We start from the raw sequence: 55,297 nt of genomic DNA, 5'->3' as shown, positions 1-55,297 counted from the left end.
GAGATGGGTCAGGGTCTGTCCGAAACGCGCCCGATTCTGATCATTGAGCAGGTCATTCAAGCGTATGGCCAGTTCATTGCCATGACTGACCAAAGATTCGCCATTGCGCGACAGGACCTCAAAAAAACTCGGGTGCATGGGGATTTCGGCGACCTGCCCCGGCTTGCGGGTAATGGGCGCAAAATCGGTGCCCTTATCCGTCAGCGACAAATAACTGAGACCGGTGACCCCCTGGGGAGCCAGTACTGCGAAAGTCGCCTTGGTGATGGGAGTGAATTTGTCCACCTTGATTCTCACCCGGATCAAACGCGGATTCTGGGGATCCAGACCGATGGCCGTCACCTCGCCTACCCGCACGCCTTTGAAACGCACCGGCGCCTGGAGACTGAGGCCGGTCACACTATAAGGCGATATCACATCAAAATTTATCCCGGGTTTTTCACCATGATGCATCCACAGGCCGACAATGACCACAGCTACGCCCAGTACCAGCAAAAACACGATAGCAACCAAGGCGTGTGCACGGCTTTCCAAGAAGGTGACTCCTGTATTTAATATCTGCCTATTGGAGCACAGGAAACGGGACAAGCCAATCCTCCGCATGCAGGACAAACAATTGACTTGCCCGAAAACCCATGACTAAATGAGGCAAACTCACTGGAGCCCCTGTAAGCCATGGATTTTGATACCCTGCGCCGTACCATGATCGACACGCAAATTCGCACCTGGGATGTGCTCGACCCGCGTGTTCTAGCCATTGTCACGGAAGTCAAAAGAGAATTGTTTGTCCCTACCGCCTATCGCCATCTGGCCTTTGCGGATTTCGCCATGCCCATTGCCCACGGTGAGTATATGTGGACGCCCAAAATGGAAGCGCGGGTATTGCAGGAACTGGATTTGCAAGAAAATCATCGGGTGCTGGAAATTGGCACCGGCACCGGCTACCTGACGGCACTGCTGGCGCGCCTGGCCGGCATGGTGCATAGCATTGAAGACCGATCTGATCTGGCCCAGCAGGCCGAGAGTCATCTGCGCGTGCAGGACATTCATAACGCCCAAATTCATGTGGGCGATGGGTCCGCAGGCTGGGACCGCCACGCACCTTATGATGCCATCTGCATTACCGGCTCCCTGCCAGTTTTGCCTGATATTTTCAAGGAACAATTGGCGGTGGGCGGGCGTTTGCTCGCCATCGTCGGAACGGGCCCGGCCATGCGGATGAGGCGCATTACCCGGACCCAACAGGACACCTATGAAAGCAGCGATCTTTTTGAAACCGAAGTCCCGCCCCTGCGTCATACACCGGCACCTCGCCCTTTTGTTTTTTGAAAGAACATGCGCATAGAGGCCCGGCAGAGCCTGCTTCTCAGTATCGACATGCAGGACCGCCTGCTCAACACTATTCCTGAGCTGACGCGCAATACGGTCATCCAGAACAGTACGCGTCTGCTGGCAGCGGCGGCGGCCCTGGAAATTCCCTGCCTGGCGACCGCTCAGTATCCCCAGGGTCTAGGTCCGATTCGTGATGACCTGCGCGAAAACTGTCCGCAAACTTTCGCCAAGACGGCTTTTTCCTGCTGGCGGGATACGGACATTCGCGACTGGCTGGAAAAACATCAGCCTCACCCGCAAGTCATGATTACCGGGGTGGAAACCCATATTTGCGTCCTGCAAACGGCCCTGGACTTGCAGCACGCCGGTTGGCAACCCGTTGTCGTCGCCGATGCCTGCGCGAGCCGTGACCCCGGCAAGGCCGAATCCGCCCTCTGGCGCCTGGATCAGGCCGGTATTCCGGTAGCAGTAGCAGAGTCAGTTTTTTATGAATGGCTTGGGGATGCATCTCATCCCCAATTTCGCAGCCTGGCTCCGGCCTGGCGCTAAAACGGAGTTATCCCTATGCATTCCCCCATCCACTACACCATCGAACTGGAACCCAACGCCCATCTGTTTCGGGTGGTGCTGGACATTGCTGAACCCGATCCCGAAGGGCAGGTGTTGGCACTGCCCGCCTGGGTTCCGGGCAGCTATACCATCCGCGATCTGGCCCGGCATATTACCGAGATTACCGCTGAATCTCTGGGAGAAGCCATTGGTTTGCACAAAATCGCCACAGATCGCTGGATCAGTGGCGCCATTCGTGGACCGCTGCGGGTCACTTACCGGGTATATGCTCTGGATCAATCGGTCCGCACCGCCTTTCTGGATCATCTCGGTGGATTTTTTAACGGCCCTGCCCTGTTTTTGCGGGTGCTGGGACAAGAAGAGCGCGGCCATACCCTGTCCATCAGCGGCCCGGAGCATTGGCAATTAGGCACAGCCATGCCCCGCGTTTCCGGAGAAACCTGGGGGTGGGGAGATTTTCAGGCCGAGAACTATCGGGCGTTCATCGATCATCCCATGCTGATGGGTACCCTCACCCTGCTGAATTTTGAAGCCGGAGGACTCCCTCACCACATGTTGATTCAGGGGAGCCATGACGCCGATTTGCAAGCGCTGGGGCGTGATCTCGCCCGCATCTGCACCTGGCAGCAGGATTTCTGGGGGGAGTCTCCCTTTGCGGAATACCATTTTCTCTGCAAAGCGCGCAGCAATGACTATGGGGGTCTGGAACACCGGGCCTCCAGTGCCCTCGTTTGTGCCCGGGATGATCTCAACGGTCGCGACCCGCAAAATTATCGCCGCTTTCTCGGGCTGGTCAGCCATGAATATTTTCACAGCTGGCTGGTTCAGGCGATCCGGCCTGCAGTGTTCAGCTCCAGCGCTCTGGATAAGGCGGAGCTCTCCCGGGATTTATGGGTATTTGAAGGCATCACCTCCTATTATGACGATTTGTGCCTGCGCCGGGCGGGACTCCTTTCTACCGAACAGTACTTACAGGGTTTGGGCAAGGAATGGACCCGTCTGCAGCGCCGCCCCGGTCAATTGCTGCAAAGTATTGCCGAATCCAGCGAAGATGCCTGGCTCAAGCTCTATCATCCCCACGTCAATAGCGCCAATTTTGAAATCAGTTACTACAACAAGGGCGCACTGCTGGCCCTGTGTCTGGACTTGAGCTTGCGCTTGGATAGCGCTGGCAAGCTGTCCCTGGACACCCTGCTCGCCCGCCTCTGGAAGGATTACGGACAGACCAAGCAGCCTTTGCCGGAAGGTGCCGCCTTGTCACTGATCGCCGATCTCGCCGGAGCTGACATGGCGTTTCAGATACAAAGCTGGCTGGAAGCACGCGCCGAACTGCCTCTGGCTGCCTTGCTGGCGCGTATGGGCATCGCCCTGCAGCAGCGCCCCGCCAGCAGCCTCAGTGATGCAGGCGGTGAAGATGCCAGCGTATTACCTGCAGCCTGGATCGGTGCGCACTGGAAATCCCATGTCCTGGGCGTGCAATTGCGTCAGATACTTTCCGGCAGCCCGGCCGAACAGGCGGGCCTGTCTCCTGAGGATATCATCATCGCCCTGGAGGGACAGCGGGCCACAGCGGAAAAATTCGCCGAAAAAATCGCTAGTAGCATTCCGGGCTGCCCGATGCAACTGCAGTATTTTCGTGATGACGTACTCTACAGTACGCAGATCATACCGGTCACCCCCGTGCAGGACACCTATTGGCTGGAATGTCTGGAGGACGTCGATGCCGTCGTGCGCGCCCGCCGTGAGGCCTGGCTTTCTCCGGCATGAGCCTGCATGTCTGGATATTTTATGCTCTCACCGTCATGGTAATTTCCGCCATTCCAGGCCCCAACATGATGCTGGTGATGAGCCATGGTGCCCTGTATGGCTGGAAGCGCTCCATGGCCACTATGGCAGGGTGCATGAGCGCCCTGTTGCTGATGATCACCCTGTCAGCAGGCGGCCTGGGACTTTTTTTTCAAACCTGGCCCCGTATTTTTGATCTGGTGCGCCTGATTGGGGCTGCTTACCTGATTTATCTGGGGATACGAGCCTGGAAAGCCGCCGGCCATGGCCCGGAAACGCTTTCCGGTCTGGCTACTGCGCAATTAAAAGCACAAAGTCCCGCGACCTTGTATCGCACCGGGATGCTGGTGACCATCACCAACCCTAAAGCCATTCTCTTTACCGTAGCCCTTCTTCCTCAGTTTATGCGCCCACATGCAAACCCGTGGGTACAATTTGCGGAGTTGATTTTTACCTTCTGGCTCATCGAAATGAGCTGGTATATGGTTTATGCACAACTGGGAACAAAAATCAGTGGCCTGTTACGTACTCCTCGCGCAAACCAGATTTTGCAACGCGCTACGGGGAGTATTTTCATGACCCTGGGTATCACTCTTTTTGTAATGGCAACCCTGAACGAGAACTAGGCGATTCATCCAGAAAACCTTTCCGTTCAGAGCGGTATCCGGTAACAGGCCTGGTCGGTACACACCATGCCGAGGGGGACGTCCCAAGGCTCGCGGGGAATATGCGCCACCTGCTGAAAGGCGTGACCCACACCCAACAGACGGGGATGTTGCCAATGTTGCCGATGGGACAAGCTGGCAAGACTGCGGTCATAAAATCCTCCGCCCATGCCCAGACGGTAACCTTCCGCATCAAAAGCCACCAGCGGCAAGATCAGCAGGTCCAGATCCTGCGGTACGAGCAATGTTACTGCGGCCACCTGGGGTTCGGGAATCCGAAAAGCATTCAGGCGCATCCGACTGTTGGCGTGGAAAGGCGCAAAGCGCAGTTTTTGGGCGAAGCTACCGGAGAGTACGGGCAAGTAAAAATGTTTGTGCCTGCTGCGCCGATGATACAGCAGTGGCAGCGGATTGATTTCACCCTGCATGGGCCAGTATAGGGCAATATGCCGAGCTTTCTGGTAGTGCCGAAGCTGGAGAATTTGCCGGCAAAGACTCAGGGAAGCCTGCTGCAATGCCTGCGGAGAAAGGGAACGGCGCTGCTGCCGCATTTCTTTTCGTAACGCGTTTTTGGTCACGTCTGAAAACAAAAAAACCTCCCGCGATGGTCGTGCGGCCCGCTACCCCCAGAACCTGATGAACAGGTGGGAATCCACACATCGCTTTAGGCTACGCCGCAAGGGCACTGCACACCACGATGATGACTGGGGACTCCCTGGATAGACAGTATTGGTTCAGGAATCGTCTCGGCCACTCGTGCCTCGCAGGAGGCAAGTTCAAGCTACTCTGCCCCTCTGGTTCTGTCAACCAGTTGCTGCAGGCGTTGCTCCACCAGCCGCAGCTCTTGCTCTCTTTCTTCCAAGGCTTGCCGGGCCCGCTGCAAGTCCGCCGCCAGGTTCACGGCCACCATCAAGGCGGCTCTTTCCCGATTCAGCAACTTGCCACGGCTGCGGGTTACTTCCAGCTGTTGATTGAGCAGCCCCACCGCCTCCAGCAAAAGATCCTGTTCTTCTTCCGCACAGGGCACCTGATAATGCTGATCAAACAGGGTGACCGTAATCTGCCTGATGGAATTTGAGGATTTTGCTTCAGACACCGTCTTCTCCCTGATGATTTTATAGGTCGTTTTCCCAGCAGTTGACCTGTGCCAGCAACGCATTCAGGCGCACACAAATTTCTTCCTGACGCTCCTGGAGCCTGCGATTTTCCGCCTTCAGCTTTTGAATCTGGGACTGCAAAGTTTGCACAGAATGGGGATTGCGGCCATCACCTTCCCGTTGACGACGCAATCCGCGATAATCCGTGATAGCATTCTCCAACTCTGCAAACAGGGACTCGAATCGGGATTCTAACACTGCGCCACCCACTTTTTAGCTGGACATTCCAATACCGAGTGTACGAAGCGCCTCTGTCATTTGCAAATTGAAGCAGGTTTCTTGCGCCCATGCCCTTATCTGAATCTTCAAAACGTACCCGCAGTTTTCGCTTTCGCCTGGGCGTGGCCGCTATTCTCATGCTTCTGGCCATACTGGCCCTGGTCTTGCGGATTGTGGATCTGCAGGTGCTGCACTATTCCCGCTTTCGCGAACTGGCCTACGACAATCATGTGGCACTGGTTCCGTTGTCACCGCCACGCGGTTTGATTCTCGCCGATCATGGTGAGGTCTTGGCCGAAAATCTCCCCACCTACGCCTTGGAAATCACTCCCGATCAGGTGCCGCATCTGCAGCAGTGCCTCGAATATTTACAGGAACTACTGGATTTGAGCCCGGAGGATCTCCAGCAATTTGCGGCACGTCGCGCTGGAAAACCGAGCTTTGATCCCATCGTTCTCAAGGCAGACCTTAATCCGACGCAAATTGCTGCGGTGTCTGTCCGTGCCTTGGAGTTACCGGGGGTTCGCATTGTTGCCATGTTGCATCGCCATTATCCTTACGATGCCTTGTTTTCCCATGTGGTGGGCTATGTGGGGCCGCTCACCGCAACCGATTTCAAGCATTTTCATGCCAGCCAATATGTAGGCCGCAATTATATTGGCAAAAACGGCCTGGAACGCTACTACGAGCGTCAGCTGCGTGGAAGCATGGGTTATGAAATCAAGGACATCAACGCCCGTGGCCTGCCGGTCGGCACCCTTCGCCAGATTGCTGCCCATCCCGGCAGCAACCTGATCACCCATCTGCGCCTGCGGGTGCAGGAAGCGGGAGCCAAGGCCCTGCATGCTAAAGACTATCGCGGTGCGGTCATCGCCATGAATCCCCAAAATGGCAGCATTCTCGCCATGGTGACCAGTCCCAGCTTCAATGCCAACTGGTTTGTGGATGGCATCAGCAACGCGCACTGGCAATCCCTGCTCCATAATCCAGGGCGCCCGCTGATGAACCGCGCCGACAATGGCTTGTATCCGCCGGGTTCCTGCGCGAAGCCTTTTTATACCATCCAGGCCATCCAGGAGGGGGTGATCAGTCCTGACTTTCACACCTATTGTCCCGGCAATTACCAGCTGGGTGGACACACTTACTGGGACTGGAACCGGGGTGGGTTCGGCGACACCGGCATCACCAAGGCGCTGGCCTGGTCCGTGGACGTTTTCTACTACAAGCTGGCCGTCAAAATGGGCATAACCATGCAGGACCAAACCCTGTGGCGCTTCGGTTTCGGCCGAAGAACCCCCATCGACCTGCCCGGTGGGGCCAGCGGTCTGGTACCCACTCCGGCCTGGAAACGGGCCCATCTCCATGCCCCCTGGTATACCGGAGATTCGGTGATTCTGGGAATCGGTCAGGGCTATTTGCTGGAAACACCCTTGCAACTGGTACGCGCCGTAGCGGCACTGGCCAATGGCGGATACCTGGTTCAGCCCCAGGTTGCCAAGGCTTTCATTGATCCGCAAACCGGCAAGACCATCCCCATTCCCAATGCCGCGCCGGTAAATCTGCATATTTCCGCCGAGGCCATGCATGCGGTACATCTAGGCATGGAAGCCTGTGTCAATACCGGCACCTGCCACACGGTCAGCATTCCCGGCATCAGCATTGCCGGCAAGACCGGGACGGCACAGGTGCCCATGGGTTACAAAAATGGTCGCACCATTTACAACAATGATTCTCTGTTTATCGGCTGGGCTCCTCTGGATCACCCTAAAATTGCCGTGGCCGTGGTAGTGGAAAATGGCGGTTACAACGCCTGGCAGGCCCTGCCGGTGGCACGGGCGGTCATCAAGGCCTACTTGCAACCCGATCAAAACCCCTCCCCCGCAACGTCGCAAAACGCAGCTGCGGCAACAGCAGCTCCAAGACCGGCAAAAACACCGGCAAAGCTTGCTCAAAACGCAAGTGCGCATTATGATGCGCCCCTCAGTCTTGGGGAGAAAGGTTCTGTCAACCCTCGCCCCGCTCAATCCACGATACAATAAGGAGTCCTGAAAATGACAGATTTTGCGATTGCGGCCATGCCGCGTGAAGAAAACGGGCGTCGTCCCAGCCGCCGTTTGCGCCGTACAGGCATGGTTCCGGCCGTACTCTATGGAGACAACAAACCGGCAACCGGCCTCAGCATCGAAGCCCGCCTGCTGCGCAAGCTCCTGGCAGACGAACGCGCCTATACCCATGTCATCACCCTCGAATTCCCCAAGGGCAAGGAAACGGCCCTGATTCGCGACATCCAGATGCATCCCTACAAGGAAGAAGTCCTGCATATGGATTTCATGCGCGTGCATGCGGGTGAAACCGTACGACTGCATGTGCCCATTCACTTCCTCCACGAAAATACTTGTGTCGGCCTCAAGGCCGGTGGTGTATTACATCGGGCCCTGAATGACGTCGAAGTGGAAGCCCCTGTGGACCGTCTGCCCGAAGCCATTGAGGTGGATATTGCCCAGTTGGAAAAGGGCGAGAGCTTGCATTTGTCCCAGATCAAGGTACCGGCTGGCGTTACCCTGATTCCGTTGCAGCATGAGGACGACAAGGAAGTCGTCTCCATCCACAATCCCCGTACCGGCGCTGAAGCGGAAGAAACGCCCGAAGCTGCCGAGTGAGATAACATGGACTGGCTGCTGGCGGGGCTGGGAAATCCCGGAGCGGAATACGCCCGCACCCGCCACAATGCTGGTTTCTGGGCGCTCCAGACTTTTGCAGAAAAGACTGGAGCGTCTTTGCGTATGGAGTCGCGCTGGCATTGTCTGGCTGCTGTGGTACAGGATTCAGGGCAGCAACTGGGCATGTGCATGCCCCAGGATTTCATGAACCGCAGCGGGGGTCCGGTGCAGGCCATGGCGGCTTTTTACAAGGTTCCTGCGGCGCGCATTCTGGTCATTCATGACGAGCTTGATCTCCCCCCGGGTACTGCCCGGCTGAAATGGGCGGGCGGACATGGTGGTCATAATGGCTTGCGCGATCTCAACCGGGCTCTAGGAACCCGGGAGTACTGGCGTCTGCGCATCGGTATCGGCCATCCCGGGCACAAGGACGCGGTCATCCATTATGTCCTTGGCGCCCCGCAGGCAGCGGATCAAGAGGCGATAGATGCCGCCATTGACCGCAGCCTCGCCGTTCTCCCGGACTTTCTCCAGGGGCGCAGCGATGCGGCGCAAAAAACCCTGCATAGCGATTAGGAGTGTGATATGGCTTTGGCCTGTGGCATCGTCGGTCTTCCCAACGTGGGTAAATCCACCCTCTTCAATGCGATCACCAAAGCCGGTATCGCGGCGGAAAATTATCCTTTTTGTACCATCGAGCCCAATGTCGGCCTGGTATCCGTACCGGATCCTCGCCTGCAGGCCCTGACAGCAATCGTCAAACCCCAGAATGTGGTGCCGGCCACCATGGAATTTGTGGACATTGCCGGACTGGTGGCTGGCGCTGCCCAGGGTGAAGGGCTGGGCAACCAGTTTCTCGCCCACATTCGTGAAACTGATGCCATTGCTCTGGTCACTCGCTGTTTTGACGACCCTAATGTAGTCCATGTCAGTGGTCAGGTAGATCCTGTGGCCGATCTCGATACGGTGCTGACCGAACTGATTCTAGCCGACATCAGCACGGTCGAAAAAGGTCAGGCGCGGGTGGCCCGTCAGGCCAAGGGTGGGAATAAGGAGGCGGTGGCCGAAGCTGCCGCCATGGCCCGTCTGCTGCCTCATCTCAACAGCGGCAAGCCAGCAGCAAGCCTCGACCTGAGCGCCGAAGAAAAAGTCCACTTACGCGGATTATTTCTGCTCACCATGAAACCCATGATGGTCATTGCCAATGTGGCGGAAGACGAAATTCAGGATGGCCCCTGGCGTCCTCTTCTGGAAGCCTGGGCGGCTGAACGCCATGCCAGCGTGGTCCCGGTCTGTGCGGCCATTGAATCTGAACTCGCAGAACTGGAACCCGACGAGCAAAATGCGTTTCTGCAGGATCTGGGCCTGGAAGAACCGGGGCTCAATCGCATCATCCGCGCCGCCTATGGCCTGCTCGGCCTGCAGACCTATTTTACGGCCGGTGTCAAGGAAGTACGAGCCTGGACCATTCCGGTGGGCGCCACAGCCCCCCAGGCAGCTGGCGTGATTCACAGCGATTTCGAAAGGGGTTTTATCCGCGCCCAAACCATCGCCTATGCCGACTTCATCCAGTACCGGGGGGAGCAGGGAGCCAAGGAAGCCGGCAAAATGCGTGCCGAAGGCAAGGAATATGTGGTGCATGACGGGGACGTGCTGAATTTTCTGTTTAATGTTTGACGAAAGCCATACACCCTACAACAAACAATACAACAACATGAAATAATAGATGATTTTCCTTGAAAAGCTCTCTCTGAACTGGCAATAATCAAGTGGGATAATTCCCGTTTTATAACCACGTTCAAGGAGAATGATCATGAGTTTGCTTGATTCAGCCATGTCCGCACTCGGCGGTGGATCTGACAGTACCCAGAGTTCCCTGCTGGGCGAAGCCATCCACTTTGTACAAAATCAGCCGGGCGGCCTGTCCGGCCTGGTACAGCAACTGCAGAGCCAGGGGCTAGGCGATGTAGTGCAATCCTGGATTAGTAACGGCGCCAATCAACCCATTACCGCCGATCAGATCCAGCAGGTACTGGGCAGTGATACCGTGCAACAAATCGCCGGTAAAATAGGCATTGACCCCAATACGGTAGCGAGCGGTTTGTCCCAGGTCTTACCCGAACTAGTGAATCAGCTGACGCCCAACGGCGAAGTACCCGCCGATAGCAATCTGCTGAGTGATGGTCTTAACATGCTGAAAGGAAAACTGTTTTCCTAAACGTTTTGCCTCGCCTCCGCAGCATCTGCTGGAGGCGGTCCAACATTGATCAGGGGCGCTAGTTCCTGCAGCGCCTGCCAGTAAACCCGGCGTTTGAAAGCGATGATTTCCCGGGCCGGCATCCAGTAATCCACCCAGCGCCAGGTTTCAAATTCCGGATGCTGGGTGGTCAAGGTGTTGATCTCGGCCTCATCTCCTTCAAAGCGCAGCAGAAACCATATCTGTTTCTGACCGCGATAGCGGCGCCGCTGCGCCCGATGCCGGGAACAGGGGACTTCATAGCGTAACCATCCCTGGGTGCGACCGATGATACACACATTGGCCGTACCCACTTCTTCTTCCAGCTCGCGAAACATGGCCTGTTCCGGCGTTTCGGCACGATCGATGCCACCCTGGGGAAACTGCCAGGCGTTCTCCCCCCGGCGTTTGGCCCACAACACCTGATTGTACTCGTTACAAATAATCATGCCCACATTAGGGCGATAGCCGTCTGCGTCTATCATATTCATCGTCTCTACCGATGCCTTTTGCCCAATATAGCACGCGGCAGAGCGGACGTCAGTCTGTCAGACTGTGTAAAATTTCCAGGGGATAGCGCTTGCCGGCCAGATAATCGCCAATACAACGCTGGACCATGACATTCCGCAGATGTTCGTGCGCTGCGTCCACTTCCGCAGGAAGCATCCACACCGGGCCGATAATGCCCGTGTCCAGTGCATAGTCCTGGCGCTGAGGGCCCAGCTTTCCGCCAAAAGCAAAACGCAAATAGGTCAGGTCCTTGCCGGGGTGCTCCCAGTGATAAATCCCCGTGAGATATTCAGGCTCAAAGGCATAAGCGGTTTCTTCCAGGGTTTCCCGGATGACGGCATCCAGCAGACTTTCACCCGGATCCCAATGACCGGCGGGCTGATTGAAGCAGCGCCGACCTTCTACCATTTCTTCCACCAGCAAAAACCGCCCCGCTTCTTCGACCACAGCCGCCACCGTCACATGGGGTTTCCAGACCATGTTCAACCCTCCCCTCGCCATTCAATTTCCGTCAGTTCCCGCCACTGTCCGGGAGCCAGATCGCCCAGAGTGAAGGGTCCAAAAGCCTCGCGATGCAAACTCAATACCAGGTTATCCAGCGCCGCAAACATGCGCCGCACCTCATGATAGCGGCCTTCATAGAGAGTCAATTGCAGCTCCACCGGACTGAGCGGGGTCATCTCGGCGGCCTTGCAGGGGCTGTTTTCTCCCTCCAGCAGCAAAGACCCCGAAGCGAGGATAGCCACTTCATCGCCACGCAGGGGATTTTGCAACAACACCCGATAGCGGCGCGGGATGGCATAACGGGGACTGGTCCAGCGATGCAGCCAGTCGCCATCGTCGGTCAGCAGCAGCACTCCGCTGGTTTCGCGATCCAGACGTCCGACACTGCTGAAGCTGGGGCGACGATACCGCCAGCGCGGCGGGAAATCCTGATAAATGGCACGGGGATCATCATGGGCGCAGACCTTGCCGAGCGGCTTGTGATACAGCACATAAAGGGGATAGGGATGATCCAGGGCCTCATCATCCACCCGCAAGCTGGCAGGGTCCACCTTGACCGAAGCCTTGCGCAGCGGTAATCCGTCCGCCAACACCCGACCTTCGCGCAACAGGTCACGCACCTCCGAACGACTGCAGTAACCCAGTCGGGAGAGCAAATGATCCACTCGTTCGCCATGTTGCGCCATGGGCGGAGTTTACCCTGTCAGGATGGCTGACGAAAACCATTGAATTGCCTATGATGGGTACATCACTTCAGTAAGGAAACCGCTATGCAGGCAAACTACACCCTCCCCGCCGAATGGGCACCCCAGTGGGGCGTGCAACTGACCTGGCCCCACCCCGAAAGCGACTGGGCGCCGCGTCTGGAGCAAGTGCTCCCGGTTTTTGTCCAGATCGCCCGGGAAATCAGTCTGCGTGAGCATCTGGTGATCGCCTGTCATGACCAGAATAGCCTGCACGACTGCGAAAAACGCCTGCAGGATGCCCGGGCCAACATGGCCCATTGTCATCTGCATCTGGTGCCCAGCAATGATTCCTGGGCACGGGATCATGGTCCCATTACCCTCAAAAATGCCGCAGGGCAACGTAAATTGATGGATTTTGCCTTCAATGCCTGGGGACTCAAATTCCGCGCCGATCTGGACAATCAGATCACCCGCCACCTCCACGCCCAGCAGGCATTCGGGGACTGTCCTCTGGAAATTTCCGGGATGGTGCTGGAAGGCGGCAGCATTGAAAGTGATGGTCAAGGCACTCTGCTGACAACCAGCGCCTGCCTGCTTTCCGCCAATCGCAATCCCCAATGGTCTGCAGCTGAAATTGAAACGGCGCTTTGTCAGCAGCTCGGCATGGAGCGGGTGCTTTGGCTGCACAGCGGCCATCTGGAAGGCGACGATACTGACGCCCACATCGATACCCTGGCGCGCTTCTGCAATCCCCGAACCATCGCCTACCAGAGCTGCGATGACCCCAATGACAGCCATTTTGTCGCTCTGCAGCAGATGGCTGCCGAACTGAGCGCCCTGCACAGTGCCGATGGCCAGCCCTACCACCTGATTCCCCTGCCCTGGGCGCAGGCACAATGGGATGAAGACGATAACCGCTTACCCCTGACCTACGCGAATTTTCTCATCATCAACGGGGCGGTATTGATGCCGGTTTATGACGATCCCGTCGATCATATCGCCATTCAGCGCCTGCAGTCCGCTTTCCCCGATCGCCAGATTATCCCCGTTCCCTGCCTGGAGCTCGCCCGGCAACACGGCAGTCTGCATTGTGTCACCATGCAAATACCGGCGTGATGCGCTTTTCAGCCTTGTTTAATGCCATCAACGCCATTTTTAACGGCTCCTGTCTTCCACTATTTGGCAATCAGAATACTGCAGGGCAGGCTTCTGAGCAGGGCCTTGGCGACCGAACCTTCGAGCCAGTGACCGAAGGAAAATTGGGGAATATGTCCGAGTACCAGTAAATCTGGATGCATTTGCTGTGCATATTGGACAATGACTTGCGCAGGGCTACCCTCGACCGCCTCGACCTCTACCCGGAGCCCCCTTTCCCGAAGGGTTGACGCAGCAGCGGCAAGCCGGGCGCGGAGGGCATTGCCTTCCCGGCCCAGCAAGTCTTCGGCACCCGCCGCCTGACCAATGGCCATGCCCCCGGTGCTGACAATGGCTCCAAACAAATGCAGTTCTGCTTGCATCAAAACCGCCAGTTCGGCACCCTGCTGCAACGCCAGCTCACTGGAGGCGCTCCCGTCGTAAGCCACCATGATTTTCCGGTACATAGGCTCCTCAACGCCCTGTCAATCCATGACGGGCTCTGTCGGCGCAGCGGCGGCTTCGCGCTTCGGACTGCGAATGATCAACAATAAAGGGAAAATAGCCAGAGTCATCACCAACATCAACCAGAAATTATCAATATAGGCAATCATGCTCGCCTGCCGGGTAATTTCCATGTTCAGCAAAGCCTGCCCCAGACTGCTATGAGGATTATAGATCTCCGCCACGGCGGGATTCTGAAAACCGGGATTACGTCCGTTCATATGCGCCGCCAGCGAGGCGTGGGCAATCTGGGTGTTGCGGGTCAGCAGGGTTTCCACCAGGGAAATGCCCAGACTGCTACCCACATTGCGCACCAGACTGTAAATGGCGGTACCGTTGGCCCGCATCTGCGGGTCGAGGGTGGCAAAGGTAGCCGTACTCAAGGGCACGAATACCAGACCAATCCCCAGCCCCTGCCAGACACCGGGCCAGATGATGTCCGCCTGACTGATCACCAGACTGTAACCCTGCATTTGCCAAAGAGAGAAAGCGGTGATGCCAAAACCGATGGCCAGCAGGAGCCGCAAGTCCACCTTGCCCACTAGACGCCCGACAATGAGCATGGCCAGCATCGTCCCCAAACCACTGGGGGCCGTCACCCAGCCTGCCGCCTCGGCGGTGTAGCCCATGAGGTCCTGAAGCATCGTGGGAATCAAGGCACGGGAGGCGAAGAGCACCACGCCGACAATGAAAATAAACAATAGCCCGGTCACAAAATTACGGTTCAGAATCAATCGATAGTCAAAAAATGACTGTTCCGGTGGTGTCCGCCAGGTATGCCAGAGGAAATAGAGGGCTCCGAAACCGGCCAGATAGGCTTCCACCCAGATTTCTACCGAACTGAACCAGTTGAGTTGCTGCCCCCGATCCAGCAGTAATTGCAAAGCACCAATGGCAATGCTTAGACTGACAAAGCCGGCCATATCAAAGCGCATCCCACGTCCTGGCGCATCCTTGGGGAAGGAATTCCAGATGCCCCAGAGCGCCATCATCCCCACCGGCACATTAATAAAAAACACCCAGCGCCAGCCCAGGCTATCAGTGAGCCAGCCCCCCAGGGTCGGGCCGACAATGGGTCCGACCATCACCCCCATGCCCCACAGGGCCATGGCTGAGCCCTGTTTTTCCCGAGGATTGATGTCCAACAGCGTGGTCTGGGAGAGGGGCACCAGGGCGGCGCCAAAAGCCCCCTGAAATACCCGGGCGAGGACAATCTCAAAAAGAGAGGTGGAGATGCCGCACCACATGGAAGAAAGGGTAAAGCCCGCCACCGAGGCCAGAAAAATCGTGCGCTTACCAAAGCGGTCCACCAACCAGCCGGTCAGTGGGGTGGCGATGGCTGTCGCCACAATATAAGACGTCAGCACCCAGCCAATTTGATTGAGGGAAACCGACAAACTACCTTGCATATGGGGCAGAGCCACATTGGCGATGGTGCTGTCCAGGGTCTGCATGATGGTAGCCAGCATGATGGACAGGGTAATGAGGCCGCGATTCAGACCACGATTCGAAGCAATTGCGTCCGATGCCAGGCTCATGCGCCGGGCTCTTCCAGGCGCTGCTGCAGGTCATGAAGCAGCCTCGTCATCTGACGCAGTATTTCCGCATCCATATCCTGCAGTTTTTCTCGACGGAACGCCTGTGCCACCTGCTGCACTTCTGTGTACACCTGGGCCCCCTCGTTGGTAAGCCGAATCCGGCGCATGCGGCGATCATGGGCATCCACTTCCCGGCGAATCAGACCGGCCTTTTGCAAACGATCGAGCATGGCGACCACGGTCGGCTGCTCAACCGAGAGACAATGCGCCAGTTCTGTCTGGGTCAATGGTTCACTGGCCTTGGCCAGATAGGCAATACTCATCCAGCTCGCCTGACTGAGGCCCAGTCCTTTCAGACGCCGATCCAGGGCAGTATCATGCAGCGCCAGGGCAAAGTCCTGTTGCATTTGATCAAGTGGCATCCGTCAGTCCGCAAAAAACAAACACATAGAGCACTTATACTTAGGTATCTATGTTTTTTCAAGAAAAAATAACGCAGGAACGGGACAACACTGACAGAGGCTTGTCCCGGACAGGCTGCGTTCCGATTAAAAAATCAGGCGATTTTTTTGCCTTCGATTTCCACCCGGATATGCACCTTGTTGGAAAGCCCTTCAGGCAAATAGGCTTTCATACCGTAATCACTGCGCTCAATGGTCGTTACCGCCACAAAACCGGACAGATAACCACCCCAGGGTTTGGGCAGATAAGCCACTTCACCGGCACCGGTTTCCCTGACCCGGAACATGATCGGACGGGTCACACCATGCAAGGTCAGCTTCCCGTATAGGTCACCGGTATGCTTGCCGGTACGCTGATAGCGGCTGCTGACAAAGGTCACGTCGGGATACTTTTTGACATCAAAAAATGTCGGACTGCGCAAGTATTTGTCCCGCGCGGCAAAATTCGTAAATATGCTGGACGCTGGAATGATGATTTTGGCCGTATCCTTGGCCGGATCCCGGGTGTTGACCGTATAGGTTCCGGAAATCTGGTTAAAGCGCCCGCTAAAAGGGCCGATACCCACATGACCAATGGTAAAATAGGCTGCCGAATGCGCTGAATCAATCTGATAGGTCCCACTCGGGTTCCCCGTCAGGGCGTGATAGTGGCTGGCAGCGGCTGGTGCAGGGACAGTCGCTGCTTGTGCGGCATTCATGCCCAGGGACCAGGTAAAACCCAGCACCACAGAAAATATCAACCATTGCTTTGATCGTCTGTTTTGCATTTTTATCTCCTTTATTCAGGCTCGCTCATCTTTAAGAGCACGTAGAATGCTCTGCGTATAGCCGGTATTTCACCGTAAGCTTCCAGCATATTTCCATTTTAGCGCAAATAGCCAGCACGCAGTTGATTTTTTACTTCCCGCCAGCCCGGCATGGCTCCGTCCAGGATGCGCTTGAAGCGTTCATTATGGAGGCGCTCCAGCAAGTGCGCCATTTCATGCACCACCACATATTCCAGACAGATTTGCGGATAACGGGCGAGCTCCAGGCCTAGCCAGATGCGTCGAGCACCAATGTTACAGGTACCCCAGCGGGTTTTCATGCGTTTTACGCCCCACGCTGCCACCTGCACCCCCAGAATCGGTTCGTAATGAGCAATCATCCCGGGAATGCGTGATTTGAGCGTCTGACGATGCCAAGCCAGCAGGACCGCTTCGCGCTCGAAAATTGCCGCTCCGGGCCGACAAAACAAGTTTATACCTAATGCTTCATGCCATTCGATGCGACTTCTGCTGGTCGTTGGGTAAACTTGGAGTGGATAATCCCTGCCCAAATACCTATGTATTTCTCCAGAACGGTACTCCAGAGCCGTGTGGGACTTCTGGCTCAGAAAATGCTGCTGATGATTTTTGATCCAGGCCAGACGCGCCAGAACCGCCGCATGAATGGCTCTGTCCGTCATGCTCCAGGGAGCACTTACCCGCACCTGCCCATCCGGGGCAGAAACCATGATCCGCAGACTTTTGATCGTCTTGCGGGTCAGTTGCACATTCACATCACGCACCTGCAACAGGGTGGATTCAGTCAAGCGCATAGAAGCATCAAGAAGCGGAATTGAGGCGATAAGTGGCCATATTCAAATACAAAGCCACGCCCAACCACAATACATAAGGGACCAGTAACCAGGCCGCCAGCGGACTAATCAGTGCAAAAACCAGCACACAGGCAAGAACCAGCACCAGGAGCAACATGAGATCCAGTAGCGCCCCCAATATCTGATGGCGCCCGAAAAACAGCCAGGACCACAGCGCATTACTCAGCAGTTGCAAGCCATACAGCGTTAATCCGGCCAGTCGCAACGGACTTTCCGGATGCACGTACACCAGCGCTGCAGAAAAAGCCATGAGAATATAGAGCAGGGTCCAGACCACAGGAAACACCCAGGGCGGAGGAGTACCTCGGGGTTTTTGCAAACCCGCATACCAGCTATCGGGCCGAAACAGTGAGCCCGTGGTGGCCACCCCCAGCGTAATGGCCAGACTGATCAGCGCAACCAGCGCGAAATGATGAATGCCCACCGCACTCCCCCACATTGTGATTACATTCTACAAAACCAAAAACAAAGTCAGCACTACCAATAAAATTGTTAGAAAAACAAGATAAAAAGACATTTTAAAAGATATATTGCTCGATTTTTTTGATTCTTGATCTCTGTATAATTGACTTACAAGAGCATGAACATTTTTCAATTGATTCTCCAACTCTTCATAATGTTGATTGAGCTTAAATCGTTCAGAAATAAAACCCCAAAGCACTGGAACTAAATTATTTTTCAACAATACAGGATACCTAAAATACCATTTAGCAGCAAAAATATTCATATTCATCGTAAGATCGGATAACGCATTATAGTCATTCATATCAACATCACTTAATTTCTTAATAAAACCATTGAAAACATTATTATAGGACAAACATAGACAAGCAAGAACAACAGTTCTCTGGAAATTATAAAAATGATTCTTGCCAGAAATCATAGAAAAACCACCACCATCAAAACATATTTTAAAATCTGATAAATCCTTATATTCAACTAACGATTTTGATCCGCGAATCCATTCTGATGCACACTGTCTTATATCTTCTTTCGACGAATCATTTTGTAGTTGCCATATTGCCTTGTATAAAATATTACGATTATTTTTTTCAGTCTCTTCTTCCGAAAAAACAACATACAACTTGACCGAGAAAACACTATCAGCAAAAAATTCTATAATCCAGTGCGTCCGCAGCATATGACCCTTCTGGACCTGCTTCATTTTACCACGGAACCCCTTAATAAGGCCTTCTTGGAAAAAACTTATTTTTTTATTATCAATCCTAAGATCTTGCCACCCAGAGTCATCTTCGGAAGTATCTAGGCATATATTTACATAACACTTATTATTCAAAACACACCCCACCCAATGTATTTTGAATCCAGAAATTTATTTAGTATCATTTTATTCCTTTTAGCCTTCTCAGTATAGTTATAGGTAACCGCCCTCCAGGAACAATAATATCCATTGCATCCCCAGTTACATCTAACAAGAAATCAGGATCTTTCATCATAGATCTGAAGATTAGACATTCAGCCCGGCTCCGCCGGGTTTTTTATCGCCTTTCTTTCGGCGAAAGTGCTTGACACGGTGATGGGGCCGTGCGGCCGACCCTTGTAAAAAAGGGTCGGCCAATGAGAAGCGTTTTAGGCTTCTCGGAATCACACCCATGCCCTTTCATCGTCTCGTTTCCCTCCGCCTGTCGGAGTGGATTTCCTACTTTCTGACGGTCGTGCCGCCCCGCTCGCGGCGCAGCTTCCTCGAACTGCTCTGTGGCTGCCTGATCTCGCCCGAAGGCTGGGTCACCCGCGCCCTCAGTAGCATCTCCCTCCGCTGCCACTGGACCACCTATTACAAACTCCTGGAGCGCGAGTCCTTGCGCACCCAGGCGTTGGCCATAGCCCAGGTACGCTGGCTTCTGCAGTCCTTGCCCAAGCTCCTGATCGTCGATCTCGTCATCGACGATACCCTGGTCCTGCGACACTCTACCAAAGCCCCAGGTGCGGCCCTCCGCTTCGATCACAGCCATAAACACAATCGCCCCAGTTATGTCCTCGCCCAGAATTGGGTGGGCCTGGCGTTGACCCTCCGTACCCGATCCGGCAAAGCCATTTCCTTTCCCATCCGCTTGCGCTTGGTACCGAGCACCGGCAACACCCACAAGCTGAAAATTGCCGGGGCGTTGCTGCGCGCTTTTCTGCCCCATATCCCAGTACCCGTCCGTCTGCTCACCGATGCCTGGTTCATGCGGCGGCGCCTGCTCTTGCCCCTGTTGCGTCAGCACGGCCAGTTTATCGGCCAGGTGCGCAAAGATACCGTGCTGCTCCAGGACCCGCCGCCGAAAACATCCAAACGCGGACGTCCCCGGATATATGGAGACAAGTACACCCCGGAAGAGATGGCCGCACTGCCCACCGAAACCGTCTCTCTGCATATCTATGGGAAATGGCAGAAGGTCCGTCTCCAATCCATCGTCGCCAATGCACGATTCCTGAAAGGCCATCCGGTCCGGGCTGTCTGGAGTGCAATCTACGACGAAAAGCATCGTCGATGGTCTCCCACCCGCCTCTATCTCGCTTCCGAGACCCACTTGACCGCCAGCGAAATTGTCTCCCTCTACAGCAACCGCTGGCAGATCGAACCGATCTTCCATAACCTCAAACGCTGGTGGGGCATCAATAATCTCTGGCAGCAAAAACGCACCGTTTTGGAACGCTGGATGCAAATCCGCTGCATCGCCTGGTCCATGGTGCAGCTCCTCGCCGAAACCCTAGCTGAGGACTTCCCCATGACCGACATAGCGCCCTGGCGTGTCGCCACCCCCGTTACCGCAGGACTCATGGCCCAATGGCTCCATCTGCAATTTCTGCGGGTTCCCTTCTGGAAGGGTTTCGACCCGAAGTCCGGGAAATTCCAGTGCCCAGCACCCGCCTTTTGGGCCGACGCCGATGACCCACCCCGCAAAAAGGCCGCCTGACTCACTTCTGACCCAAATTTACCGAGCCATAACGCCACCCAGAGGGGCTGGCGAGGAGGCTGTATGTCTAACGTACATATCATAGATATCATTTCTTTTTTCATTCTACCCCCGCCAATCGGCTTACCATTAAGACCATCAACCTCTAATACTGCAGATTTTCCAGACCAGAGGCATTCAAATGCATAGACAGGGTGGTAATATAAATAAACTTTATTAAACGTAATAGTATCATTGACAATTTCGCTCGCATTAACAGCATGAGCAAGCTCTTTTTCAATCATATGTAGTATCGTAGCAAGCTTTTTCTCTGGTTGAATAAGAAGATTATCCTGAAGAACCTGATTTTCAGTAAGCTCTTCCTGCTCAGATGAGTGTTTTTCAATGTACTCGACTATTTCTTTTTTGCTTACATCTCTTTCAACACCATAAACATGGCTGATGTGAACCTTTTTATTAAGGCAGTGCTCGGTCACTGGTATATGTATTTTTTTATCTTTTTTTACCTCATGAAGATTCCCATTTATCTCTATTGAATGAGCATCATTGTTGTTAATATCAACGGAATACGAGGAAATAGATTTATACTCTATTACCCGTTCCGCCTCTGCATACCAAAAAGGTTCGTATCTTTTTACCTCTTCTATGATAGTTATATTTTCTGAGGTCGGTCTGTTCCATACTTTTAGCTTTTCAAATACACCAAAAGCAGTTGTTTTATTGTTTTCAGCTATCTGTTTTGCAGCTTTATTGTCAAGACGTTCATTCATCCTAAAAAACTTTATCGCATCTTCCAAAATAATTCTTTTCATCTTAGACGTCCTTATTAACTATTATTAGCCACAAAGTCCCACAGTAGCGGTACACAAAAAATATAAATTCATCTACCCGAAATACCCACCGATGCCTTCCACTGCTGCATCTTGCTGATCAGCGGTGATTCAGCACAGGACTGTGCACTGAGGGAACTACAGGCACTGGCCCACTCACTGGTGACCCCGAAAAATTTGGCAGCGGACTGCATTTGCTGGGCCTCGGCACCCGTCGCGGTACTACTCATGGTCTGATATTGCGCCTCTCGCGACTTAGCCCAATACGATACCTTTTGCCAACAGCTGCTCTGGGCGCTGGAGCTCAGTGCAGCGCATTGGGCACTATCCTGACGGGCTTTGCGCATATCGGCCTGCCATTTTCCGGAAAATACCGAAGTGGCCGTGCCGAGTTTCTGCTGGACCATGTTTTGTGCCTGACTCTCCGCCTGATCTGCTGAATTTTTGGCACTGGCCAGGGTCTGGGGTGCTGCCTGGCTGACCGACTGCGTGGCGGAACGGATGGCCGATGCGGAGGAGGCCAAGGGGGTCAAGGGCAACGCTGTCGAAGAGTAATTCACGCCGGGTAGCGCCGAACCGGCAGACGGCGGCACGACCGGGGCACTTACTGCTGGAAGCGACTGAGCGGGGACCTGTTCTTCAGTAGGGGGTACCTCGTGAGCAGATGCTTTATAGATGGGTGGCGTAGGTATGGCCGAGGGGACCGGATAGGTATTTTCCGCCTGCGGGGACAACCCGTTATTGGTGGCCGAACCACAGCCAGACAAAGCCAGCACCACACCGGCAAACAACAGCGAACCTGGATAACGACGCATGCTGAACGGCTCCTTTGGTAATTATGCCTATCTGATGAAGACAAGCTTACCATCCCTTGTCGCTCACTCAAGCACTTATCTTGCTGTAAACACCCTCAAGACCTCGACCACCGAGATCACCCACACCGAATATTCCTCAATGGCGCAAACCCTGAAGGAGCCTCATGCTTACGTTGACCCGTGCCCACCATATCCCTAGAATACGGTCAATCTATGCGGGAGGGGACACCCTCCCTTTTTTGCATCTTCCATGGTAGACGAGGTGAGAAAGTGCAGGCGGTTCTGGCATTGGCAGACGGCAGTATCTTCCGGGGTACGGGCTTTGGCAGCAGTGGTCTTGCCGCCGGTGAAATCTGTTTCAACACGGCAATGACCGGTTACCAGGAAATACTGACGGATCCGTCCTATTGCGGTCAGATTGTCACCCTGACTTACCCACATATCGGTAATACCGGCATCAATCCCGAAGACATGGAAGGTGCGCAAATATTCTGCTCGGCTCTGGTCCTGCGCAACATGCCGCGCACTCCCAGCAACTGGCGCAGCCAGCAGAGTCTCCCCGACTTCCTGGTCGAACAGGGTATTCCCGCCATTGCCGGTATGGATACCCGCGCCCTCACCCGCCGCCTGCGTAATGGCGGCGCCCAGAATGCGGCCCTGTTGGTCGGCGTTAAGGTGGATGAACAGGAAGCCCTGAACGCAGCTCGTCGCTTCCCCGGCCTGCTGGGCCGGGATCTGGTGCAGGATGTCGCCGCTCAACATTCCTCGGAGTGGCTCCTGGCCAGTGGCTCACCCGAACAGGCTTATCAGGCGCAACCCATTACGCACCCCAAACATCATGTCGTGGTCTACGATTTCGGCAAAAAGCACAATATCCTGCGTCTGCTTGCCGACCGCGCCTGCCGGGTCACCCTGGTGTCCCCCAAAACCCCTGCGGCGGAGGTGATTGCCTTGCATCCCGATGGCGTGCTGTTTTCCAACGGCCCCGGCGATCCCGATGCCCTGGATTATGCCCAGGAAGCCCTGCGCGAAATCATGGCGGCACGCATACCCACCTTTGGACTCTGCCTGGGACATCAACTGCTCGGTCTGGCCTTGGGGGCCAAAACCATCAAAATGAAATTCGGCCATCATGGTGCCAACCACCCGGTGAAAGACCTCCGCACTGGTCGGGTGCTCATTACCAGTCAGAATCACGGTTTTGCCGTGGACGCCCAAACTCTGCCCGATGTTCTGCGCATTACCCATACTTCCCTCTTTGACGGCAGCCTGCAGGGCATGGCCCATAAAGATCTCCCGGTATTTTCCTTTCAAGGGCACCCGGAAGCAGGCCCCGGCCCGCACGATGCCAGCATCATTTTTGACGCGTTCGTAACGGCCATGCAGCAATACGGAGCAGCCCATGCCTAAGCACCAAGACATTCACAGCGTTTTGCTGATTGGCGCCGGCCCCATTGTCATCGGTCAGGCCTGCGAGTTCGATTATTCGGGGGTCCAGGCCTGTAAAGCACTCCGCGAGGAAGGCTGCCGGGTCATTCTGGTCAATTCCAATCCGGCGACTATCATGACCGACATCCAAACAGCTGATGCGACCTATATTGAACCCGTCGAGTGGCAGACGGTGGCGCGCATCATCGAAATGGAGCGTCCCGACGCCATTCTCCCGACCATGGGCGGGCAGACGGCTCTGAATTGTGCCCTGGATCTGCATCGGGAAGGCATTCTTGACAAATTTGGGGTGCGTCTGATCGGAGCTTCGGTAGAGGCCATTCGCGCAGCCGAGGATCGCGGGTTGTTCAAAAAGGCCATGCAGGAAATCGGTCTGGATGTCGCCCGTTCGGCCTTCGGCCACGACATGGACGGGGCGCGCCAGATTGCCGAAGACATCGGTTTCCCGGTGATTATCCGGCCTTCGTTCACCCTGGGCGGCACCGGCGGCGGTATTGCCTACAACCGCGAAGAATTTGAGGACATCGCCGCACGCGGTCTGGAAGCCAGTCCCACCCACGAAATCCTCATCGAAGAATCCATTATCGGCTGGAAAGAATTCGAGATGGAGGTAGTTCGGGATCAGGCCGACAATTGCATCATCGTCTGCTCCATCGAAAACCTCGATCCCATGGGCATTCATACCGGTGATTCCATTACCGTGGCCCCGGCCCAGACCCTGACGGATCGGGAATACCAGCGGATGCGCGATGCCTCCATTGCGGTGCTGCGCCGCATTGGTGTGGATACCGGCGGATCCAATGTGCAGTTTGCCGTCAATCCGGCGGATGGTCGCCTGATTATCATCGAGATGAACCCACGGGTGTCGCGCTCCTCGGCGCTGGCCTCCAAGGCAACGGGTTTCCCCATTGCCAAAATTGCGGCCAAGCTGGCCTTGGGCTTTACCCTGGATGAATTGCGCAATGACATCACCCAGGCGACGCCGGCCAGTTTTGAACCGACCATTGATTATGTGGTCACCAAAATCCCCCGCTTTGCCTTTGAAAAATTCCCCGAGGCCGATGATCATCTGACTACCCAGATGAAATCCGTGGGAGAAGTCATGGCTATTGGCCGGAGTTTTCAGGAATCCTTGCAGAAGGCTTTGCGCGGCCTGGAAACCGGGGTGGATGGCCTGGATGAAAAACTCAGCGGCAGTGATCCGGAAACCCTGCAGAAACTGGAGCAGGAAATGCGTGTACCGGGGCCAGAGCGCCTCTGGTATTTGGCCGATGCCGTGCGGCGTGGCTGGAATCAGGACAAAATCCAGCAGATCACCCGTATTGATCCCTGGTTTCTTGAGCAAATCTTTGAGCTCGTTCAGCAGGAAGAATGCTTGCGGGGAATGCCCTTGGCCAGTCTCAACGCTGCCCGCCTGCGCGAACTCAAAAGCATGGGTTTTTCGGACCGCCGCCTCGCCCGGCTGCTCGGCTGTCGCGAATCCCAGTTACGCGAGCAGCGACAGAAATGGGGCATTCGCCCGGTGTACAAGCGGGTGGACACCTGTGCGGCCGAATTCCACTCCCCGACCCCTTATCTTTATTCCACTTATGAAATGGAATGTGAGGCGGAGCCCGGAAACCAGCCCAAAATCATGATCCTGGGTGGCGGTCCCAATCGCATCGGTCAGGGTATCGAATTTGATTACTGCTGCGTACATGCCAGCATGGCGCTGCATGCCGACGGCTTTGAAACCATTATGGTCAATTGTAATCCAGAAACGGTTTCTACAGATTATGACACCTCTGATCGTCTCTATTTTGAACCACTGACCCTGGAAGATGTGCTGGAAATCGTCGCCGTGGAAAAACCTCAAGGCGTCATTGTCCAGTTTGGTGGACAAACCCCTCTGAAACTGGCCAACGACCTCGAAGCAGCGGGCGTGCCCATCATCGGTACAACCCCAGACTCCATCGACCTGGCCGAAGATCGCGAACGCTTCCAGCAGCTCCTGCAGCGTCTAGAGCTGCGGCAGCCGGAAAATGCCATTGCCCGCAGTGCTCCGGAAGCATTGAGCAAGGCCCTGGAGCTGGGGTATCCCCTGGTTGTCCGTCCCTCTTATGTACTGGGAGGACGTGCCATGCGTATTGTGTATGCGGAAGAAGATCTGCAACGCTATATGGAAGAAGCGGTGCGTATTTCCAACGACCAGCCCATTCTTTTGGATCGTTTTCTCAATGATGCCCTGGAAGTGGATATTGACGCGGTGGCCGATCAGGATGGACAGGTCGTTGTAGCGGGCATCATGGAGCACATCGAGCAGGCGGGGGTGCATAGTGGTGATTCGGCCTGTTGTTTGCCGCCCTACTCGCTTCCCGAAGCTATCCAGACAGAATTGCGTCGTCAAACCGTGGAGCTGGCCCTGGCCCTGGGAGTCGTGGGCCTTATGAACTGTCAGTTTGCCGTTCAGGAAGACCGGATTTATGTCCTGGAGGTCAATCCGCGCGCCTCCCGCACCGTGCCTTTTGTCTCCAAGGCTACGGGTTGGCCTCTGGCCAAAATTGCCTCGCGTTGCATGACCGGGCAAACCCTGAAAGCCCAGGGTGTAACGGATATTCCCAACCCGCGTCATTTCAGTGTCAAGGAAGCGGTATTTCCCTTCATCAAGTTTCCCGGTGTCGATATCCTTCTCGGTCCCGAAATGAAATCCACCGGCGAGGTCATGGGCATCGGCGCCAGCTTTGGCGAAGCTTTCCTCAAGGCACAGATGGGTGCCGGAGAACATTTCCCCTCCGCAGGGACTGTATTCATCAGTGTAAGGGATGCCGACAAGGACAAGCTCGTGCCTGCCGCCCTCACCCTGGTTGACCTCGGTTTCCAGCTGGTTGCGACCCGAGGAACTGCCGAACATCTGCGCGCACAGGGCCTGGATGTCACAACCGTCAACAAGGTTACCGAAGGCCGTCCGCACATTGTGGACGCCATCAAAAATGGTAAAGTACAAATCATCATCAATACTGTGGATGAACGTCAGTCCGTCCGTGATTCCTTCAGTATCCGTCGGGCGGCATTGCAGATGGGTCTGACGTATTACACCACCCTGGCTGGGGCCATTGCCGGCGCCGAAGCTATCCGTGTCCTGATGCGCGAAAAACGCAGCGTCCTTCGCCTTCAGGATTTGCAACATCATTAATCAGTTCGAGAGGTAAACATGAGCGATAAAGTCCCCATGACTGTCATCGGCGCACAACGCTTGCGCGAAGAATTACAACGGCTCAAATCGGTTGAACGGCCTGCCGTCATCGAGGCCATAGCCGAAGCCCGGGCCAAGGGTGATCTCTCGGAAAATGCGGAATATGACGCCGCCAAGGAACAGCAGGCTTTTATTGAAGGACGGATTCGCGAGGTGGAGGACTTTCTCGCCCGTGCCCAGGTCATTGATCCCAAAACCCTGAATACCGGCGGCAAAATTGTTTTTGCCGCGACCGTTGATCTAGAAGATGCGGAGGGAAAAGAAGTAACCTATCAAATTGTCGGAGATGCTGAGGCGGACATCAAAGAAAACAAAATCTCCATCAGTTCGCCCATTGCCCGTGCGCTGATCGGTAAACACGAAGGAGATCTGGTCGAAGTACGCGCCCCCGCCGGAACCCGGGAGTACACGATTCTGGCCGTGCGCTACGAATAAAGTTGGCCCTACCAGTACATGGGTGCTTTGCCACAACTTACGCCAGCACGGTTACTGGTAAAAACCCGCCTCCAGCAGATGAATTGATGACCAGGTAACTCCAGACACATCCCGATTTCTGCAAGCACCCCACTATAATGGCGCTCAAATCCTCCGAGGACTTATCGTGATCCACCATATTTATCTTTTGCTACTGGCGATGTTGCAAGGTGTTACCGAGCTTTTTCCCATCTCCAGCCTGGGCCATATCATTCTGGTTCCGGCTTTGCTGCATTGGCCTATCAATCGCGATGCGGAGTGGTTTTTACCTTTTGTGGTCGTGCTGCATCTGGCTACGGCGGCAGCCCTGTTATTATTTTTCTGGAAAGACTGGGCGGCGTTGATCGGCGGCTTTGTACGGGCGCGAGGCAAGCCCAGCAATCCTCAGTCACGGCTATTATGGATATTGTTCATTGCCTCCATCCCCGCTGGTATTCTGGGGCTCATCCTTGCCCATAAAATCAAGAATCTGTTTGGTGGCTTCACGTTTGCCGCCGTTGCCCTGATGGCCAACGGCCTCATGCTGATCTGGGGTGACCGGCTGCGCTCCCGTCACCCCAGTCATTCCCTGGAAAATCTCAGCTGGATCCGTGCCATCATCATTGGTTTTGCGCAATCCATGGCCCTGATTCCCGGATTCTCCCGTTCCGGAGCCACTTTGGTGGCGGGCATCGGGGTGGGACTGGATTACGAAAATTCGGCACGCTTTTCGTTTTTGTTGGCGACCCCTATCATCGCTGCGGCGGGTGCTCTGGAAGTTCCCAAATTATTCCACGCCCACATGCAAAGCGGTTTGCTTGGCACCATTTTCCTTGCGGGGGCTCTCGCCGGGCTCTGTGCCTGGGGCTCCGTCTGGTTTTTGATGCATTATTTCCACAAGCAGGAAGTCACCGCTCTGCGCCCCTTCGGCATTTACTGCATCGGCTTCGGGGCGCTGGCCTTACTGATTGGTGGCTAAGTAATCAGGAATGGCTATCCGGTGAAAGGAGCAAGGCCATCCGTTTACCGTTCCAGCTCTGGATGGCTAGCAGGACACCCACGCCAGTCAGAATATAAAACACACCCTGATCTCCGGCTATTCCCAGCCCCCAGCCGCCCACAACACCACCCACAAAAATGCCCAGAAACTGCATCATGGAATAAACACCACTGGAAGCACCGCGCTGTTCGGGGCGTGTACTGCGGCTCATCAGAGAGGGCAAAATCGCCGAAGCAATATTATAGCCCGTAAAGAAAATCACCGCGCCCACACCTACGGGCCAAAAATGTCCCGATTCCAGCCCCATGATCAAGGCACCTACCGCAATAGTCAGCCCACTGAAGATCAGCATCTGGCCGTGCTGCTTGTTTTTTTCGGCATAAATGACGGGAAACAGCATAGCTACTACCGACAGCAGCATCACCGGCAAATAGACTTCCCAGATACCACTTTCCGGGATGTGCATGGCATGGACCAGTTCCGGAGAGAGCACCACAAAACTGGCGCCGAGCACCATCTGTAAAATGAAAATACCAACGCTGGCTGTCAGTACCGGCGGGTGTCGGAACATTTTCATGGCATCCGCCCAGCCACCCATGCGGTTTTGCCGTGACTGATCGATGGGCGGAATAATTTTCCACAACGGATACAGGGCCAAAACACCCAAAGCTGCGGCTACCAGGAATACGCCCGTCAAACCCCAGAGGCCATAAAATACCGGACCAATGGCTATACCCAACACATAAGCGACAGCAATACTCCCACCGATGGCGGCCATGGCCTTGGTACGGTGCTCATCACCGGTCAGATCTCCTGCTGTAGCGAGGAGCACTGACGAAACCGCCCCGGCGCCTTGCAGCAAGCGCGCCAGAATAATGCCGTAGATGTTGTGGGTGAGCGCGCCCAGCAAGGAACCCAGAACAAAGAGTAGTATCCCGAAAACCAGGACTTTTTTCCGGCCAAAACGATCCGAAGCGGCTCCAAAGGGAAACTGCAGAGCCGCCTGTGCCAGTCCATAGATGCCAATAGCCAATCCCAACAACAAAGGCGTGCTGTAACGTAGCTGATCATTATCGAGGGCCAGCACGGGCATGAGCATAAAAAGGCCGAGCATACGCGCGACATAAATAAAGCTCAGGCCGCTGACGGCCCGCTTTTCCACTGGACTCATGGGCGGGCCTTTGACCCGACCACGACGTTTTTCAGATATTGAAGCCATAATCCATCACCAATTTACCCAGGATCAGCGCAGTATAAAGCAAAAACAGGTAAGAGATGGAATAAGCGAACATGCTGCGGGCATATTGATCCATTTCCGGGCCTTCGGGCAGGGCCTTGAGGCGCAGGGCCATCCCGACAAACCAGGCCCCCGAGAGCCAGGCAATACCGCCATAAATCCAGTCGCCGGTGAGTAAGGCCGGGATCAGACTGACTGCCCAGGTGAGCACGGCATAATTCAGTACTTCCTTGCGGGTGCGGTCGATGCCGTGGGTGCAGGGCAGCATGGGAATGCAGGCCTTGGCGTAGTCGCGCCGGCAGTTGATGGCCAGGGGCCAGAAGTGCGCGGGGGTCCAGACAAAAACCAGCAGTACCAGCACTACCGGAAGGGCGGCGATGCTGCCGGTGATGGCAGTCCAGCCAATCAGCGGTGGCAAGGCGCCGGCCAGGCCACCCCAGACAATGTTCCAGGGGGTACTGGGCTTGAGGTAGAGGGTGTAGACCACGCCGTAGCCGACGGTGCCCGCCAGGGTGAGCACCAGGGTCAGGGGGTTGGTGCCCCAGGCGAGAATGGCAATGGCGGCACTCATCAGTACCATGGCGTAGAGCATGGCGCCCCGGCGGCTGATGCGGCCTTCGGCCAGGGGCCGGTGCAGGGTGCGGCGCATGTGCTGGTCGAGGTCGGGTTCGACGATCTGGTTGAGGACACCGCCGGCCCCGCCGGCGAGGGCAATGCCCAGCAGTCCGGCCAGGGCGGCCTGCCAGTGAATCAGGGCGTGAGGGGCGAGAATCTCGCCGACGGCGGCGGTGAATACCAGCAGGGAGACGACCCGGGCTTTGGCCAGTACCCAGAGGTCGTGGAGAAAAAGACCGGGGTGGAATGGGTTTTTGAGCGCCGCTTCCGTGCCGGTGGCGGGTAGAAGACCATCGGGGTCGCGGGGGGTGGAGGCAATGACGTGACTTTTCATGGGGGTTCCTGTCACCGTGCCTCAGCGCCAGACCAGGACGATGGCCAGGGCCATGAGCAACACCATGCTCTGGTGAAAGGCGACCATGATGCCGGGGTCTTTGGGTTTGAGGCTAACGGCGTGAAAAAGTAAAAATCCGACCGCGAACTGGCCGACCGCGAGGTAAAAGGCGATGGGATAGGCGGGCATCATGTAGCCCAGGGTGGCGACCAGGATCAGACCAGCGCTGATGTGGGCGGCGACGGTCCATTGTGAGGCTTTCTTCGGTTGCACGAAGGCGCCGATGGCGCTGCCGAAACCGCGTTGCCCGGTGGTCATGCCGCCCAGAAAAACGGCGAGCAGCAGGGCGTGCAGCGCGCCCATGGCGCCGAGATAGGTCCAGAAGTCGAGGCTGGGATAGGCAAGGCCGGTGAGGTAGATGAGAAATACCCCGTAGGCCAGCAGACCGTGGGTGCCGTGCACGAAGGCCGGGGCCCGGCCGGCCAGGACGTAGAGGGTGCCCATGCCGAACAGGGCGGTGACCACGATCAGGATCAGGCCGCTGATGGTGCTGATGCCGGGGGCAAGAATGACCAGGGCCAGGGCGACCAGGCCGACCAGGGTGGCGACCACCCGGTGGGCGGCTTCAGGGTCTCCCCGGACCATCAATAGCACAATGTTGCGGGTGTAGGGCCATTTGGTCCCCAGCGACAGTCCATAACCAAAGCCTTCGACAATACTGCCCAGCAGGATCAGCACCATGGCAAAGCCGACTTCGCTGGCCTTGAGACCGTTCACTACCCCGTTCAACAGGCCGTGGCTGCTAAACCCTTGCCATAGCCCCGCCGCTACCGACAACAACAGCAGCAACGTGATCAGCCGCCCGATCAGCCGCACCGCCGGAGTCAGCTCTCCTTCTATGGCGTGGGGTAGAGGCGCTTCTACGTCAATTGAAGGCTTTACTTCCATGATCGTGGACATTTTTTGACTCCTTAGTTACCTGAATCCGGGTTTTTATTCATACCCGACATATCTGATAATTTCGGCGTGGCTGGGGCATGAACAGCAGGATTGGTCACAGACGACATCACCGACATATCCATGGTCCGGAGATACAACTGGGAGAACATCCACCAGGTCAGACCGATGGTGATGAGAAACAAGGGAATGAAAAGCACCAGCGCTACCGTATTCCAGATGTTGTGTTCAGAAATATCAATGTGGAGCAGAAAATAAATCTGGGCAATCACCGCAATACCCGCACACACCGTAATCACCATTAACAAGCCGAAAGGCGGCACGGAATGAGAGGTGACCAGAGCTGTCGCCAGCAACATCAGAGCAATCGAAATGGCAAAGCCCAAGAAGTAACCTTTGGAAGTTGATAACTGTACTTCCGGATGCATCGTTGGATCTGTAGCACCGTGACTCATGATATGTATCCCCACAAATAAACAAAGATATAAACAAAAACCCAGATTACCGCCTGCAAATGCCAGAACATGCGCAAGGTCAGCAGACGACCCACCGTTTCTTCCGTAAAGCCCTTGGTCATGACCTGGGCGATCATTACCAGAATCCAGATCAATCCAAAGAAAATATGGGTGGCGTGTACCTGGGTCAGCACCATGAAAGCTGACATACCACCACTACTGGCCAAAGTAATACCCATAGAGTACAGATGACTCATGTCATGAATATCCAGCACCAAAAAAATAACGCCCAGCACAAAAGCTGCCAGCATACCGTTGATCAGGCCGCTCTTGCTTTTATGTTTGAGGGCATTCATGCCGAAACCATAAGCCAGCACGCTCAAAAACAGGGCGATGGTCTGACCGAAGGTGTACCAGGGCTTGACGAATTCAGCAGGGGTAGGTCCGCCAAAATAACTATGCTGGTAGCTCAGGACCCCGTAAGCGGCAAACAATGTCGCAAACAGCATGCCGTCGCTGAGTAGATATAAAAAGTATCCCAGGGTGCGGGTGGAAATCACATCATGGGAATGATGATGGATATCCCACAATTCCGCTTTTTTGGGATCAACCGTACTGGCGTGTGCACTCATGTTAAAACTCCTTGATTCGTTGGTGACGCAGAAGCTGTTTGTTGCAGCAGCCTCTGCGTCATGAGGCCTTTCAACCCTGTCGAAAATTCCTTATTTCGACGAATCGTTACGCTGATAGGCCATGGCATTACCCACTACCCCACCGCTGACCGGATGGCTGTGATGACTGTCGAGAACCTGCGCCTCACGGCGATAAGCCTCTTCTTCCATCCGCTGCAGTTCGGCACCAGTGATGATGTAACCCGGATCTCCCTTGAAGGAACGGATGATCATCAGCAGGATGATGGCCAACAAGGAAACAATGCACAGCCACCAGATCCGCCAGGTCAAGGCAAAGCCGAGCACGAAGGTCAGACCGCCCAGAATAATGGCTACGCCCGTGTTATTCGGCATATGGATGTCCTCATAATGCTCGGGCCGAACCTGGTCAATGCCATGCTGCCGGCGCCAGGCCAGTTCATCTCGTTCATTGATATGAGGAAGCACGGCAAAGTTATAAAACGGCACGGGAGAATGGGTCATCCATTCCAGAGAACGGGAAGTTCCCCAGGCATCCGCGCCCACCCGATTTTTGGCATGATCGCGCACACTGACGTAGAGCAGGATGAAAAAAGCCAGTACGGAGAAAACATACACAACAATACCCAGCTCCATCACGGTGAGATAAGACTGCCATCCAGTATCGAACACATACTCCAGACGCCGGGTCATCCCCATGAAGCCCAGCATGTACATGGGCACAAAAACCAGCACCGTACCTGCAGAAAACAGCCAAAACATGGTCTTCGCCCAGAATTCATCCAGCTTGAAGCCGAACACTTTCGGGAACCAGTACAGTACCGAGCCAAAAATGGCATAGACAATGACCAGCAGCATGGAGTGGAAATGCGCCACCACGAACACACTGTTGTGAACCATATAGTTGATGGCAGGAATAGCCAGCATCATTCCGGTAAAGCCGCCGACTAGCAGCAGGAACAAGGCGCCAATAGCCCAAAGCATGGCGGCATTAAAGGTCAGACGCCCCCGATACATGGTAAATGCCCAGTTGAACACCTTCACCCCGGTAGGAATACCCACCAGCATAGTGGCCACACTGAAAGCCGTGTTGACAAAAGGGCCTGCACCCATGGTGAAGAAGTGATGTAACCACACCAGCCAGGAAACCCCGGCAATGGCCATACTCGCTAGAACCATGGTGATGTAACCAAACAAGGGTTTTTCAGAGAAAGTCGGGAAGATTTCCGACATCATGCCGAAAGCCGGCAAAATCACGAAATATACTTCCGGGTGTCCCCAGATCCAGAACAGGTTGGTATAAAGCATCAAGTTACCACCCATACCGGCGGTAAAGAAATGTGCCCCCAGATAGCGATCGGCGGCCACCAGTCCCAGAGCTACCTGCAATGCCGGGAAAGAAGTCAGGGCGATCACATTGGCAGCCAGAGACGTCCAGACAAAAATGGGTAACTTGCCCCAGGTCATACCGGGCGCCCGCATTTTAATGATGGTCGCCAAGATATTGATACCCCCCAGGGTGGTGCCCAAAGCTACCAACTGCAAGGTCCACATCCAGTAATCCACACCCACACCCGGGCTGTACTGCAGCTCGAAAATCGGCGCATATTCAAACCAGCCGTTATGGGCAAAATCACCGACAAACAGGGAAATCATGATCAAGGCAGCCGCAGCGGCCGTGATCCACAGACCCAGTGCATTCAGGTAGGGATAAGCCATATCCCGGGCGCCTACCTGAATCGGTACAATGATATTCATGAAACCCACCAGCAAAGGTGTTGCTGCCAGCAGAATCATGATCAGGCCATGAGCACTGTATACCTGCCCGAAGTGAAAGGGTGTCAGATAACCGTGCAGTGATCCGAATACCCCGGAAGAATGCGGCCCAACTGCCCAGACCTGCTGGGTACGGATCATCAAACCATCGATGAAACCGCGGAACAGCATCACCAGTCCGATGATGATGTACATGACCCCAAGCTTTTTATGATCGACAGTGGTCAACCATTCTTTCCAGAGATAGGTCCATTTGCCGTAGTAGGTAATCAGACCCAAAATGATGATGGCGCCGATGACCACCGCCACAAACAGTGGCGCCAGGATCGGATTGGCATAGGGAATCTGCGACCAGGCCAGACGCCCCAGAAGAGGGCTCCAGCCCCCAGGTAAATCTACGAGCATGAGATAATCCTCCGATTAATCGCGATGTTCAGCGGCTTGTTTTTGCATATAGTCGACCATGTTTTCCGTCATCATCGGCGGCAGTGGCCAGGTTTTTCCGCGCATCACTTCGGCCATGACATGATCAAACAATCCGGGCTCCACAGCCGAGAAATACACCACATGATGGTGCACATTGATGTAAGGCTGGGCAAAACGGTTGAAACTGGCATAGGTCATACTGCCCGGCGCTTTCTGCACCTGTTGTACCCATTGCGAGAAATCTCCGGCGCTGACCATTTTGGTTTTGAAGGTCATCCAGGAAGTACCGGCACCGGCGAAGTCCGAGGCAATACCCTGATATTCGCCAATGTGATTACTCATGAGGGCGTTTTTGGTGCGCATTCCGGGCATTACGTCAATCATGCCCACCAGCTGGGGAATGAAGAAAGTGGTGGTTACCGCACTGGAGGTCAGACGGAAGAAAACAGGCGTATGGACAGGCAGAACCAGCTCGTTGGCGACCGCCATATGATACTGCGGATACACAAATAACCACTGCCAGTCAGTGGCAATCACATCCACTTCCACCGGATCCCCATTAGGTTTCATGTGGTGGGTGATGACCGTTGGATTATAAGGATTGATCTCGAAGGTGCCCCTTACAGCAAAGTAGGACAAAAAACCCACAGCAACGATGGGAATACCCCAGACAAATATTTCAATGGTGTTGGAATGAGACCAGTGGGGATCATATTTGCCCCGGCTTTTACCCTTTTTGTACCTCCACATGAACCAAATCACCAGCAAGGCGGTCAGGCCCACGATGGCACCCATGATCACCACATCCACGATCATATAAAACAGGTTGGTTTTGGCCATGATCCCTTTAGGATCAAATATCCAGTAGCTGTTTCCCGAACATCCTGACAGCAGCAAAACAGGCAACAGCGCTGCAGCGCGCCACCCATTTTTCAGCCAGTTCCTCCACTTCATTTCCATTGTGTTTTTCTCCCTGGCGGACAACGGTTGATCCGCAATAAAACGGGATAGCGGTTACTATCCAATCAGCTTTTTCCATATTCGACCGGAACACTGCGGCCAGCAAAAATAGTAATCATACAAACTTGTACTTTTTATGCTAATTTGAATCTCGGGTGTAAAAGTAGTGCAGACAAGTCTGCAAATCAATAGAACCATCCCACAAATATTTTTGGGTTAATAAAAATATCATTAGTGATGTGAATACATTTAATTTTTTATTTTTAATATAATAATAATCTGATTTACTTATTATTAATAAACATCAATAATAACAATGTGTTCTGTTTTTAAATAACCGACTAATAACATTAATGTAGTGTTTAAAGATGGATTCATCAGCTTATAATTTCTTCCCAAATAAAATATTCGATTAATTTCATCTCAGCCATTACTTGGTCTAAATAATATATTTTTGTATTTTTTAAAGTATTTCAAGATGACTGCTGACGCTCGGAAATATAAAAAATACAACATTAACCTTACATATTGTTTTAGACGTTTTTCTAGCAGTTATGTTACTATCTCTTTATGTTTGAGAAGCCTTATATTCTTTTCCTGCTGACTGGCGCCAGGGTGCTCACCTTGCTCGACGGCGAACAGTTACCCACCGGTTTCTGGGCAGAAGAACTGGTCATCCCCTGGCAGCTCCTCAAACAGTCCGACTGGAGCCTATATATTGCCACCCCCGATGGGAGACTCCCGGAACTGGATCCGGAAAGTCTGGATCCCGCCAATCTACAAGGTGATATTGCCAAGGCGGTATGGCTGAAGACGCAGGTTTCCCGGATACCGGAACTGAAAACAGTCCTTTCCCTGAAGGACATGACAGCAACGCAACTGGAAAACATGCACGGCTTGTTTATTCCGGGGGGTAATGGCCCTCTGGTCGACCTGGCAGTATCTCCAGAGGTGGCCCGCCTGCTTCGCCATTGCCACGATCAACAGAAGGTTCTGGCTACCTTGTGTCATGGCAGCGCTGCCTTGCTGGCAGCAGATCATGCGGCTTCACCCTATGTCGCTTGCGCCCTCACCTGCTTCAGTGCTGCAGAAGAAGCAGCTACTGCACTGGCCGGCCGATGGCCTTATACTCTGGAAGAGCGCTTGAGAAATGCCGGATTCCTCGTTAGTGTCGGGGAATGCTGGCAAAGTCACATCGTCAAGGATGCTAAAATGCTCAGCGGTCAGAACCCGACTTCGGCACCCGCTCTGACCGAGGCCTTTATGGAAAGATTACTTATTACTGACTCACAAGGAAAAAACCAATGAATGCTGATGCGCTGAAAAAAATGGCGGCCGAGGCTGCTCTCTCTTACATCCGGCCCGGCATGGTCGTCGGCGTTGGCACTGGCTCTACCACTAATTTTTTCATAGACGCCCTGGGTGCCGCGAAAATTCATGTGGATGGTTACGTCGCCTCCAGCATCGCTACGGAAAATCGTCTGAAATCCCTGGGCCTGAATGTACTTGATCTCAACAGTACGGGCGATATTCCCGTTTACGTGGATGGTGCTGACGAGGCCGACCCACATTTTCGTTTAATCAAAGGAGGTGGCGCTGCCCTGACCCGGGAAAAAATTGTCGCCAGTGCTGCGCAATTATTTGTGTGCATTGCCGACTCCAGCAAGGACAAACCCATGCTCGGTAAATTCCCCTTGCCCGTAGAAGTGCTGCCCTTTGCCCGCAGCTTTGTCGCCCGGCAACTGGTCAGGCTGGGGGGAACGCCCACGCTTCGCAATGGGGTGACCACCGATAATGGCAATGTCATTATCGATGTGACCGGTCTGGATTTTAGCGATCCCCTGAAAATGGAAGCCGCCATCAATCTGATACCCGGAGTGCTGGAAAATGGCATTTTTGCCCGTCGACGGGCAGATGTGCTGCTTTTTGGTAGCGCAGAAGGCGTTATCGAAAAAAAGGCCGGAACGCACTAAGCATGAACACAGCGGCAGGCCTTGCATCCTGTCGTTCTGATATTTCTCAGAGGGGGCCGATATGGAAGGTGAAATCGATCATCGCAGTACCCGTCGGGATTTCACCCACGGTGAACTGCACCAGCGGGATCTGGATAGTAATCCCTTTCAACAATTGGCTACCTGGCTGGCAGCGGCGACAAGCGCGGGTAATTTTGATGCAACGGCCATGGTTCTGGCCACCGCCGATGCCTCGGGACGCCCGGATGCCCGCTATGTGCTGCTCAAGCATTTTGATGAAGCCGGACTGTGCTGGTACACCGACCAACGCAGCCAGAAAGGCCAGGAGCTGACTGCCAATCCCTATGCGGCACTGGTATTTTACTGGCCGGAAAATGATCGGCAGGTGCGCGTCAACGGTGCCGTAGAGCCACTGGATGACGCCGCAGCAGAAAGCTATTTCCAGCAGCGCCCCAGCCGCAGTCGCTATTCCGCAGCGGCTTCCATCCAGAGCCAGGTCATCGCCAGCCGCGCCGACCTGGAAGCCCGGGTGCTGGCATTACAGCAGCGCTATCCTGACGATAACGTCCCACGCAATCCGGCCTGGGGAGGATATCGTCTGATTCCCGAACGCTTTGAATTCTGGCAGGGGCGCAGGGATCGTCTGCATGACCGTTTTGTGTATCGGCGTCCCGAAAACCACCCTTCCGAGTGGACTATTGAACGCCTGATGCCCTGAGCCAGCGCTCAGAATATTTCAATACGCGCCTCATAATCCACCACAATCATCCGGTAAATATCATCCCCGAGCTGCACATGGGCAGATTGGGGCGCGCCAATGCGGATACTGTTGCCTCCCGCCATACTCAGACCTGAAGGACCAAAATGTTCCTGTTCAATCAGGTCGTCCAGTAAAGCCTGCAGTTCTTCTCTGGGTACCAAACAGGTGTTGTCGATCACCTTGCAGGGCTTGCCCCGTTTGGTTTTGCCTTCAATGATCACAGCATCGGCACGAATGGGTGCCAAACCTTCCTCAGCTGCAGTATCTTCCATATTGATCTATCTCCTTAAACTCCATCCCGAAATAACCAGGGCGCCGCTTGCCGGCGTGCTGCCTCATAGGTGCGGATAGCTTCTTCATGTTGCAAGGTCAGCTGAATATCATCCAGCCCATGCAGCAACTTGTGCTTGTGTCCGGCGTCCATGGGAAAATGATAACGACTATCGCCCATGGTCTGCACCTCTTGGGCCGGTAAATCAATACGCAGACGGTATCCGGGATTAGCTGCCACTTCATGGAAAAGATGATCCACCACGTCTGCCGGCAAACGAATCAACACAATCCCGTTCTGCACGCAATTATTTGCGAAGATGTCGGCAAAACTGGGGGCAATGATGGCGCGAAAACCATAATCCGCCAATGCCCATGGCGCGTGTTCGCGACTGGAACCACAACCGAAATTTTCCCGGGCCAGCAAAATCCGGGCATCGGCATAAATGGGCTGATTGAGGATGAAATCCGGATTGTCGATCTGTGTTCCATCTTTTTCCAGATAACGCCAGGCATCAAAAAGATGCTTACCCAGCCCCTGACGCTCAATGGTTTTGAGAAATTGCTTGGGAATGATGGCGTCCGTATCCACATTGGGACGATCCAGGGGGGCGACGAGCGCCTCTAATACCGTAAAAGCTTCCATTATTGCTCCATCTGTCTCTTGACGAGATATTCCACGGCGGCCACTTCTGCCGAGCAGCCCCGCAGGCTTGAAAAAATACCAATTTCCACCATTCCCAGGCTACACAAGCCCAGGGCCATGCGCAGCAGCCAGGAACGGATGCGCCGTTTACTTTGCGGGCCAGTCACGGACATCCACAAAATGACCGGCAATGGCCGCCGCTGCCGCCATGGCCGGACTGACCAGATGGGTTCTGCCGCCAGCACCTTGGCGCCCTTCAAAGTTCCGGTTGCTGGTACTGGCACAACGCTCACCGGGCTCCAGACGATCGGCATTCATGGCCAGGCACATGGAACAGCCCGGCTCCCGCCACTCAAAGCCCGCCTCCTTGAAAATCCGATCCAGCCCTTCAGCCTCGGCCTGGGCCTTGACCAGCCCGGAACCCGGTACCACCATCGCCAGCTTCACCGATGCGGCCTTATGATGCCCCTTGGCCACGGCCGCCGCCGCACGCAAATCTTCAATGCGGGCATTGGTACAGGAGCCGATAAACACCTTATCCAGGGTAATGGCCGAGAGCGGCGTATTGGCCTGCAAATCCATATAGGCCAAGGCATCGGTCCAACCTTTGCGGCGCACCGGGTCTGTTTCCTGATCGGGATCCGGTACCGTCGCGCTGATCTCGGCCACCATTTCGGGACTGGTTCCCCAGGTGACCTGAGGGGCGATGTCCGCAGCGTCGAGGTGGATTTCGGCATCAAAGTCGGCATCGGAATCTGAATGCAACTGACCCCATGCCGCCACCGCCTGATCCCAGATTCTGCCCACTGGCGCATAGGGACGACCGCGCAAATAGTCGATGGTAATGGCATCTACCCCGACCATCCCCGAGCGCGCCCCCGCTTCAATAGCCATATTGCACAAGGTCATTCGCCCTTCTATGGACAATGCCTGCACCGCCGGTCCGGCGAATTCAATGGCATAACCCGTCCCGCCAGCAGTGCCCATTTTCCCAATGATGGCCAGGACCATATCCTTGGCGGTGACGCCCTGCCCCAGTGCGCCCTCTACCCAGACCCGCATGCTTTTGGCCTTGCGCGCCCAGAGACATTGGGTGGCCAGCACATGCTCCACTTCCGTAGTGCCAATACCGAAGGCCAATGCTCCCAAGGCACCGTGGGTGGCGGTATGGGAATCGCCGCAAACCACCGTCATGCCTGGCAAGGTAAGGCCCTGTTCGGGGGCGATGACGTGGACAATCCCCTGCCGCGGATCCAGCATACCGAATTCTTCAATACCAAATTCGGCGCAGTTCTGGTCCAGTGTATCCACCTGCAAGCGCGAAGTCGGATCCACAATCCCCGCCGCCCGATCGGTAGTCGGAACATTGTGGTCCGCCGTGGCAATATTGGCATCTATTCGCCAGGCCTTGCGCCCCGCCGCCCGCAAGCCCGAAAAAGCCTGGGGACTGGTGACTTCGTGCAGCAACTGCCGGTCTATATACAGCAATACAGCGCCATCGGGCTCCGTATGCACGACATGGCTTTCCCACAATTTGTCATAAAGCGTTTTTCCTGCCACTAGCCTCTCCTCCAACGTCTTACAAGCAAAGCATGCCACTCATACGGGCAATGCCGTCATCCAGCATACATCCAAAGCGAAATTCTGGTTAGGCTGCACGGCAAAGTGGGCAATCACCTCCGCCGGAGCTCTGCCCCACACACTCTGGATGGCGGCCACCCGTTCTTCCGGACAGCGCATCCGCGCGATCCAGCTGACAAAATCCAACGGCAGCTTCCAGGTATCCTGATCCCGCACCCGCCATCTGGCAGCCGTCAACATCCTCTCCCACTCTGAAACCCGATAATCGCGGACATGGGAAGGATCACGCAAAAGTTCCACCGTCTGCAAAAAAGTATCCGCCAGTGGATTTTCCGGTGCACATACGTCAATGATGACACATTTTCCACCGGGATGGAGGACACGCCGCATTTCCCGAAGGGCTGCGGGCAGGTCGGCCCAATGGTGCGCAGAAAAGCGGGTTACAATGCCATTAAAACTGCCGTCCGCGAAGGGCAAGGATTCTGCCGCCTGCTGTGCAGTATGAATATTGTTCAGCCCGCGTTGCCGGGATTGTTCAGCCACGACCCGCAACATCTCGGCAGACAGATCTACGGCAAGCACTTCTCCCACCACATCGGCCAGGGCAAAACTGGCATGTCCCGCGCCGCAGCCCAGGTCCAGTATCCGCAAGGCGCCCTGTCCGGCAAACTCCTGACGCAGCCGCTGCAAATCCGCACCCTGAGCATGGGCGGGACTCTGCAGATAATCCGTCGCCGCCACACCGAATTGCTGCTCTACGAGTTTTTGCTGATGGTTCATGGTGGTGAATTCTCCGTAATGGATGAAGAATCATACGCAGGACATCAAACTGGGACAATATGAGTCATTATACTGGTATAATCACTACCATCATGCTGCGCAACAAGGATTCTTATCATGTCTGGTGATCCCCTGGCACTGGGGACATTCATTCGCCGCCATCGCGAAAAAATCACGCCCCTGCAGGCCGGATTGAGCGCTTCCGGACGCCGCCGGACCAGCGGCTTGCGGCGCGAAGAACTGGCCATGCTCTCTGGCGTCAGCGCTACCTGGATCACCTGGATTGAACAGGGGCGGCCAGTGCGCCCCTCCTTGCCCACCCTGGATCGTCTCGGCGAAGTCTTGCAACTTTCCCACGCCGAACGCCAGCATCTGTTTCATCTGGCAGGCAAGACCGACCCTCAGGCTGAACCACGCCCCTCGGTTATACCGCCGTCCCTGCTACATATCCTGCACACCCTGCAATATCCCGCCTACATCCTCGACCGCTACTGGAATGCCAGCGCCTGGAATGCGGCTGCAACCGCGCATTTTCTCGACTGGTTACCCGCGAGCCCGGTTTCCGGAGAAAAACTCCCCAATCTGCTGGAATTTTTATTGCTTCACCCCAACGCCCGGCACTTTGTGGAAGATTGGGAAAGCCGCTGCCGGCGTCTGGTGGCCGAATTTCGTGCCGACGTAGGTAAACATTTGGACGACCCCGAGATGATGCGTCGCATCACCCAACTGCAAAGCCAGAGTCCGACATTTGCTGTTCTCTGGTCGGCTCAGGACGTGGTAGAAAGAGAGGGCGGCCTGCGGGTCTTTCAGCATCCCTTGCTGGGGCGGGTCACTTATGAACAGAACACCCTGCTGCCGGCCGCCCATACCGATTTGAAATTGGTGATATTGCTACCCTGCGCGCACGAAAATGCGGGGTCAGAAATGATCACCGGCAAAGCTTTGGGCGATGGGCAAAGCAGCTAGATAGCCTATGGTTTCCAGCGTGAGATCAGGGTACAGCCACCCGCCTTGCGCCGCGCTGCCGCTGACTCCAGGAACGATAGCTGCGCGCCAGGGTAAATAGTCCAGCGCCGATCATGCCAACAAAAAAACCAATGGGCCAGTTGCTCCAGTAGGACAGGGCAATGGCCAACCAAATGCTGCATTCGGCAAAAACAACGGCGAGCAGCAAACTGCGCAGGGGATGCCTGCTGAGTGCCTGGGCGGCCGCCGGTGGTCCGACCAGCAAGGTAAACACCAGAAAAGCGCCCACCACCGGCAAAGCCGAAGCGGTGACCAGCGCCAGCAGGCTCAAAAACAACAGATCCATACGCGCCCCAGAAATACCCTGTAACGCAGCCAGATCCGGAAAACTGGAATCCAGTAACAAGGGTTGATAAATCGTGATCATGAGCACTGACACGACGGCACAAATTCCCAGTATGGGCCACAAATCGGCCTTGCTGACGCCCAGCATCTCCCCAAATAGCAGGGAAAATACTTCGGGTGCATATTCATTGGTCATACTCAGAAACAGGGCACCAACACCTAGAAAAAGTACCAGTAACAGTCCGGTACCGACATCACGGCGGCCCATCCGCGCCAGTTGCCGCAGCAGCAGCATCCCTATGCCTACAAATATCAGCAACCCGACAAACGGATTGACACCCAGTAAATTGGCGGCAGCGGCCCCCGGAAACGCCCCCAGAGGCAAGGCATGAGCGGCAAAAGCCGAGCGCCGGATCACCACAAAATAACCCACAAAAGCTGCCACCAGGGCGATAGCCGTACCGGCGATCCAGGTATTGATCATGAAACTGGAAAACATGCTCAGGACTCCTGGATTCCGGGCAGAGCCGTCGCTGCCCGGTAGCGAAATTTCCGCTGCTGAGCCGAACCGAGCATGGCCAGCAGATAAAACAGAAAAATCAGTGCCACGACAAAAAAACTGACGGGCCAGGCATTCCCGGAAAACCAGTAATAACTTTCATACGCCATCCAGATACCCATCCACACCGCCGCCAGAGCCATGAGCATCGCCCAGACAATCGCCTGGAGAGGACGTCGGCTCAGACGAATCGCCGCTCCGGCAGGACCAATCAGCAGCGCGGTAGCCAGAACCGCGCCAATAGCCAATGCACACACGGCCACCGCCAACCCTAAAACGAGCAACTGCAGGAGCCCCATCCAACGCGGCGAAACTCCGCGTAAAGTCGCCAGATCCGGATCCACGGCGGTCAATATCAACGGACGGTAAAACCCCCCGACCAGAGCAAAAACCGCTAGCACCGCCAGAATGGCGGGCCAGATCAGCCCCCTGGAAATGGCAAACAAAGAACCGAACATCACCGATACCGTAGCCCCGGTGGTACTCGTCGTAGTGACATCCAGGTATAAAAACAGGGCGGACAGCCCCAGGCCGGCACCCAGCACGACACCCGTCGCCAGATCTCTTTCCCGCGCTTTACGCACCCCGAGAAATTCCATACCGAAGGCCGCGATCCAGGCCATACCGAGAAAACCCAACAAGGGACTGATGCCCAGCAAGAACGAAGCCGCTCCGCCCGCACTGCTGACATCTGCCAGAGCATGGCCGGCAAAGGCGTTGCCGCGCAGCACCGTAAAAACCCCGATCAGGGCACTGACCAGGGCCGCACAGGTACCGACGATCAGTGCCGTCTGCACCGGCTGACTGCTTAAAAATGCCCACATGTGCTCATACTCAATGGCCTGCACATCGATTCAGGTTGGCCACATCGGCATTTTCCGGTGCATCGGGCAAAACCAGAATGCGCCCGCCATGCCTCAGAACCGACACCGGATAACCATAGAGCTTGCTCAGCACTTCAGGTTGGACCACCTCGGCAACCTTACCCGTTGCCGCCCGACCATCCACCAGATAGACCAGTCGATCCATCACGGGAATCAGGGGATTCATATCATGGGCAGTGACCAGCACAGTCATCTGCTGCTGAGCGATCAACTTCCCCAGCAGATCCACCAGGGCGTTGGCACTGCCAAAATCCAGATTCGCCAAGGGTTCATCCAGAATCAGCAAGCGCGGCTTACGGACCAGGGCATGGGCAATCACCGCTCGCTGCTGTTGTCCTCCCGACAGCTCGCCGACCCGCCGATCCGCAAAGTCTTCTGCACCCACCGCCTGCAATGCCGCATCGACAGCAGCATGGGTGCGGGTATTCCAGAGGGGCAAACCGAGACGATGGCCATCCAGTCCCAAACGCACCAGATCCCGGGTACGCAAAGGCAAATCCGGGTCAAAAGTAATTTTCTGGGGAACATAACCCACCAAAGCGCGGTGCTTCCGGGGGGCTTCTCCGTCTATCATGACCGTACCCGTACGTTGACTGATCAGACCCAGCAAGGTCCGCAACAAGGTCGTCTTGCCCGCCCCGTTTTCGCCAATCAGGGCGCAAAGCTGCCCCGGATGCAGATCAAAACTGACATCCCGTAAAATACTGCGGCCGCCCAGATCCACAGAGAGATCGGCGACCGCTAGAATAGCTCTTTGATTGGTCAAGATATTATTTCAACACTGTCGTAGATTGGCCATGCTCCAGCGCTGCCCGCAAAGCTTTCACCTCTGCCAGCATCCAGGATTGATAAGTGTAACCCGTTGGCATGGTTTCATAAACGCCTACCACAGGAATATGTGCCGCCTTGGCATTATGAAGAAAAGACGCCGTCAGGGAGTCTGTAACCTGCTGGTTATAGAGAAAAACCTTGACCTGATGGGTCTTGAACAGCTGATTCTGAATACTCACATCCTGAGGGGCCGGATCCGTTCCGTTCATGATGTCTGCCTGGAGATTCCAGGGAGTTTTGAGATCACAGCCTGCCGCCTGCAGCATATAATCAGCTACCGGCTCGGTGACGGCTACCGGCGTATTGGGATATTGGGCCTTGAAACTAGCGATAGCTGCGTACCAGGGCTGTAGCGAAGCATCGAACTTCTGGACGTTGGCATCAAAATAAGCCTTGTGCGCTGGATCCAACGTACTCAGGCTTGCCGCAACAGCCTTGACCACTGCGGGCATGGTTTCCGGCTTGTACCAGAGATGGGGGTTTCTGGTACTGTCCGGCAAATGCAGCAGATTCTGAACCACAATCACCTGGCGCTTGGGATTGGGATCAGCTGCCAGGATTTTTTTGGCCCAGCTGTCATAACCAACACCATTACGGACCACCAGCTGAGCCGCCGCAATTTCCCGGGCCACCGCAGGGCTGGCTTCAAAAGTATGGGGATCGGTGTTGGGATTACTCTCAATGGCACTTACCTGCACATACTTTCCGCCAATTTGACTGATCACATTGGCATATTGATTTTCGACACCTACTGCATGAATAGTGCTGGCGGCGGCCAACTGGGCGGTTCCCAGACCCAATAAGAGGGTCAGGACGGATAGCAGCGACGGCCTAAGCGAAATATGTAGCTTCGGCTGACGCGCAGAGATTGTTTTTTCAAGTTCGGTATAATGCATGGTACTTCTCCCTGAGATATTGGGCAGCGTTATGGGGCTTGATTGCGCTGCATGACTGCGTCATATTTATATGCAACACAGTTGCAGATTAGTAAACGCAGTTCAGACTGTCAAGACACATACCACCAATAACCATGAATCCTTTTTAAACTGACTTCTCGGGAGAAAGCATGTCTCAACCGCAACACCGTTACCGCCCTCTTTTACTGGGTGCGATGCTGTTTTTTGCTGGCATCACCCCTGCCTGGGCAGCCAGCTCAGGACAATCCATTCCCGAAGAAGCCCATCAATACTGGTGGCGTGGTATTTCGCTGGTCATGCATGGCCAGGTAGAGGGAATAGCCAATCTGAGTGGCGGCATCCGCACCGGGACAACTGCCACAGGGCTCTGGAAAGGAGGACTCGCCTTGCACACCGGTAAAGCGGGATGGTGGCAGGGGGGTCTTTTTGTCGTCGAAGGGCTGGCTGCCGATAGCGGAAACCCCGATGGCCTGTATGTCGGTGACCTGCAAGGTGTATCCAATCTCACCACGCCGTACCCACATATCGCTCGGCTCTACAAGGCATATTATCGGCAAAATCTTGGGAACTATACGTTACGACTGGGTTTGATCAATCCTAATGACTACTTCAATGTCACCGGAGTCGCCGGAGAGCTGTTCAACGCCTCTTACGGGATATATCCCACTATTACCGCCAACATTCCCTTCACCCCCACTTATCCCTACTCCAGTCTCGGCGTCATGGCTTCAGCGAGCTGGGGAAACACCACCGTGTTGGTCGGCGCATTTGATGCGGATGGCGTCCACCCCTTCCGTGCTCCCTGGGGCAGAGATGGCATGATGTATTATGGTGAAGTCGATCAAAGCATTCCCATCGGTCCTGGCACGGCGATGCTCAAGGCCGGGGGCTATTACAATCACATTTACGGCCCTTACCTCACACAAAATATTGGCATCGGTGCTTCTGCCAGTCAGGGCGGTTTTTACGGTACCGCCGAGTATCGTTGGAAAGCCGATCAGATGAACTGGGGGATCTTCCTGCAAGGTGGCGGAGCCCCCAATACCGCAGTCGTTTCACCAGTGAATGCCTATCTGGGTGCGGGACTACGGCTGCGGCATTTCATTCCGGATTCACCCGGCTCAACGCTCAGTCTGGGCATGGACCGTGCCTGGCAACGCCAAACCGGTTCGAATATGGGGGCTGCAGAAACCAGCCTGGAAGTGAACTTCAAACAACCCGTGTTCAAGGACTTTTATATCCAGCCCGACCTGCAATATATCGTCAATCCCGGTGCTAATGGGCCAGGGAACACCATCCCCAATGCCTTCGTCGCTATTATCCGACTGGGTTGGCACTATCATTTGCAGGGTTGAACACTAAACTGGGGGCAGCGCCTGGCAGCCAACTGCGAGGTGCTGCTTGATCAAGCAACCAAACAACAGGGTTCACAACAGTATCCCTGCTTTTAGTGCTTGCTTGCCTCTTGTGCTTCCTTTTTTGCCTCGGCGCGCGCAGCACGCATGAACAGCGCCGCAGCCAGCCCAAAAAAAGAAAAGGCAATCAAGCCTGTCACGATAATCCCTGCAGCGGTTTGCCCATCAGAAATAGCATGCATGCTGCTGGTCATCGCCTGCATGCTCATTGAATGCATATCCATTGATCGATCTCCTGATGTCGAATGAAAGCATCGTTAATCATATTCTTTGCAAGGCCAGGAACAAAATAGAAATTCAGCCAGAGCAGCGCGATTTTAATTATAGCCTTTCCTTACTACTGACTGTAATATCATGCGTGTGTCATGAAATTGCCCATTGCTGGGAGCCAAGCGCCCCAACCCGGACAGCCTAAGATAAAATCCGTTACACTCCTGGGCCATTAAAAAGGTAGCCTCATAAAGGCTACCAATCGCCATATGTTGGCACGTCGCGAAAAAATAGTTATTTTGCAGGTCAGGTTTCCAATGATTCCCGACCGACATAGTTCAGGAATGCAAGGTCACAGCCTGGCTATATTCCAGGCTGGCCTTATCCACAGCCGAACAAAAAAAGCAGATGCGAGAGGGATTATGGCCGCCTTCCCGACAACGGCCACTTTCTGCACAGCCGGTTTCTATCGCCATCAAATGCCCATTTCTGGTGAGTTTAGCCAGCAAAGCGGACATGTACTCCGCATCGGCAGCATGTAAATCCATCAACGATTCCAGAGTGATACCCGGATATTGGCGCACATGGGCGAGTACATCTTTCAGCATATTCGTCTCCTTGAAAGCTCTATGGACAAAACATTGCAACTACCGATTATTAATGTAAACGATTATCATTTGCGTAGTCAATACGAATAATGTCAGTTTCCGATGCGAATGGTTCCAGGCTGGCTGCTGGGTCGGAGACTGGTCGCGACTTTGGCAAAAAAGAGGGGCTTTGTATTCTCCTCACTTGACCTGCACAGGATTCCCATGCTGTTATATGCAACTTTGTTGCATATAACAGCATATCGTTTCAGTTACCCTGCGAGGATTCACCATGTCTCAATCCCCCACCAACCCTCTTCCCGTCACGGTGTTGTCGGGTTTTCTCGGCGCCGGCAAAACCACACTCCTCAATTATATTCTGGACAACCGGGAAGGCCGGCGTGTTGCTGTTATTGTCAACGACATGAGTGAAATCAATATTGATGCCGCCTTGGTCCGTGAAGGGGGAGCGCAGCTATCGCGCACCGAAGAAAAAATCGTTGAAATGTCCAATGGCTGCATCTGTTGCACACTCCGGGAAGATTTGCTTCAGGAAGTGGCCTTATTGGCAAAGGAAGGGCGTTTTGACCAATTGGTGATTGAATCCACTGGAATCTCTGAACCTCTGCCCGTCGCCGAAACCTTCACGTTTGCGGACGAAAAAGGCAGCTCACTCTCACAGTTGGCTCGCCTGGATACCATGGTGACGGTCGTGGATGCTTATAACTTTCTCCGTGAATACGCCGACGCTCAATAGCTGGGCTCTGGTCTCAGGCCGGGGGAATTTTCCGACATCAGGCAGCTGGACAGTGGTGGGCCGCCACACCCAGAAAGTACTGGCCAAATGATTCGGAAGAGCGCCAAGGCATTGAAAAACACTTTCAGGGAGAATGGGGCGACCGCCGCCAGGAACTGGTTTTTATTGGACAAAACATGGATGAAAACAATACCCGTCAATCTCTGACCGATTGTTTGCTCAACGATGAGGAGTGGCAGCAGGGTCAGTCAGTATGGAATGTTTTTGTTGACCCATTTCCGGAATGGTGAGGAGCTTCCATGTCGCAAGCCATACTCCAACAAGGTGCAGGAACCGATGAAATACTGTTCGTAGCCCAACTTGCCGATCTTGTTGGGATTTTCGATACGGATGTACAACTGTGCATACTGCAGAGATCCCAACAACGGGAAATACTGGATTATCTGGATGCCGCCGAAAATGATCTGGGCAACGGAATTCGACAATCCTTTAACCGTGGCACGCTTTTTCCTGCAGGACTGCTACCCGACTTGCCCGGCCGCAAGTTTCTGCTGGATGACATACATTTTCTGATGAAAATTTACTTCGATCTAACGGGCTGTGACGGCATTGCGCTCCGTCTTATGGTCCTCGATCGGGCTATGTGTCCAAGGTTCCACGTTGATCATACTGGTATCCGTATGCTGTGCACCTGGCAAGGATCGGGCACACAATGGCTGCGAAATGATGCTGCGGATCGCAGCAAGCTGGGAGAGGGATCTCGAGGACTGGCGGACCTGGAATCCGGGCTGATTCGCGATCCTCGTGGTATCGGCGAGGTCCCCGTATTTGCCATTACCCTGCTGAAAGGAGATGCCTGGGTAAATAACGACGGAAAGAGGAACACCGGAAAGGGAATCATACATCGCTCCCCTGACTTGGTTGGCACACAGAAAAAGCGCATAGCACTTTCTCTGGATGCGCTTTGGAATGATTAATCGGCCCCGCCGCCCAGAGGACCCGAGGCTGTTTGCATAAAATTGGGTAACCCCATTTTGTCAATCAGATCAATGTGGGTTTCCAGCCAGTCAATATGCTCTTCGGTCTGCTCCTGAATTTCGACGAGAATCTCGCGCGAGACGTAGTCTTTGACCGATTCGCAATAATGAATGGCCTCTACATAATGGGCGCGGCCAGCTTCTTCCAGTTTCAAATCACAAGCCAGGCATTCAGCCACATTTTCGCCGATGAGCAATTTATTCAGGTCCTGCAGATTGGGTAAGCCGTCCAGAAACAATATACGTTCGATCAGTTTGTCGGCATGCTGCATTTCTTCAATGGATTCCGCATATTCATGCTTACCCAAAGCAAACAGCCCCCAGTTTTTGTACATGCGAGCATGCAGAAAATATTGATTGATAGCCGTCAACTCAATGGCCAATGCTTTATTCAACAACTGTATAACTTTTTTGTCGCCTTTCATGCCACGCTCCTGATTGAATAATTCATGTAAAAAACAGAAAAAACTTTAGCTTAACCATCAACACCTGCGAATCCCCATGCGACAATGCATCAGATCGCCTGTTTGAAATTGCGCTGCGGATGCTGACCTAGAGGATAAAGTGTGACCTGAGCATGCTGTATTTCCTGGTCCAGAATTGCTTTGGCACAAGTCGCACAGCGACCACACTGGGAAGCCACACCCAACTGTTGGCGCAAATCCCGCATGGAACAGGCACCTTCGCACACCGCCTGATGAATATCTCGCTCAGTCACACCGTTACACACGCACACGTACATGGCAAGCCTCACAAAAAGTCAACCGCCTCATTCAAACGCAAATGATAATACATGTCAATAACATTCACTCTATCTCGCACTTTCTCCTGCGGAAGGCTTGAGAGTAAGATGGTTAGATTCTTTCATTCGAGCGAGATACCATTCATGAGCCAAGCCCCCCATTCCACTCTAAATGCCGAAACGCTTTGTCAGATCAGTGAGGACATTCTGGCGCTTGCCCGCAAACAAGGTGCCAGCGCTGCAGAAGCGGCTGCCAGCACCGGTAAGGGACTGTCCGTCACGGTCCGCCTGGGTGAGGTGGAATCCATTGAGTACAACCAGGACAAGGGTATGGGCGTGACCGTTTATCTGGGGCAGTCCAAAGGCAGCGCCTCCACTTCGGATTTTTCCCGCAAGGCTCTCTCCGAAACCGTCGAGGCGGCACTGACGATTGCCCGTCATACAGCGGCGGATCCTTTTTCCGGACTGGCAGATCCGGCGCTGTTTGCGCGGGAATTTCCGGACCTGGATCTTTATCACCCCTGGTCCATAGATGCTGACACGGCCGCTGATCTGGCACGACGCTGTGAGGCCGCAGCGCGGGACAGTGATCCCCGCATTCACAACTCCGAGGGGGGCAGTCTGGGGAGCAGTGAAGGACTTTCAGTGTATGCTAACAGTCTGGGGTTTGTCGGGCAGAGACAAGGGTCCCGACATAGCCTGTCCTGCTCCGTCATCGCTGAAGACCTGAAAGGTGGTATGCAGAGAGACTATTGGTACGACGTCGCCCGCGACGCTGCCGCCCTGGACAGCCCGGAAAATATCGGTAAGACAGCTGCAGAGCGGGCTCTGCGGCGCCTGGATGCCCGCAAGATTCCCACCACCAAAGTACCGGTGATTTTTGAGAATCAGGTAGCTTCCAGCATTCTCGGGCATCTGGCCAGCGCCATCAGCGGCGGCAGCCTCTATCGGCAAAGCTCTTTTCTGGTAGACAGCCTCGGCAAGACCCTGTTTCCGGAATATATTCGTATTTATGAAGAACCCCTGCGTCAACGCGGACTGGGCAGTGCCAGCTTTGATGCAGAAGGCGTAGCCACCCGCAATCGCGACATCATCGCGGCGGGCGTGCTGCAGGGCTATATTCTCGACAGTTACAGCGGCCGCAAGTTAAACATGCCGACCACCGGCAATGCCGGGGGTGTTCACAATCTGACTCTGGAACCTGGCAGTCATTCTCTGCAGGAAATGATCCGGGAAATGGGCCGTGGCCTGCTGGTCACCGAACTGATTGGCTTTGGTATCAACATGGTTACTGGCGACTACTCACGCGGAGCCGCCGGTTTCTGGGTGGAAAATGGCGAGATTCAATATCCGGTGGAAGAAATCACCATCGCCGGTAGCTTGCAAGCCATGTTCAAGGGCCTGCAGATGGTCGGAAACGATCTGCTCACCCACGGCAACACCGGTTGTGCCTCCATCCTCATTGACGAGATGATGATTGCCGGCGAGTAAGCCCCAGCGCCAGCAGTACCCATAACCCACTCAGCAACAAGTAAGGCAGACTTCCCCAACGGCCATAGGGCGTTTCGCCCGCCATGGGCTGTACGGCACCATTCAGGGTGCCGGTCACAAATTGCGGGAGTTGGGTGCGTATCTGGCCGTCGGGTGAAATCAGTGTGGTGATGCCGGTATTGGTATCGCGCACATCGGGCTTTTGTTGCTGGCGTGACTGCATGGCCGCCATCTGCATACTCTGGGCAGCGGCAATACTATGTCCATACCAGGCATAATCACTGATATTGAGCAGGAAAGTCGCCCCTTCGCCGACGCCCTTGCGCACATCCCGGGAAAAGGATTCTTCATAACAAATGGTCATACCCGCTTTTTGTCCGTCTACGGGCAGGACATAGGGGCCATGCCCGAAGGAAAAGCTTCCCAGACCCGGCAGGAAATGGTGCACCAGAGGACCTAATAGCTGCGGTAAGGGAATATACTCGCCAAAAGGTACCAGATGTTCTTTCTGATACCAGCGCAGGGGCGCATGGCCATCAATCTCCATGGCGGCATTATAATATTTTCCGCCCGCCGCTTCGGGAATGCCAATAATCAGTGTTTTGTGATTTTGCGCAGACCATTCCTGCAACTGGCTGATGAGACCGGGGATTTCCGTCTGAAAAACGGGGAATGCCGTCTCTGGCAACACAATGAGCTGGCTATTTTTAGGCACCTGCAAAATCAATTGCACATAATGATGAAGAATATGGCCGATGGCGGCATTGTTCCATTTTTCCGTAATGGGGATATCGCCTTGCAGCAAGCTGACCCGCAGCTTCTGCCCGGTGGGATGAGTAAAACGCACTGAGCCCGCCGCCAGCGCCAGACCGGAAAGCAGCAGCAGGGCCGACACCCCACCGAGCAACACCTGCCGGGACCGGGACTCCCGCAAAATCCATAGCAAAATGGCCGCAAAAGCAGCTGTGGCGAGACCTACGCCGTATTGGCCCAACCAGGACGCGAACCCACCCAGAAATACATGTGTCTGGGTGTAACCGGTGGCCAGCCAAGGGAAACCGGTGAACAGGCGGGCCCGGGACCACTCGGCGAATATCCAGAGTACGGGCAATACCAGCAGGCGGATATTGTCGCGAAAAAATCGGGTCGCCAGCCACAAGGCCAAAGCCGGATAGATGGCACAGTAAGCGGCCAGCAAAGCGACAGCACCACCGGCCAGCACCCAGTCCATGTGGGCAAAATTATGCAGAGTGATGGAAATCCAGCTGACTCCGCTGCAAAAAGCCCCGAAACCGAAGGCATACCCCAGGGCAGCCGCGCGGCGGGGACGCTCCGTAGTGACAGCCAGCCAGAACAGGCCGAACAGCAGAACGATAGCCAGATACCAGGCATTGAAAGGGGCAAAAGCCAGAGGCCAAAGGCCACCCAAAATTAATGCGGCCAGAAGCCGCAGAGGAAATACCAGGGTCCGGGCTGCGGCCTGGGTCATGGGCGCTCCTGCTCAGACAGTTCCGGCAAGGCAGCACTCCGGGGTGGGGATACCCGAACAATTTGCACCCGCCGCCGATCTGCTCTGAGTACTTCCAGTCGCAAATTTCCCTCCTCAATCACCTCGCCCACCCTCGGCACATGGCCCAGACGGGTAGCCACCCAACCGCCCAGGGTATCGGCATGACCATCGGCAAGGTGGGCGCCAAAATGGGCATTAAAGTCTTCCAGGGCGATCAGGGCATTCACCAGAAAATCACCATCCTCCCGTGAGGCTATCATGACATCTTCATCAATGTCATATTCGTCCTCGATTTCACCGACGATGATTTCCAGCACGTCCTCAATGGTGATCAGTCCGGCCACCCCACCGTACTCATCCACCACCACGGCCATGTGATGGCGCCCAGTACGGAATTCGTAGAGCAAATGATCGAGATGCTTGCTTTCGGGAATGAAGGTCGCCGGCCGCAGCAGATCAGCCAGTCGCGGCATGGGGGTATCGGCGCGACAGGCTTGCAACAAATCCTTGGCCAGGAGAATACCGCGCACGTCGTCCCGGTCCTCGCCCACTACCGGAAAACGCGAGTGGCCGACTTCCGAAACCCGGGCGATGATCTCCGGCATGGCCATATCCATTTCGATCACTTCCATCTGGGCGCGGGGAATCATCACATCGCGCACCGTCAATTCACCCATCCGGAAAATACCGTCCACCATGCGCGCCGCTTCGGCGTCTATCACCTGTCTTTCGCCTGCCTCCCGGACCAGATCCAGCAGACTATCCTGATCTTCAACATTACCGCGCAGGGACTGGGTAAAACGCGCCCACCAACTGCGCGGGCGCTCCTGGGTACTTCGATCTTCACTCATGTATGTGGTTCAGGTAAGGGTCGGCCACACCCATTTCAGCCAGTAATCGGGTTTCCAGTTGTTCCATAACCAACGCTTCCTGCTCCTCGATATGATCAAAGCCCAGGAGATGCAAGGTACTGTGAATCAGCAAATGACGATAATGATGCAGCAGAGGTTTGCCCTGCTCTGCCGCCTCCTTGGCGACCACCAGGGGGGCAATGACAATATCGCCGAGCAGATCACGGCGGAATACCGGAGGCAGAGGGTCCTGAGGGAAAGAGAGGCAGTTGGTCGGCTGCTGGCGTTGCCGGTATTGGCCATTCAAGGCGGTCATTTCTTCGTTGCTCACCAGAGCCAAGGATATTTCTACCATGCGTCGTTGCGCGTCTGTCAGTCGCGGTGACGATACCGTCAGCGCGCGAAGAATGGCATCACGGGCCAGATGACGAGAGGGAATAGCGGCCTCAGTCACCGTCGCATCCACAGCCATGCG

The 55,297-nt window shown here is 54.8% G+C and carries 62 protein-coding genes and 1 other RNA gene (1 of these 63 cut by a window edge); 24 read left to right on the top strand and 39 right to left on the bottom strand.

What is annotated here, in order from left to right; all coding sequences use genetic code 11:
• A protein-coding gene (locus tag B1757_RS03360; RefSeq protein ID WP_101536975.1) for an MlaD family protein crosses the window boundary here: on the bottom strand, nucleotides 1–534 show its 5' portion. It extends 405 nt beyond the left edge of the window; only the first 534 of its 939 coding nucleotides appear in the window; it begins with the start codon at nucleotides 532–534; its stop codon lies beyond the left edge, outside the window.
• A gap of 141 nt (nucleotides 535–675) precedes the next feature.
• On the opposite strand from B1757_RS03360, the gene B1757_RS03355 reads away from it, so the two are divergent.
• Genes B1757_RS03355 through B1757_RS03340 form a run of 4 tightly spaced genes read left to right on the top strand, consistent with a single transcriptional unit; the run spans nucleotide 676 to nucleotide 4,313 of the window.
• Entirely contained in the window at nucleotides 676–1,329 is a 654-nt protein-coding gene (locus B1757_RS03355) for a protein-L-isoaspartate O-methyltransferase family protein (RefSeq protein WP_101536974.1), read from the top strand.
• 6 nt (nucleotides 1,330–1,335) lie between these two features.
• The gene (locus B1757_RS03350; RefSeq protein ID WP_101536973.1) at nucleotides 1,336–1,881 is read left to right on the top strand and encodes an isochorismatase family protein; all 546 of its coding nucleotides are present in this window, start codon (nucleotides 1,336–1,338) and stop codon (nucleotides 1,879–1,881) included.
• A 15-nt stretch (nucleotides 1,882–1,896) separates the two neighbouring features.
• A complete protein-coding gene (locus B1757_RS03345; RefSeq protein WP_101536972.1) occupies nucleotides 1,897–3,669 on the top strand; it encodes a M61 family metallopeptidase in 1,773 nt (590 codons plus the stop codon).
• Nucleotides 3,666–4,313 (top strand): LysE family translocator, encoded by a 648-nt coding sequence (locus B1757_RS03340; protein ID WP_101536971.1) that lies wholly within the window; start codon nucleotides 3,666–3,668, stop codon nucleotides 4,311–4,313. The genes B1757_RS03345 and B1757_RS03340 overlap by 4 nt, the downstream gene beginning before the upstream one ends.
• A gap of 26 nt (nucleotides 4,314–4,339) precedes the next feature.
• On the opposite strand, the gene B1757_RS03335 is transcribed toward B1757_RS03340, so the two are convergent.
• The 4 genes from B1757_RS03335 to B1757_RS03320 all read right to left on the bottom strand — a co-directional run bounded on the left by B1757_RS03335 (nucleotide 4,340) and on the right by B1757_RS03320 (nucleotide 5,707).
• The gene (locus tag B1757_RS03335; protein ID WP_253253683.1) at nucleotides 4,340–4,942 is read right to left on the bottom strand and encodes a 5-formyltetrahydrofolate cyclo-ligase; all 603 of its coding nucleotides are present in this window, start codon (nucleotides 4,940–4,942) and stop codon (nucleotides 4,340–4,342) included.
• 2 nt (nucleotides 4,943–4,944) lie between these two features.
• A non-coding RNA gene (ssrS, locus tag B1757_RS03330) (6S RNA) lies at nucleotides 4,945–5,125 on the bottom strand.
• An 8-nt stretch (nucleotides 5,126–5,133) separates the two neighbouring features.
• Nucleotides 5,134–5,448, bottom strand: a complete 315-nt coding sequence (locus tag B1757_RS03325) for a cell division protein ZapA (RefSeq protein WP_101536970.1) — start codon at nucleotides 5,446–5,448, stop codon at nucleotides 5,134–5,136.
• 19 nt (nucleotides 5,449–5,467) lie between these two features.
• Nucleotides 5,468–5,707, bottom strand: a complete 240-nt coding sequence (locus B1757_RS03320) for a hypothetical protein (RefSeq protein WP_101537008.1) — start codon at nucleotides 5,705–5,707, stop codon at nucleotides 5,468–5,470.
• An 89-nt stretch (nucleotides 5,708–5,796) separates the two neighbouring features.
• On the opposite strand from B1757_RS03320, the gene mrdA reads away from it, so the two are divergent.
• From mrdA to B1757_RS03295, 5 genes are all read left to right on the top strand, one after another.
• Nucleotides 5,797–7,767: a penicillin-binding protein 2 gene (gene mrdA, locus B1757_RS03315; RefSeq protein WP_101536969.1), complete on the top strand. Its 1,971-nt coding sequence runs from the start codon at nucleotides 5,797–5,799 to the stop codon at nucleotides 7,765–7,767.
• Between the two features lie 12 nt (nucleotides 7,768–7,779).
• Complete coding sequence (locus B1757_RS03310) at nucleotides 7,780–8,388, top strand: 50S ribosomal protein L25/general stress protein Ctc (protein WP_101536968.1); 609 nt, start codon at nucleotides 7,780–7,782, stop codon at nucleotides 8,386–8,388.
• A gap of 6 nt (nucleotides 8,389–8,394) precedes the next feature.
• A complete protein-coding gene (pth, locus tag B1757_RS03305) occupies nucleotides 8,395–8,964 on the top strand; it encodes an aminoacyl-tRNA hydrolase (RefSeq protein ID WP_101536967.1) in 570 nt (189 codons plus the stop codon).
• Nucleotides 8,965–8,973: 9 nt separating this feature from the next.
• On the top strand, nucleotides 8,974–10,065 hold the full coding sequence (gene ychF / locus B1757_RS03300) for a redox-regulated ATPase YchF (protein WP_101536966.1): 1,092 nt from the start codon (nucleotides 8,974–8,976) through the stop codon (nucleotides 10,063–10,065).
• A 136-nt stretch (nucleotides 10,066–10,201) separates the two neighbouring features.
• Nucleotides 10,202–10,606, top strand: a complete 405-nt coding sequence (locus B1757_RS03295) for a YidB family protein (protein WP_101536965.1) — start codon at nucleotides 10,202–10,204, stop codon at nucleotides 10,604–10,606.
• Here the strand turns inward: B1757_RS03295 and B1757_RS03290 are convergent.
• Genes B1757_RS03290 through B1757_RS03280 form a run of 3 tightly spaced genes read right to left on the bottom strand, consistent with a single transcriptional unit; the run spans nucleotide 10,603 to nucleotide 12,324 of the window.
• Entirely contained in the window at nucleotides 10,603–11,109 is a 507-nt protein-coding gene (locus B1757_RS03290) for an RNA pyrophosphohydrolase (protein ID WP_101536964.1), read from the bottom strand. The two genes, B1757_RS03295 and B1757_RS03290, sit on opposite strands and share 4 nt — an antisense overlap.
• Nucleotides 11,110–11,164: 55 nt before the next feature.
• Complete coding sequence (locus tag B1757_RS03285; protein ID WP_101536963.1) at nucleotides 11,165–11,614, bottom strand: NUDIX hydrolase; 450 nt, start codon at nucleotides 11,612–11,614, stop codon at nucleotides 11,165–11,167.
• 2 nt (nucleotides 11,615–11,616) lie between these two features.
• On the bottom strand, nucleotides 11,617–12,324 hold the full coding sequence (locus tag B1757_RS03280; protein ID WP_101536962.1) for a pseudouridine synthase: 708 nt from the start codon (nucleotides 12,322–12,324) through the stop codon (nucleotides 11,617–11,619).
• A gap of 84 nt (nucleotides 12,325–12,408) precedes the next feature.
• Here B1757_RS03280 and B1757_RS03275 point away from each other — a divergent pair, with 84 nt between their 5' ends.
• A complete protein-coding gene (locus tag B1757_RS03275) occupies nucleotides 12,409–13,440 on the top strand; it encodes an agmatine deiminase family protein (RefSeq protein WP_101536961.1) in 1,032 nt (343 codons plus the stop codon).
• Between the two features lie 59 nt (nucleotides 13,441–13,499).
• Here the strand turns inward: B1757_RS03275 and B1757_RS03270 are convergent, their stop codons facing one another.
• The 7 genes from B1757_RS03270 to B1757_RS03240 all read right to left on the bottom strand — a co-directional run bounded on the left by B1757_RS03270 (nucleotide 13,500) and on the right by B1757_RS03240 (nucleotide 18,897).
• Nucleotides 13,500–13,925, bottom strand: coding sequence for a universal stress protein (locus B1757_RS03270; RefSeq protein WP_101536960.1), 426 nt, complete (start codon nucleotides 13,923–13,925; stop codon nucleotides 13,500–13,502).
• Nucleotides 13,926–13,943: 18 nt separating this feature from the next.
• The gene (locus B1757_RS03265) at nucleotides 13,944–15,500 is read right to left on the bottom strand and encodes a DHA2 family efflux MFS transporter permease subunit (RefSeq protein WP_101536959.1); all 1,557 of its coding nucleotides are present in this window, start codon (nucleotides 15,498–15,500) and stop codon (nucleotides 13,944–13,946) included.
• A complete protein-coding gene (locus tag B1757_RS03260; protein ID WP_101536958.1) occupies nucleotides 15,497–15,922 on the bottom strand; it encodes a MarR family winged helix-turn-helix transcriptional regulator in 426 nt (141 codons plus the stop codon). Before B1757_RS03260 ends, B1757_RS03265 begins: the two co-directional genes overlap by 4 nt.
• Before the next feature lie 134 nt (nucleotides 15,923–16,056).
• Nucleotides 16,057–16,728: a YceI family protein gene (locus B1757_RS03255; RefSeq protein WP_101536957.1), complete on the bottom strand. Its 672-nt coding sequence runs from the start codon at nucleotides 16,726–16,728 to the stop codon at nucleotides 16,057–16,059.
• Between the two features lie 98 nt (nucleotides 16,729–16,826).
• Entirely contained in the window at nucleotides 16,827–17,540 is a 714-nt protein-coding gene (locus B1757_RS03250; RefSeq protein WP_101536956.1) for a M48 family metallopeptidase, read from the bottom strand.
• 7 nt (nucleotides 17,541–17,547) lie between these two features.
• Entirely contained in the window at nucleotides 17,548–18,024 is a 477-nt protein-coding gene (locus B1757_RS03245) for a TspO/MBR family protein (protein ID WP_101537007.1), read from the bottom strand.
• Nucleotides 18,025–18,051: 27 nt separating this feature from the next.
• The gene (locus tag B1757_RS03240; protein ID WP_101536955.1) at nucleotides 18,052–18,897 is read right to left on the bottom strand and encodes a hypothetical protein; all 846 of its coding nucleotides are present in this window, start codon (nucleotides 18,895–18,897) and stop codon (nucleotides 18,052–18,054) included.
• Between the two features lie 316 nt (nucleotides 18,898–19,213).
• Between B1757_RS03240 and B1757_RS03235 the strand changes: the two genes are divergently transcribed.
• Nucleotides 19,214–20,521 carry an IS701 family transposase gene (locus B1757_RS03235; RefSeq protein WP_101536954.1) on the top strand — a complete coding sequence of 436 codons (1,308 nt, stop codon included), beginning with the start codon at nucleotides 19,214–19,216 and terminating at the stop codon, nucleotides 20,519–20,521.
• Nucleotides 20,522–21,401: 880 nt separating this feature from the next.
• Here B1757_RS03235 and B1757_RS03230 read toward each other — a convergent pair.
• Nucleotides 21,402–22,166 carry a hypothetical protein gene (locus tag B1757_RS03230; protein ID WP_101536953.1) on the bottom strand — a complete coding sequence of 255 codons (765 nt, stop codon included), beginning with the start codon at nucleotides 22,164–22,166 and terminating at the stop codon, nucleotides 21,402–21,404.
• Between the two features lie 270 nt (nucleotides 22,167–22,436).
• Here B1757_RS03230 and carA point away from each other — a divergent pair, with 270 nt between their 5' ends.
• The 4 genes from carA to B1757_RS03210 all read left to right on the top strand — a co-directional run bounded on the left by carA (nucleotide 22,437) and on the right by B1757_RS03210 (nucleotide 28,279).
• Nucleotides 22,437–23,576: a glutamine-hydrolyzing carbamoyl-phosphate synthase small subunit gene (carA, locus tag B1757_RS03225; RefSeq protein WP_216360811.1), complete on the top strand. Its 1,140-nt coding sequence runs from the start codon at nucleotides 22,437–22,439 to the stop codon at nucleotides 23,574–23,576.
• Nucleotides 23,569–26,787 (top strand): carbamoyl-phosphate synthase large subunit, encoded by a 3,219-nt coding sequence (carB, locus tag B1757_RS03220; RefSeq protein WP_101536952.1) that lies wholly within the window; start codon nucleotides 23,569–23,571, stop codon nucleotides 26,785–26,787. The genes carA and carB overlap by 8 nt, the downstream gene beginning before the upstream one ends.
• A gap of 18 nt (nucleotides 26,788–26,805) precedes the next feature.
• Nucleotides 26,806–27,282 carry a transcription elongation factor GreA gene (greA, locus tag B1757_RS03215; RefSeq protein ID WP_101536951.1) on the top strand — a complete coding sequence of 159 codons (477 nt, stop codon included), beginning with the start codon at nucleotides 26,806–26,808 and terminating at the stop codon, nucleotides 27,280–27,282.
• A gap of 166 nt (nucleotides 27,283–27,448) precedes the next feature.
• Nucleotides 27,449–28,279, top strand: a complete 831-nt coding sequence (locus B1757_RS03210) for an undecaprenyl-diphosphate phosphatase (RefSeq protein ID WP_101536950.1) — start codon at nucleotides 27,449–27,451, stop codon at nucleotides 28,277–28,279.
• Between the two features lie 4 nt (nucleotides 28,280–28,283).
• On the opposite strand, the gene B1757_RS03205 is transcribed toward B1757_RS03210, so the two are convergent.
• The 7 genes from B1757_RS03205 to B1757_RS03175 form a co-directional block, all read right to left on the bottom strand.
• A complete protein-coding gene (locus B1757_RS03205; RefSeq protein ID WP_101537005.1) occupies nucleotides 28,284–29,471 on the bottom strand; it encodes an MFS transporter in 1,188 nt (395 codons plus the stop codon).
• A gap of 31 nt (nucleotides 29,472–29,502) precedes the next feature.
• Nucleotides 29,503–30,486, bottom strand: a complete 984-nt coding sequence (locus B1757_RS03200; RefSeq protein WP_101536949.1) for a heme o synthase — start codon at nucleotides 30,484–30,486, stop codon at nucleotides 29,503–29,505.
• Nucleotides 30,487–30,507: 21 nt separating this feature from the next.
• Complete coding sequence (locus B1757_RS03195; RefSeq protein ID WP_172437578.1) at nucleotides 30,508–31,446, bottom strand: cytochrome C oxidase assembly protein; 939 nt, start codon at nucleotides 31,444–31,446, stop codon at nucleotides 30,508–30,510.
• A gap of 11 nt (nucleotides 31,447–31,457) precedes the next feature.
• Nucleotides 31,458–31,898: a cytochrome o ubiquinol oxidase subunit IV gene (locus B1757_RS03190; RefSeq protein ID WP_101536948.1), complete on the bottom strand. Its 441-nt coding sequence runs from the start codon at nucleotides 31,896–31,898 to the stop codon at nucleotides 31,458–31,460.
• The gene (locus B1757_RS03185) at nucleotides 31,895–32,530 is read right to left on the bottom strand and encodes a cytochrome c oxidase subunit 3 (protein WP_101536947.1); all 636 of its coding nucleotides are present in this window, start codon (nucleotides 32,528–32,530) and stop codon (nucleotides 31,895–31,897) included. The genes B1757_RS03190 and B1757_RS03185 overlap by 4 nt, the downstream gene beginning before the upstream one ends.
• 90 nt (nucleotides 32,531–32,620) lie before the next feature.
• On the bottom strand, nucleotides 32,621–34,729 hold the full coding sequence (locus B1757_RS03180; protein ID WP_101536946.1) for a cbb3-type cytochrome c oxidase subunit I: 2,109 nt from the start codon (nucleotides 34,727–34,729) through the stop codon (nucleotides 32,621–32,623).
• Between the two features lie 15 nt (nucleotides 34,730–34,744).
• Complete coding sequence (locus B1757_RS03175; protein ID WP_101536945.1) at nucleotides 34,745–35,710, bottom strand: COX aromatic rich motif-containing protein; 966 nt, start codon at nucleotides 35,708–35,710, stop codon at nucleotides 34,745–34,747.
• A 570-nt stretch (nucleotides 35,711–36,280) separates the two neighbouring features.
• Here B1757_RS03175 and B1757_RS03170 point away from each other — a divergent pair.
• From B1757_RS03170 to pdxH, 3 genes are all read left to right on the top strand, one after another.
• Entirely contained in the window at nucleotides 36,281–37,018 is a 738-nt protein-coding gene (locus B1757_RS03170; RefSeq protein ID WP_172437577.1) for a type 1 glutamine amidotransferase domain-containing protein, read from the top strand.
• Nucleotides 37,015–37,683 (top strand): ribose-5-phosphate isomerase RpiA, encoded by a 669-nt coding sequence (gene rpiA / locus B1757_RS03165; protein ID WP_101536944.1) that lies wholly within the window; start codon nucleotides 37,015–37,017, stop codon nucleotides 37,681–37,683. The genes B1757_RS03170 and rpiA overlap by 4 nt, the downstream gene beginning before the upstream one ends.
• 61 nt (nucleotides 37,684–37,744) lie before the next feature.
• The gene (gene pdxH, locus B1757_RS03160) at nucleotides 37,745–38,401 is read left to right on the top strand and encodes a pyridoxamine 5'-phosphate oxidase (RefSeq protein ID WP_101536943.1); all 657 of its coding nucleotides are present in this window, start codon (nucleotides 37,745–37,747) and stop codon (nucleotides 38,399–38,401) included.
• 8 nt (nucleotides 38,402–38,409) lie between these two features.
• Here pdxH and B1757_RS03155 read toward each other — a convergent pair whose 3' ends face one another.
• The 5 genes from B1757_RS03155 to B1757_RS03140 are packed head-to-tail and all read right to left on the bottom strand — an operon-like array spanning nucleotide 38,410 to nucleotide 41,720.
• Complete coding sequence (locus tag B1757_RS03155; protein WP_101536942.1) at nucleotides 38,410–38,715, bottom strand: hypothetical protein; 306 nt, start codon at nucleotides 38,713–38,715, stop codon at nucleotides 38,410–38,412.
• A 14-nt stretch (nucleotides 38,716–38,729) separates the two neighbouring features.
• A complete protein-coding gene (gene leuD / locus B1757_RS03150) occupies nucleotides 38,730–39,359 on the bottom strand; it encodes a 3-isopropylmalate dehydratase small subunit (protein ID WP_101536941.1) in 630 nt (209 codons plus the stop codon).
• Nucleotides 39,359–39,526, bottom strand: a complete 168-nt coding sequence (locus tag B1757_RS15330) for a hypothetical protein (RefSeq protein WP_172437576.1) — start codon at nucleotides 39,524–39,526, stop codon at nucleotides 39,359–39,361. Before B1757_RS15330 ends, leuD begins: the two co-directional genes overlap by 1 nt.
• Entirely contained in the window at nucleotides 39,507–40,919 is a 1,413-nt protein-coding gene (leuC, locus tag B1757_RS03145) for a 3-isopropylmalate dehydratase large subunit (RefSeq protein WP_101536940.1), read from the bottom strand. The genes B1757_RS15330 and leuC overlap by 20 nt, the downstream gene beginning before the upstream one ends.
• A gap of 39 nt (nucleotides 40,920–40,958) precedes the next feature.
• On the bottom strand, nucleotides 40,959–41,720 hold the full coding sequence (locus B1757_RS03140; RefSeq protein ID WP_101536939.1) for a class I SAM-dependent methyltransferase: 762 nt from the start codon (nucleotides 41,718–41,720) through the stop codon (nucleotides 40,959–40,961).
• 117 nt (nucleotides 41,721–41,837) lie between these two features.
• Between B1757_RS03140 and B1757_RS03135 the strand changes: the two genes are divergently transcribed.
• Nucleotides 41,838–42,686, top strand: coding sequence for a helix-turn-helix transcriptional regulator (locus B1757_RS03135; protein ID WP_101536938.1), 849 nt, complete (start codon nucleotides 41,838–41,840; stop codon nucleotides 42,684–42,686).
• A 25-nt stretch (nucleotides 42,687–42,711) separates the two neighbouring features.
• On the opposite strand, the gene B1757_RS03130 is transcribed toward B1757_RS03135, so the two are convergent.
• The 4 genes from B1757_RS03130 to B1757_RS03115 are packed head-to-tail and all read right to left on the bottom strand — an operon-like array spanning nucleotide 42,712 to nucleotide 46,201.
• Entirely contained in the window at nucleotides 42,712–43,530 is an 819-nt protein-coding gene (locus tag B1757_RS03130) for a metal ABC transporter permease (protein ID WP_101536937.1), read from the bottom strand.
• A 2-nt stretch (nucleotides 43,531–43,532) separates the two neighbouring features.
• Entirely contained in the window at nucleotides 43,533–44,414 is an 882-nt protein-coding gene (locus B1757_RS03125) for a metal ABC transporter permease (protein ID WP_101536936.1), read from the bottom strand.
• A 10-nt stretch (nucleotides 44,415–44,424) separates the two neighbouring features.
• Entirely contained in the window at nucleotides 44,425–45,240 is an 816-nt protein-coding gene (locus B1757_RS03120; RefSeq protein ID WP_101536935.1) for a metal ABC transporter ATP-binding protein, read from the bottom strand.
• A 4-nt stretch (nucleotides 45,241–45,244) separates the two neighbouring features.
• On the bottom strand, nucleotides 45,245–46,201 hold the full coding sequence (locus tag B1757_RS03115) for a metal ABC transporter solute-binding protein, Zn/Mn family (RefSeq protein WP_101536934.1): 957 nt from the start codon (nucleotides 46,199–46,201) through the stop codon (nucleotides 45,245–45,247).
• A 170-nt stretch (nucleotides 46,202–46,371) separates the two neighbouring features.
• Here B1757_RS03115 and B1757_RS03110 point away from each other — a divergent pair, with 170 nt between their 5' ends.
• The gene (locus B1757_RS03110) at nucleotides 46,372–47,577 is read left to right on the top strand and encodes a carbohydrate porin (protein ID WP_101536933.1); all 1,206 of its coding nucleotides are present in this window, start codon (nucleotides 46,372–46,374) and stop codon (nucleotides 47,575–47,577) included.
• A gap of 92 nt (nucleotides 47,578–47,669) precedes the next feature.
• On the opposite strand, the gene B1757_RS15325 is transcribed toward B1757_RS03110, so the two are convergent.
• Together B1757_RS15325 and B1757_RS03100 are read right to left on the bottom strand one after the other, a co-directional pair.
• Nucleotides 47,670–47,846, bottom strand: a complete 177-nt coding sequence (locus B1757_RS15325) for a hypothetical protein (RefSeq protein ID WP_172437575.1) — start codon at nucleotides 47,844–47,846, stop codon at nucleotides 47,670–47,672.
• 339 nt (nucleotides 47,847–48,185) lie between these two features.
• Nucleotides 48,186–48,455, bottom strand: coding sequence for a hypothetical protein (locus B1757_RS03100; RefSeq protein WP_101536931.1), 270 nt, complete (start codon nucleotides 48,453–48,455; stop codon nucleotides 48,186–48,188).
• Nucleotides 48,456–48,726: 271 nt separating this feature from the next.
• Between B1757_RS03100 and B1757_RS15700 the strand changes: the two genes are divergently transcribed.
• The 3 genes from B1757_RS15700 to B1757_RS03090 are packed head-to-tail and all read left to right on the top strand — an operon-like array spanning nucleotide 48,727 to nucleotide 50,168.
• Nucleotides 48,727–49,191 (top strand): GTP-binding protein, encoded by a 465-nt coding sequence (locus tag B1757_RS15700; RefSeq protein ID WP_253253680.1) that lies wholly within the window; start codon nucleotides 48,727–48,729, stop codon nucleotides 49,189–49,191.
• The gene (locus tag B1757_RS15985; protein ID WP_368233153.1) at nucleotides 49,173–49,481 is read left to right on the top strand and encodes a GTP-binding protein; all 309 of its coding nucleotides are present in this window, start codon (nucleotides 49,173–49,175) and stop codon (nucleotides 49,479–49,481) included. The genes B1757_RS15700 and B1757_RS15985 overlap by 19 nt, the downstream gene beginning before the upstream one ends.
• A 9-nt stretch (nucleotides 49,482–49,490) precedes the next feature.
• A complete protein-coding gene (locus B1757_RS03090) occupies nucleotides 49,491–50,168 on the top strand; it encodes a DUF1826 domain-containing protein (protein ID WP_101536930.1) in 678 nt (225 codons plus the stop codon).
• Here the strand turns inward: B1757_RS03090 and bfr are convergent.
• Nucleotides 50,165–50,653, bottom strand: coding sequence for a bacterioferritin (bfr, locus tag B1757_RS03085; protein WP_101536929.1), 489 nt, complete (start codon nucleotides 50,651–50,653; stop codon nucleotides 50,165–50,167). The two genes, B1757_RS03090 and bfr, sit on opposite strands and share 4 nt — an antisense overlap.
• Before the next feature lie 89 nt (nucleotides 50,654–50,742).
• The gene (locus B1757_RS03080) at nucleotides 50,743–50,970 is read right to left on the bottom strand and encodes a bacterioferritin-associated ferredoxin (protein WP_101536928.1); all 228 of its coding nucleotides are present in this window, start codon (nucleotides 50,968–50,970) and stop codon (nucleotides 50,743–50,745) included.
• A gap of 144 nt (nucleotides 50,971–51,114) precedes the next feature.
• Between B1757_RS03080 and pmbA the strand changes: the two genes are divergently transcribed.
• Nucleotides 51,115–52,461, top strand: coding sequence for a metalloprotease PmbA (gene pmbA, locus B1757_RS03075; RefSeq protein WP_101536927.1), 1,347 nt, complete (start codon nucleotides 51,115–51,117; stop codon nucleotides 52,459–52,461).
• Here the strand turns inward: pmbA and lnt are convergent.
• The 3 genes from lnt to ybeY all read right to left on the bottom strand — a co-directional run.
• Nucleotides 52,430–53,950: an apolipoprotein N-acyltransferase gene (gene lnt, locus B1757_RS03070; RefSeq protein ID WP_101536926.1), complete on the bottom strand. Its 1,521-nt coding sequence runs from the start codon at nucleotides 53,948–53,950 to the stop codon at nucleotides 52,430–52,432. The genes pmbA and lnt overlap by 32 nt on opposite strands.
• Nucleotides 53,947–54,822 (bottom strand): CorC family transporter, encoded by an 876-nt coding sequence (locus B1757_RS03065; RefSeq protein WP_101536925.1) that lies wholly within the window; start codon nucleotides 54,820–54,822, stop codon nucleotides 53,947–53,949. Before B1757_RS03065 ends, lnt begins: the two co-directional genes overlap by 4 nt.
• The coding region (gene ybeY, locus B1757_RS03060) for an rRNA maturation RNase YbeY (RefSeq protein ID WP_253253679.1) at nucleotides 54,815–55,297 on the bottom strand (483 nt) is incomplete at its 5' end. The genes ybeY and B1757_RS03065, both read right to left, overlap by 8 nt.

The sequence above is a fragment of the Acidithiobacillus marinus genome (assembly GCF_002847505.1).
GTDB lineage: Bacteria > Pseudomonadota > Gammaproteobacteria > Acidithiobacillales > Acidithiobacillaceae > Acidithiobacillus > Acidithiobacillus marinus.
Note: the sequence above shows the minus strand (reverse complement) of the source record. Positions and strands in the feature narration are given on the sequence as shown.

Excerpts from the sequence above, each read along its gene's own strand:
- B1757_RS03135 (WP_101536938.1), top strand. The coding sequence starts at position 41,838 with ATGTCTGGTGATCCCCTGGCACTGGGGACATTCATTCGCCGCCATCGC.
- B1757_RS03255 (WP_101536957.1), bottom strand. The coding sequence starts at position 16,728 with ATGCAAAACAGACGATCAAAGCAATGGTTGATATTTTCTGTGGTGCTG.
- B1757_RS03310 (WP_101536968.1), top strand. The coding sequence starts at position 7,780 with ATGACAGATTTTGCGATTGCGGCCATGCCGCGTGAAGAAAACGGGCGT.
- ychF (WP_101536966.1), top strand. The coding sequence starts at position 8,974 with ATGGCTTTGGCCTGTGGCATCGTCGGTCTTCCCAACGTGGGTAAATCC.
- B1757_RS03185 (WP_101536947.1), bottom strand. The coding sequence starts at position 32,530 with ATGAGTGCACACGCCAGTACGGTTGATCCCAAAAAAGCGGAATTGTGG.
- B1757_RS03190 (WP_101536948.1), bottom strand. The coding sequence starts at position 31,898 with ATGAGTCACGGTGCTACAGATCCAACGATGCATCCGGAAGTACAGTTA.
- B1757_RS03155 (WP_101536942.1), bottom strand. The coding sequence starts at position 38,715 with ATGGAAGATACTGCAGCTGAGGAAGGTTTGGCACCCATTCGTGCCGAT.
- rpiA (WP_101536944.1), top strand. The coding sequence starts at position 37,015 with ATGAATGCTGATGCGCTGAAAAAAATGGCGGCCGAGGCTGCTCTCTCT.
- leuD (WP_101536941.1), bottom strand. The coding sequence starts at position 39,359 with ATGGAAGCTTTTACGGTATTAGAGGCGCTCGTCGCCCCCCTGGATCGT.
- pmbA (WP_101536927.1), top strand. The coding sequence starts at position 51,115 with ATGAGCCAAGCCCCCCATTCCACTCTAAATGCCGAAACGCTTTGTCAG.
- B1757_RS03130 (WP_101536937.1), bottom strand. The coding sequence starts at position 43,530 with ATGTTTTCCAGTTTCATGATCAATACCTGGATCGCCGGTACGGCTATC.
- pdxH (WP_101536943.1), top strand. The coding sequence starts at position 37,745 with ATGGAAGGTGAAATCGATCATCGCAGTACCCGTCGGGATTTCACCCAC.
- B1757_RS03140 (WP_101536939.1), bottom strand. The coding sequence starts at position 41,720 with ATGAACCATCAGCAAAAACTCGTAGAGCAGCAATTCGGTGTGGCGGCG.
- B1757_RS03080 (WP_101536928.1), bottom strand. The coding sequence starts at position 50,970 with ATGTACGTGTGCGTGTGTAACGGTGTGACTGAGCGAGATATTCATCAG.
- B1757_RS03345 (WP_101536972.1), top strand. The coding sequence starts at position 1,897 with ATGCATTCCCCCATCCACTACACCATCGAACTGGAACCCAACGCCCAT.
- B1757_RS03280 (WP_101536962.1), bottom strand. The coding sequence starts at position 12,324 with ATGGCGCAACATGGCGAACGAGTGGATCATTTGCTCTCCCGACTGGGT.
- B1757_RS03275 (WP_101536961.1), top strand. The coding sequence starts at position 12,409 with ATGCAGGCAAACTACACCCTCCCCGCCGAATGGGCACCCCAGTGGGGC.
- B1757_RS03350 (WP_101536973.1), top strand. The coding sequence starts at position 1,336 with ATGCGCATAGAGGCCCGGCAGAGCCTGCTTCTCAGTATCGACATGCAG.
- B1757_RS03230 (WP_101536953.1), bottom strand. The coding sequence starts at position 22,166 with ATGCGTCGTTATCCAGGTTCGCTGTTGTTTGCCGGTGTGGTGCTGGCT.
- lnt (WP_101536926.1), bottom strand. The coding sequence starts at position 53,950 with ATGACCCAGGCCGCAGCCCGGACCCTGGTATTTCCTCTGCGGCTTCTG.
- B1757_RS03175 (WP_101536945.1), bottom strand. The coding sequence starts at position 35,710 with ATGGAAATGAAGTGGAGGAACTGGCTGAAAAATGGGTGGCGCGCTGCA.
- B1757_RS03170 (WP_172437577.1), top strand. The coding sequence starts at position 36,281 with ATGTTTGAGAAGCCTTATATTCTTTTCCTGCTGACTGGCGCCAGGGTG.
- B1757_RS03270 (WP_101536960.1), bottom strand. The coding sequence starts at position 13,925 with ATGTACCGGAAAATCATGGTGGCTTACGACGGGAGCGCCTCCAGTGAG.
- B1757_RS03180 (WP_101536946.1), bottom strand. The coding sequence starts at position 34,729 with ATGCTCGTAGATTTACCTGGGGGCTGGAGCCCTCTTCTGGGGCGTCTG.
- B1757_RS03235 (WP_101536954.1), top strand. The coding sequence starts at position 19,214 with ATGCCCTTTCATCGTCTCGTTTCCCTCCGCCTGTCGGAGTGGATTTCC.
- B1757_RS03290 (WP_101536964.1), bottom strand. The coding sequence starts at position 11,109 with ATGATAGACGCAGACGGCTATCGCCCTAATGTGGGCATGATTATTTGT.
- B1757_RS03260 (WP_101536958.1), bottom strand. The coding sequence starts at position 15,922 with ATGCCACTTGATCAAATGCAACAGGACTTTGCCCTGGCGCTGCATGAT.
- B1757_RS03250 (WP_101536956.1), bottom strand. The coding sequence starts at position 17,540 with ATGCGCTTGACTGAATCCACCCTGTTGCAGGTGCGTGATGTGAATGTG.
- bfr (WP_101536929.1), bottom strand. The coding sequence starts at position 50,653 with ATGAAAGGCGACAAAAAAGTTATACAGTTGTTGAATAAAGCATTGGCC.
- B1757_RS03285 (WP_101536963.1), bottom strand. The coding sequence starts at position 11,614 with ATGGTCTGGAAACCCCATGTGACGGTGGCGGCTGTGGTCGAAGAAGCG.
- mrdA (WP_101536969.1), top strand. The coding sequence starts at position 5,797 with ATGCCCTTATCTGAATCTTCAAAACGTACCCGCAGTTTTCGCTTTCGC.
- B1757_RS03125 (WP_101536936.1), bottom strand. The coding sequence starts at position 44,414 with ATGTGGGCATTTTTAAGCAGTCAGCCGGTGCAGACGGCACTGATCGTC.
- B1757_RS15325 (WP_172437575.1), bottom strand. The coding sequence starts at position 47,846 with ATGAGCATGCAGGCGATGACCAGCAGCATGCATGCTATTTCTGATGGG.
- B1757_RS03265 (WP_101536959.1), bottom strand. The coding sequence starts at position 15,500 with ATGAGCCTGGCATCGGACGCAATTGCTTCGAATCGTGGTCTGAATCGC.
- B1757_RS15700 (WP_253253680.1), top strand. The coding sequence starts at position 48,727 with ATGTCTCAATCCCCCACCAACCCTCTTCCCGTCACGGTGTTGTCGGGT.
- B1757_RS03355 (WP_101536974.1), top strand. The coding sequence starts at position 676 with ATGGATTTTGATACCCTGCGCCGTACCATGATCGACACGCAAATTCGC.
- B1757_RS03195 (WP_172437578.1), bottom strand. The coding sequence starts at position 31,446 with ATGTCCACGATCATGGAAGTAAAGCCTTCAATTGACGTAGAAGCGCCT.
- carB (WP_101536952.1), top strand. The coding sequence starts at position 23,569 with ATGCCTAAGCACCAAGACATTCACAGCGTTTTGCTGATTGGCGCCGGC.
- B1757_RS03090 (WP_101536930.1), top strand. The coding sequence starts at position 49,491 with ATGTCGCAAGCCATACTCCAACAAGGTGCAGGAACCGATGAAATACTG.
- B1757_RS03115 (WP_101536934.1), bottom strand. The coding sequence starts at position 46,201 with ATGCATTATACCGAACTTGAAAAAACAATCTCTGCGCGTCAGCCGAAG.
- pth (WP_101536967.1), top strand. The coding sequence starts at position 8,395 with ATGGACTGGCTGCTGGCGGGGCTGGGAAATCCCGGAGCGGAATACGCC.
- B1757_RS03295 (WP_101536965.1), top strand. The coding sequence starts at position 10,202 with ATGAGTTTGCTTGATTCAGCCATGTCCGCACTCGGCGGTGGATCTGAC.
- B1757_RS03200 (WP_101536949.1), bottom strand. The coding sequence starts at position 30,486 with ATGAAAAGTCACGTCATTGCCTCCACCCCCCGCGACCCCGATGGTCTT.
- B1757_RS03065 (WP_101536925.1), bottom strand. The coding sequence starts at position 54,822 with ATGAGTGAAGATCGAAGTACCCAGGAGCGCCCGCGCAGTTGGTGGGCG.
- B1757_RS03110 (WP_101536933.1), top strand. The coding sequence starts at position 46,372 with ATGTCTCAACCGCAACACCGTTACCGCCCTCTTTTACTGGGTGCGATG.
- B1757_RS03205 (WP_101537005.1), bottom strand. The coding sequence starts at position 29,471 with ATGAGTCCAGTGGAAAAGCGGGCCGTCAGCGGCCTGAGCTTTATTTAT.
- B1757_RS03100 (WP_101536931.1), bottom strand. The coding sequence starts at position 48,455 with ATGCTGAAAGATGTACTCGCCCATGTGCGCCAATATCCGGGTATCACT.
- B1757_RS03340 (WP_101536971.1), top strand. The coding sequence starts at position 3,666 with ATGAGCCTGCATGTCTGGATATTTTATGCTCTCACCGTCATGGTAATT.
- greA (WP_101536951.1), top strand. The coding sequence starts at position 26,806 with ATGAGCGATAAAGTCCCCATGACTGTCATCGGCGCACAACGCTTGCGC.